The 41,567-nt window shown below is 65.5% G+C and carries 35 protein-coding genes (1 of these 35 running past the window's edge); 11 read left to right on the top strand and 24 right to left on the bottom strand.

Annotated features, from left to right (window positions below):
* Window positions 1-197: hypothetical protein (locus tag DNX69_RS26470; RefSeq protein WP_207803185.1), on the top strand; the 197-nt coding region annotated here is incomplete at its 5' end.
* A 470-nt stretch (window positions 198-667) separates the two neighbouring features.
* Here the strand turns inward: DNX69_RS26470 and DNX69_RS23830 are convergent.
* From DNX69_RS23830 to DNX69_RS23820, 3 genes are all read right to left on the bottom strand, one after another.
* Window positions 668-2,287 carry a hypothetical protein gene (locus DNX69_RS23830; RefSeq protein WP_110788477.1) on the bottom strand — a complete coding sequence of 540 codons (1,620 nt, stop codon included), beginning with the start codon at window positions 2,285-2,287 and terminating at the stop codon, window positions 668-670.
* Between the two features lie 37 nt (window positions 2,288-2,324).
* Window positions 2,325-3,617 (bottom strand): adenylosuccinate synthase, encoded by a 1,293-nt coding sequence (locus tag DNX69_RS23825; RefSeq protein WP_110788476.1) that lies wholly within the window; start codon window positions 3,615-3,617, stop codon window positions 2,325-2,327.
* Window positions 3,618-3,864: 247 nt separating this feature from the next.
* A complete protein-coding gene (locus DNX69_RS23820) occupies window positions 3,865-4,176 on the bottom strand; it encodes a PilZ domain-containing protein (RefSeq protein WP_110788500.1) in 312 nt (103 codons plus the stop codon).
* A 392-nt stretch (window positions 4,177-4,568) separates the two neighbouring features.
* Between DNX69_RS23820 and DNX69_RS23815 the strand changes: the two genes are divergently transcribed.
* The 4 genes from DNX69_RS23815 (at window position 4,569) to DNX69_RS23800 (ending at window position 8,663) form a co-directional block, all read left to right on the top strand.
* Entirely contained in the window at window positions 4,569-5,393 is an 825-nt protein-coding gene (locus DNX69_RS23815; protein WP_110788475.1) for an aldo/keto reductase, read from the top strand.
* A 678-nt stretch (window positions 5,394-6,071) separates the two neighbouring features.
* A complete protein-coding gene (gene ybaK, locus DNX69_RS23810; RefSeq protein WP_110788474.1) occupies window positions 6,072-6,548 on the top strand; it encodes a Cys-tRNA(Pro) deacylase in 477 nt (158 codons plus the stop codon).
* A gap of 135 nt (window positions 6,549-6,683) precedes the next feature.
* Complete coding sequence (locus tag DNX69_RS23805; protein WP_110788499.1) at window positions 6,684-7,175, top strand: GNAT family N-acetyltransferase; 492 nt, start codon at window positions 6,684-6,686, stop codon at window positions 7,173-7,175.
* A 201-nt stretch (window positions 7,176-7,376) separates the two neighbouring features.
* A complete protein-coding gene (locus DNX69_RS23800; RefSeq protein ID WP_110788498.1) occupies window positions 7,377-8,663 on the top strand; it encodes an NAD(P)/FAD-dependent oxidoreductase in 1,287 nt (428 codons plus the stop codon).
* A 27-nt stretch (window positions 8,664-8,690) separates the two neighbouring features.
* On the opposite strand, the gene soxR is transcribed toward DNX69_RS23800, so the two are convergent.
* The 3 genes from soxR to DNX69_RS23785 all read right to left on the bottom strand — a co-directional run bounded on the left by soxR (window position 8,691) and on the right by DNX69_RS23785 (window position 13,489).
* A complete protein-coding gene (gene soxR / locus DNX69_RS23795; protein WP_110788473.1) occupies window positions 8,691-9,146 on the bottom strand; it encodes a redox-sensitive transcriptional activator SoxR in 456 nt (151 codons plus the stop codon).
* A gap of 143 nt (window positions 9,147-9,289) precedes the next feature.
* Window positions 9,290-12,367 carry an efflux RND transporter permease subunit gene (locus DNX69_RS23790; protein ID WP_110788472.1) on the bottom strand — a complete coding sequence of 1,026 codons (3,078 nt, stop codon included), beginning with the start codon at window positions 12,365-12,367 and terminating at the stop codon, window positions 9,290-9,292.
* Window positions 12,368-12,376: 9 nt separating this feature from the next.
* Window positions 12,377-13,489, bottom strand: a complete 1,113-nt coding sequence (locus DNX69_RS23785; RefSeq protein WP_110788497.1) for an efflux RND transporter periplasmic adaptor subunit — start codon at window positions 13,487-13,489, stop codon at window positions 12,377-12,379.
* A gap of 414 nt (window positions 13,490-13,903) precedes the next feature.
* Between DNX69_RS23785 and DNX69_RS23780 the strand changes: the two genes are divergently transcribed.
* From DNX69_RS23780 to DNX69_RS26170, 3 genes are all read left to right on the top strand, one after another.
* Complete coding sequence (locus DNX69_RS23780) at window positions 13,904-14,836, top strand: DMT family transporter (protein WP_110788471.1); 933 nt, start codon at window positions 13,904-13,906, stop codon at window positions 14,834-14,836.
* A gap of 107 nt (window positions 14,837-14,943) precedes the next feature.
* Window positions 14,944-15,189 (top strand): hypothetical protein, encoded by a 246-nt coding sequence (locus DNX69_RS23775; protein WP_110788470.1) that lies wholly within the window; start codon window positions 14,944-14,946, stop codon window positions 15,187-15,189.
* Entirely contained in the window at window positions 15,179-15,679 is a 501-nt protein-coding gene (locus DNX69_RS26170; protein WP_133256043.1) for a hypothetical protein, read from the top strand. The genes DNX69_RS23775 and DNX69_RS26170 overlap by 11 nt, the downstream gene beginning before the upstream one ends.
* A 366-nt stretch (window positions 15,680-16,045) precedes the next feature.
* Here the strand turns inward: DNX69_RS26170 and DNX69_RS23765 are convergent, their stop codons facing one another.
* A complete protein-coding gene (locus DNX69_RS23765; RefSeq protein ID WP_110788468.1) occupies window positions 16,046-16,459 on the bottom strand; it encodes a DUF1330 domain-containing protein in 414 nt (137 codons plus the stop codon).
* Window positions 16,460-16,687: 228 nt separating this feature from the next.
* On the opposite strand from DNX69_RS23765, the gene DNX69_RS23760 reads away from it, so the two are divergent.
* On the top strand, window positions 16,688-17,593 hold the full coding sequence (locus tag DNX69_RS23760) for a DMT family transporter (RefSeq protein ID WP_110788467.1): 906 nt from the start codon (window positions 16,688-16,690) through the stop codon (window positions 17,591-17,593).
* 15 nt (window positions 17,594-17,608) lie between these two features.
* On the opposite strand, the gene DNX69_RS23755 is transcribed toward DNX69_RS23760, so the two are convergent.
* The 3 genes from DNX69_RS23755 to mbfA all read right to left on the bottom strand — a co-directional run bounded on the left by DNX69_RS23755 (window position 17,609) and on the right by mbfA (window position 23,315).
* Window positions 17,609-19,705: a methyl-accepting chemotaxis protein gene (locus tag DNX69_RS23755; protein WP_110788496.1), complete on the bottom strand. Its 2,097-nt coding sequence runs from the start codon at window positions 19,703-19,705 to the stop codon at window positions 17,609-17,611.
* A 320-nt stretch (window positions 19,706-20,025) separates the two neighbouring features.
* Window positions 20,026-22,218: a methyl-accepting chemotaxis protein gene (locus DNX69_RS23750; protein ID WP_110788466.1), complete on the bottom strand. Its 2,193-nt coding sequence runs from the start codon at window positions 22,216-22,218 to the stop codon at window positions 20,026-20,028.
* Between the two features lie 125 nt (window positions 22,219-22,343).
* On the bottom strand, window positions 22,344-23,315 hold the full coding sequence (gene mbfA, locus DNX69_RS23745) for an iron exporter MbfA (protein WP_110788465.1): 972 nt from the start codon (window positions 23,313-23,315) through the stop codon (window positions 22,344-22,346).
* Between the two features lie 180 nt (window positions 23,316-23,495).
* Between mbfA and DNX69_RS23740 the strand changes: the two genes are divergently transcribed.
* The gene (locus DNX69_RS23740) at window positions 23,496-24,854 is read left to right on the top strand and encodes an esterase-like activity of phytase family protein (protein ID WP_110788464.1); all 1,359 of its coding nucleotides are present in this window, start codon (window positions 23,496-23,498) and stop codon (window positions 24,852-24,854) included.
* 182 nt (window positions 24,855-25,036) lie between these two features.
* On the opposite strand, the gene DNX69_RS23735 is transcribed toward DNX69_RS23740, so the two are convergent.
* The 14 genes from DNX69_RS23735 to DNX69_RS26400 all read right to left on the bottom strand — a co-directional run bounded on the left by DNX69_RS23735 (window position 25,037) and on the right by DNX69_RS26400 (window position 40,804).
* The gene (locus DNX69_RS23735) at window positions 25,037-25,372 is read right to left on the bottom strand and encodes a hypothetical protein (RefSeq protein WP_110788463.1); all 336 of its coding nucleotides are present in this window, start codon (window positions 25,370-25,372) and stop codon (window positions 25,037-25,039) included.
* Between the two features lie 85 nt (window positions 25,373-25,457).
* Window positions 25,458-27,143: a methyl-accepting chemotaxis protein gene (locus tag DNX69_RS23730; protein ID WP_110788462.1), complete on the bottom strand. Its 1,686-nt coding sequence runs from the start codon at window positions 27,141-27,143 to the stop codon at window positions 25,458-25,460.
* Window positions 27,144-27,335: 192 nt separating this feature from the next.
* The gene (locus tag DNX69_RS23725; protein ID WP_110788495.1) at window positions 27,336-29,021 is read right to left on the bottom strand and encodes a methyl-accepting chemotaxis protein; all 1,686 of its coding nucleotides are present in this window, start codon (window positions 29,019-29,021) and stop codon (window positions 27,336-27,338) included.
* A gap of 234 nt (window positions 29,022-29,255) precedes the next feature.
* Window positions 29,256-30,845 carry a phosphoglycerate dehydrogenase gene (gene serA, locus DNX69_RS23720; protein ID WP_110788461.1) on the bottom strand — a complete coding sequence of 530 codons (1,590 nt, stop codon included), beginning with the start codon at window positions 30,843-30,845 and terminating at the stop codon, window positions 29,256-29,258.
* Between the two features lie 201 nt (window positions 30,846-31,046).
* Window positions 31,047-32,219, bottom strand: a complete 1,173-nt coding sequence (locus DNX69_RS23715) for a phosphoserine transaminase (protein WP_110788460.1) — start codon at window positions 32,217-32,219, stop codon at window positions 31,047-31,049.
* A gap of 241 nt (window positions 32,220-32,460) precedes the next feature.
* Window positions 32,461-33,765, bottom strand: a complete 1,305-nt coding sequence (locus DNX69_RS23710; RefSeq protein ID WP_110788459.1) for a methyl-accepting chemotaxis protein — start codon at window positions 33,763-33,765, stop codon at window positions 32,461-32,463.
* Window positions 33,740-34,264: a PAS domain-containing protein gene (locus DNX69_RS23705; protein ID WP_110788458.1), complete on the bottom strand. Its 525-nt coding sequence runs from the start codon at window positions 34,262-34,264 to the stop codon at window positions 33,740-33,742. Before DNX69_RS23705 ends, DNX69_RS23710 begins: the two co-directional genes overlap by 26 nt.
* A gap of 177 nt (window positions 34,265-34,441) precedes the next feature.
* A complete protein-coding gene (locus tag DNX69_RS23700; RefSeq protein WP_110788457.1) occupies window positions 34,442-34,912 on the bottom strand; it encodes a GNAT family N-acetyltransferase in 471 nt (156 codons plus the stop codon).
* Window positions 34,909-35,520 carry a glutathione S-transferase family protein gene (locus DNX69_RS23695; RefSeq protein WP_110788456.1) on the bottom strand — a complete coding sequence of 204 codons (612 nt, stop codon included), beginning with the start codon at window positions 35,518-35,520 and terminating at the stop codon, window positions 34,909-34,911. Before DNX69_RS23695 ends, DNX69_RS23700 begins: the two co-directional genes overlap by 4 nt.
* A 51-nt stretch (window positions 35,521-35,571) precedes the next feature.
* Complete coding sequence (locus tag DNX69_RS23690; RefSeq protein ID WP_110788455.1) at window positions 35,572-36,363, bottom strand: outer membrane protein; 792 nt, start codon at window positions 36,361-36,363, stop codon at window positions 35,572-35,574.
* Between the two features lie 144 nt (window positions 36,364-36,507).
* On the bottom strand, window positions 36,508-37,353 hold the full coding sequence (locus DNX69_RS23685; RefSeq protein ID WP_165825317.1) for an outer membrane protein: 846 nt from the start codon (window positions 37,351-37,353) through the stop codon (window positions 36,508-36,510).
* Window positions 37,354-37,655: 302 nt separating this feature from the next.
* On the bottom strand, window positions 37,656-38,921 hold the full coding sequence (locus tag DNX69_RS23680) for an MFS transporter (protein ID WP_110788454.1): 1,266 nt from the start codon (window positions 38,919-38,921) through the stop codon (window positions 37,656-37,658).
* Between the two features lie 168 nt (window positions 38,922-39,089).
* A complete protein-coding gene (gene glmM, locus DNX69_RS23675) occupies window positions 39,090-40,442 on the bottom strand; it encodes a phosphoglucosamine mutase (protein WP_110788493.1) in 1,353 nt (450 codons plus the stop codon).
* A 200-nt stretch (window positions 40,443-40,642) separates the two neighbouring features.
* Window positions 40,643-40,804 (bottom strand): hypothetical protein, encoded by a 162-nt coding sequence (locus tag DNX69_RS26400; RefSeq protein WP_165825316.1) that lies wholly within the window; start codon window positions 40,802-40,804, stop codon window positions 40,643-40,645.
* A 163-nt stretch (window positions 40,805-40,967) separates the two neighbouring features.
* Between DNX69_RS26400 and DNX69_RS23665 the strand changes: the two genes are divergently transcribed.
* Window positions 40,968-41,567: the 5' portion of an alpha-hydroxy acid oxidase gene (locus tag DNX69_RS23665; protein ID WP_110788452.1), read on the top strand. The gene runs 540 nt beyond the window's last position; 600 of the gene's 1,140 nt are visible here — the first part of the coding sequence; the start codon lies at window positions 40,968-40,970; its stop codon lies off the right edge, out of view.

The raw sequence follows: 41,567 nt of genomic DNA, 5'->3' as shown, positions 1-41,567 counted from the left end.
CGTCATTCCGGGATGCGTGCGACAGCACGCAGACCCGGAATCTCGCAGTGTTCTGCGGGGCGCGCGAAGCTGTCCATCCTCGGCGACCGCTCGCTTCTGACGTCATCCCCGCGCAGGCGGGGATCCAGTATTGCAGGGCGCTGGTGATTGGCACGAAGGCTCTGGAATACTGGGTCGCCCGCCTGCGCGGGCGATGACGGGCGTTGTTGGTTGCTCACGTCGAGATTCCGGGTTCACGCGCGGACGCGCGTGCCCCGGAATGACTTGGGGTGGGCTGAGCGACCAACGCCGCCCCACTCCCGACAACGCGCCGTCATTCCGGGAGGCGTGCGCAGCACGCAGACCCGGAAGCTCGGGATATGCTGCGGGGCGCGCGAAGCTGCTCATGATTTGCGACCGCTTGTTTCTGACGTCATCCCCGCGCAGGCGGGGATCCAGTATTGCGGGGCGCTGGTGACTGGCACGAAGGCTCTGGAATACTGGGTCGCCCGCCTGCGCGGGCGATGACGGGTGTTGTTATTTGCCTGCGGCGAGATTCCGGGTTCACGCGCTGGGGCGCGTGCCCCGGAATGACGGGGAGGGAGATAGCGGCGCGGAATGAGGCGGACGCGGAAGACGTCACCACCGGAATGCCAACGCCCAAGGCGCTGGCCCGGAAAGCCCGGCGCTATTCGCCCCAGGCCTTGAAGGCGTCGTTGAAGGCGCGTTCGCCGGGGCCGCCTTTTTCGATCGCGATGATGGCGCGGCGGCCGTTGCTGTAGACGATCGGCACGTCGAACCAGGACCGCTCCTTGAGCAGCTGCAGGTTGCGCGAGCGATCGGCTTCGACGTTGCTGAGACCGACCAGGAAGAAGCCGTCGGTGACCTTGACGGCGAGCCCGGCGAGCGGCGTGCCGCGCGACTGCTCGTTCGACTTCATCAGGATGCCCGGCACGTTGGACACGCCGCCGCCCTGGAAATCGGCCGGCAGAACGAAGGTCAATTCCGCGGTGTGACTGGCCGGCAGCGACGAGTCGGTGTTGCGGCGGAACGACATCGTCATCTTGAACTGCCGCTCCGGCACGTCGATGTCGGCCCGCACCGCGACGTCGGCGCCGCCCTTGGCGCTGGCGCCCTTCACCTGCTCGGTCTTCCATACCACCGAGCCGACATATTGCTTGCCCTTCGGGTCGTTCGGATCCTCGTCGTACAGCACCACGCGCTGCGCAACCGGAGCGGCCTGCTCGGTCGACGGCTGACCGACCCGGTCGGTGATCTTCGGCCGCTCGGTCGGGGCCGCCGGCGTCGCCGGGGCCGCCGTCTCGGTCGAGGGCGACGAGCGCATCAGCGACATCAGGCTGGTCACCGCGCCCGGTCCCCAGACCAGGCCGGCGCCGAGCAGCATCACCAATATGCCGACCACCAGCGCAATCCGCAGCGGGAATTTCGACCGCCCGCTCGCTGCCTTGCGCTTCGGCTCGGCCTGAGCCCGCGGCGCGGCGGACGGCGGCGCATAGCGCGCCGCTTCGTCGACCGATTCGTCGTAGGAATACGCCGCATCCGGATCGGCGCGGTTCTCCATCGTCGGCTCGAGCCGGTCGAATTCCGGCGACGGCGCGACGTTGGCGTAGGTCTTCCGCGCGGCGCGATTGGCCTGTGCGGCGGCATTGCCGAGCCCGTCGAGATCGGCGGTGACGTCGCTGAAGCCGCGCAGGCCCGGCGAATTGGCCGGCGGCGGCGGCAGATTCGCCGGCTGGTTCGGCGGAGCATTGCGGCGGGGCGGCACGGCCGGGCCACGGCCGGGCAGCGGCGGCTCCGGCGGAATCGGCGGCGGCTCGACCCGCAGGGTGCGGGTCGGACGCGGCTCCGGCGTCTCCTCCGGGACCGGCTCGTCGTCCGGTGTGCGCGAGCGCACCGCCTGCGGCAGCTCCGGCTCGGGCATCGCGCCGGCCGCAGCGCCGCGATTGACCTGCGGCGGCGGATCGCCGGGCCGGCCGAGCGGACGGCTGGACGCGCGCAGCGCATCGCCGGGGCGCGGCGCGTCGCCGGGGCGGCCACGGCCCTTCAGCTCGGCGCGGGTGGCGTCGCGGGCGCGCTGCGCGGCCTCGGACTCGACCTTGCGCACCGCCTCTTCGAGCGCCAGGCGCTCGCGGGTGATTTCGGATTCGGTCAGCGGCGGCTGCACGCCGCGCAGTTGTGCGATCAGCGCAGCGCGCGCCCGCTCGTAGATGGCGCGCCGCTGCTCGCCGGGAGCACTCGGGTCCAGGCTCGAAATCGCGCGGGCGATCAGCGGATAGTAATCAGCCATCTCGACTCAATTTACGATGTCTTTGGGTAACATCTTATTAAGCCTCGAACGGATTCTGCACCAGAATTGTGTCCTCGCGCTCGGGGCTGGTGGACAACAAAGCCACTGGGCAGCCGACCAGTTCCTCGATGCGGCGGACGTATTTGATCGCCTGCGCCGGCAGATCGGCCCACGACCGGGCGTTCGCGGTCGGCTCCTTCCAGCCCTCGATGGTCTCGTAGATCGGCTCGACCCGCGCCTGGGCGCCTTCGCCGGCCGGCAGATAATCGATCTCCTTGCCGTCGAGCTTATAGCCGACACAGACCTCGACACTGTCGAAGCCGTCGAGAATGTCGAGCTTGGTCAGCGCCAGACCATGGATGCCGCAGGTCCGCACCGTCTGCCGCACCAACACCGCGTCGAACCAGCCGCAGCGCCGCTTGCGCCCGGTGTTGACGCCGAACTCCTTGCCACGGCGGCCGATCTCTTCGCCGATCTCATTGGTCAGCTCGGTCGGGAACGGTCCGGCGCCGACGCGCGTGGTGTAGGCCTTGCAGATGCCGAGCACATAGCCGACCGCGCCAGGGCCCATACCGGTGCCGGTCGCCGCCTGCGCCGCGACGGTGTTGGACGAGGTGACGTAGGGATAGGTGCCGTGATCGACGTCGAGCAGCGCGCCCTGCGCGCCCTCGAATAGGATGCGCTTGCCCTCGCGGCGCTTCATGTCGAGCAGCCGCCACACCGATTCGGCGTAAGGCAGCAGTTGCGGCCCGAGCGCCAGCAGATCCTTCAGGATCGCGGCGCCGTCGAATTCGGGCAGGTTGAAGCCGCGGCGCAGCGCGTTGTGGTGCGCCAGCAGGCGGTCGATCTTCTGCGGCAGCGTGTCCGGATCGGCGAGGTCCATCAGCCGGATCGCGCGGCGGCCGACTTTGTCCTCATAGGCCGGGCCGATGCCGCGCTGGGTGGTGCCGATCGCGCCGGCCTTGGCGGCGTTTTCGCGCAGCGAATCCAGTTCGCGGTGCAACGGCAGAATCAGCGTGACGTTCTCGGCGATGCGCAGATTGTCCGGCGAGATCGAAACGCCCTGCCCCTGCAGCTTCTTCACTTCGTCCAGGAAGGCCTGCGGATCGAACACCACACCGTTGCCGATCACCGCCAATTTCGACGGCCGCAGCACGCCCGACGGCAGCAGCGCCAGCTTGTAGGTCGCACCGTTGATCACCAGGGTGTGGCCGGCATTGTGACCGCCCTGGAAACGCACCACGATGTCGGCCTGCTCGGAGAGCCAATCGACGATCTTTCCCTTGCCTTCGTCGCCCCACTGGGCGCCGACCACGACGACATTGGCCATTTCGAGAAGGTTCCCCTGTCACTCTACCGGATGAAGCACGATCGCGGCGCGCCGGTGGCGACGATAACGGATCGGACTCGCGCGCCCTGACAAACGCGACCGCAGCCGCTCGCACGCGAGGCATCGCACCGGATAACGGAAGCCGGCTTGCGACGCAAGCGAAACGCCCGTCCCACGGCGCTGCAACGCATTGTATCCCCTCTGAAATCCGTCGCTATGCGAAGCATCGGGGGATGGAGCTGCGCGGTCAAACGCTCGCGCGCAGACCGGGCGCCCGCTTGGCGCCTTTGCGCGCCACGACGAAGCGCACCCCGATGGTATCGCCCTCCACCCGCACCAGCTCGCAGCGCCGATAGGCGGCACCGTTCGGCGTCAGCACCAGGAAGAACTCGCGCAAATTCAGCCCGGCCATCGAGGCCTTCAGGATCAGCCTGGCGCCGGTCTGCGAAATGTCGGCGACCGCGCAGTCGCGCCGCCAGGTGCCGTCGACGGCAATCATCACTGAGTCCAGCGCCTTCTCGAAACGCACCCGAGGGTCTTTGCGATCGCCATAGGTCACGCGCGGCTCCGTGCAATTCATCTCGCCGCAACCTCGGTGTCGCGGCCAATCGCTGTGCTGTTCGAAACTCTCAATCGACACAACCGCCGAGAGCCGCACACGAGCCGCCGCTCCGCGTCCGCGAAGCAGCTCCTGGAACGATCACTCCCGTCAGTTGTATTTCATCGTAATGCACAACCACTTCGGATTCGTAAAATCTGATGCAGATGTCAGGCGTTCGCATTCACGATGCGTTGACCTTATCTGCCGGGCTGGCGCCGCCCTCCCCCGCCTCGCGTTGCTTAGCAGACTTCCGAATCTCATCGGATACAATCGGAGCTCACGTTTTGATTGACGCGTTGTCTTCGCGCCAACCGACATCCACATCGCGCGACAACGCTCCAGGAGACCGCATGGACAGCATCAAGACCCAAGGACTTCACGTGCCCAAGCTCGGGCTCGGCACCTTCAAACTGCAGGGCAAGGATTGCCACGAGGCGGTGCTGACCGCGCTCGGCCTCGGCTATCGCCACATCGACACCGCCGAGATGTACGCGAACGAGGATTTCGTCGGTGACGCGCTGGAGGACACCGACGTGCCGCGCGACCAGATCCATCTCACCACCAAGGTGTGGTGGACCAACCTCGCCCCCGACGCGATCCGCAAGGCGTTCGACCAGAGCCTGCGCAAGCTGAAGACCGACTATGTCGATTTCTATCTGATCCACTGGCCCGCACCGGAGATGAATCTCGGCGCCGCGCTGGAGACGCTGCTGAAGATCAAGGACGAAGGCGGCGCCCGCGCGATCGGGGTGTGCAACTTCCCGGTGGCGCTGATGCGCCAAGCGGTGGACGAGATCGGCGCGCCGATCGCCTGCAACCAGGTCGAGTATCACGTGCTGCTCGGCCAGACCAAGCTGCTACCCTATCTGCAGAGCAAGGGCATTCCGCTCACCGCCTACGCGCCGCTGGCGCAGGGCCGGCTCGCCTCCTATCCGGAATTGCAGCAGATCGCCGACAAGCACGGCGCCACCGCCGCGCAAGTGGCGCTGGCCTGGCTGCTCGAGCAGGACGGCGTGATGGCGATCCCGAAAGCGCGCGGCAAAGCCAGCCAGCAAAGCAATCTCGGCGCGCTGCAGATCAAGCTCGACTTCGACGACAAAGCTGTGATCGCCAAGCTGCCGAAGGACCAGCGTTTCGTCGATCCGGCGTTCGCGCCGAAATGGGATGAGGCGTAGGGGCGCGACGATCGCTGCGACAATTACGGCAAGTATTTAGCCCCCGTCATTCCGGGGCGCTCGCAAAGCGAGCGAACCCGGAATCCCGAGATGCAAGCCGCCCCGCTCTGCCCCACACCTCCAGATTCCGGGTTCATGCGCTGACGCGTGTGCCCCGGAATGACGGCGGGGCGGGACCGAGCGACCAACGCCGGGGCCACTCCTGACAACGCACCGTCATTCCGGGATGCGTGCGACAGCACGCAGACCCGGAATCTCGCAGTTATCGCAAAGAAAGAAAGACACCGCGAGGCGCGGGGCGACCGCCGTGCCCAGGCCCATCGAGATTCCGGGTTCGCTCGCTGGCGCGAGCGCCGGAATGACGGCGGGGCGGGGCCGAGCGACCAACGCCGGGGCCACTCCTGACAACGCACCGTCATTCCGGGATGCGTGCGACAGCACGCAGACCCGGAATCTCGCAGTTATCGCAAAGAAAGAAAGACACCGCGAGGCGCGGGGCGACCGCCGTGCCCAGGCCCATCGAGATTCCGGGTTCGCTCGCTGGCGCGAGCGCCCCGGAATGACGGTGGGAGCGGGCATGTTCGCGTTGCATTGCTTCACAGCACGCGCAGTGACAATGTGCACCGCGGCGCGCGAGTCCTCTCCGCGCCGTCCTGCTACCTGCCTCGAGTCCCCACCATGTCCAAATCCACCCGCGCCACTCAGATGCTGGAGAAGCTCGGCGTCGCCTACAAGCTGCACGCTTACGACTACGATCCGAACGCCGAAGCGATCGGGCTCGCGGCGGCGGCGGCGGTCGGCGTCGAGCCGAAGCGGATGCTGAAGACGCTGATGGCCGAACTCGACGGCAAGCCGGTGTGTGCGGTGATCGCTTCCGACAAGGAAGTCAGCATGAAGAAGCTCGCGGCCGCGCTCGGCGGCAAGAGCGCCAAGATGATGAAGCCGGCCGATGCCGAGCGGCTGACCGGCTATCATGTCGGCGGCATCTCGCCGTTCGGGCAGAAGAAGCGCGTGCCGGTCGCGATCGACGAGGCGGCGCTCGCCGAGACCACGGTGTACCTCAACGGCGGCCAGCGCGGCCTGCAGATCGAGCTAGACCCTAAAGCGGCGGTCACTGCGCTCGGTGCGGTGGCTCGGCCGATCGCGGCGGATTGACGCCGCTATCCGGCAAGCGCGCCGTGAATACTCTGGTAAATTGATACTTTGCCTGCGACCGCGGTCTGCGCGGGTCGATTTCTTTCGGCCCGGCGCAGGACTATGCTGCGCCACGACTCGCTGGAGGGGCATCCGATGACCGCAACGGGTGAACGACGTGGAGAGGTCAGGCCGCTCGGCCCGGCCGACGCCGATCGTTACTGCAATCATTTGATGCGGCTCGATGCCGACGCGCGCCGGATGCGGTTCTTCGAGGACGTCTCGGAATTCCACGTGCTGTTTCACGCCGGCGCGGCGCTGTCCGACGGACGGCCGGTGCTGGGCTATCTCGAGGACGACGAGATCCGCGGCGCCTGCGAATTGCTCGAGACCGATCGCGCCGATCATCTCGCCGAAGCCGCCTTCAGCGTCGAAGCCGAATGGCGCTGCCAGGGCATCGGCGGCTTGCTGATGGCGGCAATGATCACCGAGGCGCGCCGGCTCGGGGTGCGCCGGATCGAAATGTCGTGCCTGCGCTCCAACCTGCCGATGCAGGCGCTCGCGGCCCGCTTCACCTCGGACCTGCGCCAGATCGGCGAAACCGCGCTGGCGGTGCTGGACAACAGCGCGGAACCCAGCGCCGCCTGACCGGCCGGCGGCGCGTCCGACGATTTGGGGTTGCAGGCCGACCGATATCTGCCATAATTCGAATATTCGAATGTACGAAAGTATCGGCCGCACCGGCCGAGGCAGACAACAACAATCAACGGCGAGCTGCCGCCGGACCAGCGAGGAAAACACGATCGCCGCGGCACGCCGCGCGCCGGCGGCAACAAGGAGTTGGCGACGATGGCACACATCCTGATCATGGGCGCCGGTCTCGGCGGCGTCGTGATGGCCTACGAGATGAAGGACCTGCTCGGGCGCGACGACGACATCACCGTCGTCACCAAGGACCCGATCTATCACTTCGTTCCGTCGAACCCGTGGGTCGCGGTGAAGTGGCGGACCCGCGAGGCGGTCGAGGTCGATCTGGCGCCGACCTTCGCCAAGCGCGGCATCACCTACAAGCCGGTGCCGGTGACCAAGCTGGAACCGGACGAGAACCGCGTCACCCTCGCCGACGGCAGCGTGATCGGCTACGATTTCCTGGTCATCGCCACCGGGCCGGAGCTTGCCTTCGACGAGATTCCGGGGCTCGGCCCCGAGGGCTACACCACCTCGATCTGCCACGTCGACCATGCCACCGCCGCGGCCGAGGCGTTCGAAGAATTCTGCAAGAATCCGGGCCCGATCGTCACCGGCGCGGTGCAGGGCGCGTCCTGTTTCGGCCCGGCCTACGAGTTCACCTTCATCCTCGAGACCGAGCTGCGCCGCCGCAAGATCCGCGACCAAGTGCCGATGACCTTCGTCACCGCCGAGCCCTATATCGGCCATCTCGGCCTCGACGGCGTCGGCGACACCAAGGGCCTGCTCGAAGCCGAGATGCGGCAGCATCACATCAAGTTCATGACCAGCACACGGATCGCCAAGGTCGAGCCGGGCAAGATCACGGCGGAAGAAATCGCCGACGACGGCTCGGTGAAGAAGACGGTCGAGCTGCCGTTCGGCTTCTCGATGCTGCTGCCGTCGTTCCGCGGCATCGCGCCGCTGCGCGGCATCGAGGGGCTGGTCAATCCGCGCGGCTTCGTGCTGATCGACAAGCACCAGCGCAATCCGAAATATCGCAACGTGTTCTCGGTCGGCGTCTGCGTCGCGATCCCGCCGATGGGGCCGACACCGGTGCCGTGCGGCGTGCCGAAGACCGGCTTCATGATCGAATCGATGGTGACCGCGACCGCGCACAACATCCGGCAACTGCTCGACGGCCAGGAGCCGACCCATCAGGCGACCTGGAACGCGGTGTGCCTGGCCGATTTCGGCGATTCCGGCGTCGCCTTCGTGGCGCAGCCGCAGCTGCCGCCGCGCAACGTCAACTGGTCGTCGTCGGGCGTGTGGGTGCACAATGCCAAGATCGCGTTCGAGAAGTACTTCATGCGCAAGATGAGCCGCGGCGAGAGCGAGCCGTTCTACGAGAAGGCGATGCTCGACATTCTCGGCATCGGCAAGCTGAAGAAGACCACCGAGTCGGCGTGAGCGATTGGTGCCGCGCGCCGCCGGCGGTCAGGGCTTGGCCCCGAGGCGGCGCGGCCCCGGGCCGTGCCGGCCGAGTTCGTCGTCGGGATTGCGCAGCGGACATTCCTCCAGCGACAGGCAGCCGCAGCCGATGCAGCTCGTGATCTGGTCGCGCAATTGCGTCAGGCCGACGATGCGGGCTTCCAGCATGGCCTTCCACGCCTTGGCGAAACGCGCCCAATCGGCTTTGGAGGGGACGCGATCGTGCGGCAGATCGATCAGCGCGTCGTGGATGGTCGTCAGCGGAATCCCGGCCAGCAGGGCGACGCGGATGATGGCAATGCGGCGAAGCACCGAGCGGTGATAGCGCCGCTGGTTGCCCTCGGTGCGCCAGCCCTGGATCAGCCCCTTGGCCTCATAGAAATGCAAGGTCGAAACCGCCACGCCGCTCCGCTTGGCGGCTTCGCCGACGGTGAGCGCGATCTTGGTGGTGGCATCGGTCATCTCAGAAACTCTGCGCAGGCAACTGAATCCAGCGACTCTCTACAACCTGCACGGTCCGACGCATACCGAATGCGTGCCGACGGCACGACCCGGCGCGGTGACGCACGGCTTCGACCGCACTCGGGCTGCGAGCGCGCACCGGATTACGCGGAGACGGCGTCGGACTCGGCCGACGTCCGGCGCTGTGCGCCTGCCGCACCGGCGTGCCGGTCGGCGGCGATCAGCGTGTAGAAGGTCGGCAGCACGAACAGCGTGAACAGCGTCCCGACCAGCATGCCCATCACCACCACGATGCCGATGGCGAAGCGGCTGGCGGCCCCCGCCCCCTCGGCGAACAGCAATGGCACCAAGCCGGCGACCATCGCGGCCGTGGTCATCAGCACCGGCCGCATCCGCACTTTCGCCGACTGCAGGATGGCGTCGCGGCGGCCGAGCCCCTGCTCGCGCTGAATCTGGTTGGCGAACGCCACCATCAGGATGCCGTGCTTGGAGATCAGCCCGATCAGGGTGACGAGCCCGATCTGGGTGTAGATGTTGAGGGTGGTGTAGCCGAGATACAGCGGCAGCAGCGCGCCGCAGATCGCCAGCGGCACCGTCACCAGGATCACCAGCGGATCGCGGAAGCTCTCGTACTGCGCGGCCAGCACTAGGAAGATCACGATCAGCGCGAAGCCGAAGGTGACGGTGAGGCGGTTGCCTTCCTGGACGTATTGCCGGCTGTCGCCGAGCCAGTCGATGGTGACGCCGGGCGCGCGCGGCTGCGCTTCCATGAACGCCACCGCCTGCCCCATCGTCACGCCGGGCCGCAGCACCGCCGACAGCGTCGCCGCGTTCATCTGGTTGAACTGCGGCAATCGGTTGGCACTCGGCGTCACCGACACCGAGGCGACGGTCGAGAGCGGGATCATCTCGCCGGAGCGGGTGCGGAGCTGATAGCGCCCGATCGTCTCCGGCGTCAGCCGGTCGCTGCGGCGAACCTGCGGGATGACGTCGTAGGAGCGGCCGTAGTAATTGAAGCGGTTGACGTAGTTCTCGCCGACCAGCACCGCGAGGGTGTCGGCGATCGCCTGCATGGTGACGCCGACTTCGCCGGCTTTGGCGCTGTCAATGCGGATCCGCGCGGTCGGGCTGTCGAAAGCGAGGTCGCTGTCGACGAACACGAACAGGCCGCTGCGCCACGCCGCCGCCTTCAGCGCTTCCATCTCGCGGTAGATGGTGTCAAATCCGGCGGGCGACCGCAGCACCATCTGGAACGGCAGGCCGCCGGTCGAGGCCGGCAGCGCCGCCGGCTGGAACGGCGTGACGGAGGCCTCGTGGACGCTGCCGACGGCGCGGTACAGCGCCGCCTGGATGTCGGTGGCCGAGCGCCGGCGTTCGCTCCAGTCCTTGAGAATGATGCCGCCGAACGCGTTGTTGAGGCCATCGGTGCCGACGACGAAGAAATTGGCGTCGTATTCCGGCATCGACCGGAAGATCTGCTGCACCTGTCCGGCCGCCGCCGCCGTGTAGTCGAGATTGGCGTATTGCGGCGCCCGCACGGCGGTGAAGACGTAGCCCTGGTCTTCCTGCGGCGCGAGCTCGCGCTTGGCGCCGAAGAACAGCGCCACGATCGCCAGCAGCATGGTGCCGGCAACCAGCAGCACCGCCGGCCGGATCGCCAGCGTCGCGGCGAGCAGCCGGCCATAGCCGTTGGCGAGCGCCGCGAAGCGATGCTCGATCATCGTGGCAAACCGACTCTGGGCCTGCTTGCCGCCGAGTAGGCGCGAGCTCATCATCGGCGACAGCGTCAGCGCGATCAGCCCGGAGACCACGACCGAGCCCGCCAGCGTGAAGGCGAACTCGCGGAACAGGCTTCCGGTCAGGCCGCCCATCAGGCCGATCGGGGCGTAGACGGCGGCCAGCGTGATGGTCATCGCGATCACCGGCCCGACGATCTCGCGGGCACCGACCAGCGCAGCCTCCACCGGCGACAGCCCATCCTCGATGTGGCGATGGATGTTCTCGACCACCACGATGGCGTCGTCGACGACGAGGCCGATCGCCAGCACCATCGCCAGCAGTGTCAGCAGATTGAGCGAGAAGCCGAACGCCAGCATCAGCGCCGCAGTCCCGACCAGCGACAGCGGGATGGTGAGCACCGGAATGATCACGGCGCGCAGCGAGCCGAGAAACAAGAAGATCACCACCACCACGATGACGCCGGCTTCGATCAGCGTGTGTTGCACCTCGTCGATCGCCGCATTGACGAAGTGGGCGACGTCGAACTGGTTCTCGACCGTGAGGCCCGGCGGCGCGACGCTTTGCATCGCCGGGATCAGCGCCTTGGTGGCGGCGACGATCTCCAGCGGATTGCCGTCGGGAGTCGGCGCGATCTTGAGATAGACTGCGCGGCGGGCGCTCGCCCAGCCGAGGGTGTTGCGGTTCTGGCTGCCGATCTCGACGTCGGCGATGTCGCGCAGCCGCACTAGGCCGTCGGCGCCGGTCTTGATCACCATGTCGCGGAAGTCGTCGGCCGTGGTGACGTCGGTCGCGGCGGTGATGTTGGTGACGGTGCGGCCGTTCTCGAGCTGGCCGGGCGCGGCCTGCACGTTGTTGGCGCGCAGCGCCGCGGAGACATCGCCCGCCGTCAGGTTGCGGGCCGCGAGCTTGACCGGATCGAGCCACACCCGCATCGACAGCGCCTGCGCGGCGGCGAGATCGGCGGAGGCGACGCCCTTGACCGACGTGATCAGCGGCTGTCCGACCCTTGTGACGAAATCGGTGATCTGCGGGATCGTCAGCGTGTCGCTGACGAAGGCGACGTACTGCACCGCGGACGCACCGTCGGTGATCTTGGTGACCACCGGATCGTAGGCGCCGGCCGGCAGCCGGTACTTGACCTGCTGAACCTTGGCCAGCACGTCGGTCATCGCCCGGTCGGAGTTGGCGTTGAGCACGAGCTTGGCCTTGACCTGGCTCTGCCCCATGGTCGAGGTCGAGGTGAGATATTCGATGCCGTCGGCGGAAGCGATCGCCTGCGCGATCGGGGTGGTGACGAAGCCCTGCATCACCTCCTGGGTGGCGCCGGGAAACATCGTATCGACCGTGATGGTCGCGCTTTCGAGGTTGGGATATTGCCGCACCGGCAATGAGAAAAACGCGCTCGCGCCGGCCATCAGGATCAGCAGGCTGACCACCACGGACAGAATCGGCCGGCGGATGAAGAGATCGGTGAACCGCATGGCGCCGCCTCACCGCAACGGGTTTGATGCTGCCACCGAAGCAGCCACGTTGACCGGCGCGCCCGGCTGAACGCGGAGCTGGCCGCTGGTGATCACCACGTCGCCGCTGCCGAGCCCGGTTTCGACCACGATGCGGTCGCCGACCCGTTGGCCGGTGGTGACCGGCACAGGCGCGGCTTTGCCGTCGCGAACGACGAGGACGCTGTCGCCCGACGCGCTGGTCTGGATCGCGGTCGCCGGCACCAGAATTGCCGACGGGCGCGACGGCTGCGCGATGCCGACGGTGACGTAGAGGCCGGGCCGCAGCTTGCGGTCCGGATTGCCGAGCGTCGCCTGAACCCGCACGTTGCGGGTGTCCTGCTGCACCATCGGCTCGATCGCGTTGATCCGCGCCGCAAACTCCTGACCCGGATAGGCGTCGGTGCGCACAGTGACCTCGCCGCCGAGATCGAGCTTCGACAGATCCTGCTGCGGCACGGTGAAATTGGCGTAGAGCCGGTCGAGCGCGGTCAGCGTCGCCAGCACGTCGCCGGGATTGACGTATTGCCCGAGATTGACCCTGCGGATGCCGAGCAAGCCGGCGAACGGCGCGCGGATCGTCTTCTGCGCAATCAGCGCCTCGATCCGCTGCACCGTGGCGTCGGCCTGCTCCTGTTCGGTGACGCGCTGATCGAGCAGCTGCTGCGTCGCGGCGTCGGTCGCGACCAGCCGGCGCGAGCGGTCGAGCTGCAGCCGCGCGAACTGCGCGCGCGACACCGCCTCTGCAAGCTGCGCCCGCTCCGGCGCGTCGTTGAGTTCGACCAGCGGCGTGTCGGCCTCGACCGACATGCCCGCCTCGAACCGGATCGCGACGACGCGGCCGGCGACCTCGGGCGCCAGCGTCAATTCCTGCACCGCCTGCAGCGAGCCGGTGGCTTCGAGCGATTGCGGCAGCGGCTCCGGCTCGACCGTGAGGGCCGAGACCTCGACCGGCGGGCGGGCATGCCCGGCACTCGCGGGCGCGAGCCGCGCCTGACGCCACAGATGGATCCCGGCGAAGATCGCCGCCAGGATCGGAATCACGATCAGCACCGGCGCCAGGCGGCGCCGGGTATCGGTCAAGGGTCGCAAGGTGTCGGTCATCGCCGCATCCAAACCGCATTCAAGCGCGCGTTCGGAACAAGCCGCTGCAGCGGAGCAACCTGCGCTGTGGCGGGCCGGGACGAACGAGCCGACCACCTCCGTACAACCTCAACAATAGTTGAGGTCTACTGCTCCAATAGTTGAGGGCTTGGTGCGCGGCTGACGCCGCTCAGGACCAACTCGTCGCCGTCCGAGGAGCGCGGATGCTCCTCGGCACCGGCAAGCTGAAGAAAACTCTGGAATCGGCGCGATTAATTCAGCCCGATTCCGGCCGCCCGCATGCGCGCAATGCGTGCAGCCGGCTTGTGATCGGTGCGGAAAGCCGTATTGCTTGGGCAAACCCAAAGGGAGGCGACGTTCGGCTCGTGCGGCCAAGGCGTAGCGTGCGCCGCCTTTCAACGCTCGGGCCGGCCCATGACCACGACGACACCACCTGCCGAAACCTCGCATCGCTTCGGCTGGATCACCGATCAGCCTTATCTGCTGCTCAGCCTGACCTCGCTGTTCTGGGCCGGCAACGCCATCGTCGGCCGCGCCGTGGCCGGCCACTTCCCGCCGGTGACGCTGTCGTTCCTGCGCTGGGCCTGCGCGTTCCTGATCGTCGCGCCGTTCGCCTTCCGCCATCTGATCGCCGACTGGAAGGTGATCCGCCGCCATCTCGTCCTGATGGTGACGGTGTCGGTGATCGGCATCTCCACCTTCAACACGCTGCAATACACCGCGCTGCAGTACACCACCGCGCTGAACGTACTGCTGCTGCAATCGACCGGACCGCTGTTCGTGGCGCTGTGGGCGCTGATCGTGCTTCGGGTGCGCCTCACCTTGATGCAGGCGGTCGGCATCGCCACCTCGATGGTCGGCGTCGTGGTAATCATCCTGCACGGCAACATCGCCGAACTCGCCGCGATCGAACTCAACATCGGCGATGTGATGTTCGTCGGGGCGCTGGCGATGTTCGGGCTCTACACCGCGTTGACGCAGAAGCGGCCGCAGATGCACGCGCTGTCGTTCCTCGCCTTCACCTTCGGCTGCGGCGCGCTGTTTCTGATCCCGCTGGAGATCTGGGAGCTCACCACCAAGCCGCTGCCGGCATTCGACTGGGCCAATGTCGGCGCGCTGTTCTACGTCGCGGTGTTCCCGTCGATCATGGCGTATCTCTGCTACAACCGCGGCGTCCGGCTGGTCGGCGCCAATCGCTCGGCGCCGTTCTTCCATCTGATCCCGGTGTTCGGCTCGGCGATGGCGATCGTGTTTCTCGGCGAGCAGCCGCATCTGTATCACGCGGTCGGCTACGCGCTGGTGCTGACCGGCGTGATCGTCGCCGCGCGCAAGCCGAAGGCGGGCTAAACGGCGTTTCGACGGACGGCAATAGAGCCCTGGAGAGACGATGCCACCTACGGTGGAACTTTGTTCCGTGCTATAGGCCGAGCCTTTGAGAACAAGGGCGAGGATCAATGGCGACGAACAGCCCTGCCGGGGGTCTCAAGCTTCTCGCGACTTTCTTCAACAACATTGCGGTGGCCTGGGTCGCGACGGGAGTCATCGGCCCAATCGTCGGCTTGATCTACGATTACGATAAGTTTGCCAAGAACATGACCATGCTCTGGAGCCTCCCGGTCATTTGCGTTTGCATGGCCGTGGTCCTACATTTAGCGGGGCAGTACGTTCTCCTTGAGCTGGAGAAATTCGATGAGTCCTGAAGCGGTCGTTCTCAGCTCCGCTGTCGCGGTGCCTTTGACAATCGTCGCCCTCGGAATTATCGGCGCCAAATTGCTCGTCAGGCGCAGTCTGGCAAGGAAGGCCGTTGCTGGGGCAGGAGCTGAAGCTGATTTTGACGCTGCGCTCCGCCGGGCGCTTTCACGCGTGAGAGCCGCCTTCGGAGTTGAAGCGGCCGGGCTCGCCAGCCCCAATGCCGTTTCAGCGCCCTCACCGCTCACCGCCGACGCTCTCGCGAGCCTTTCCGAGGTGTTGTCTGAAACGAAAAAGAGAGATGTCCTGCAGGCGGAGGCAGCCTTGCAAGCGGCTGTTCTGTCGGCCCGAGCCGCTCACGAACTGCAGCTGCGAGAGTTGGAACGTCGTCTGAGCAGTTACAAGAGCATCATTGCGGCGAGCGAGGCTTCGGCAGCTCAGGCAGAGTCCGAAGACCAGTCGGCGGAGGAAGGCGCGTCAAGAACGCAGGCACGGCCATGACACCACTGCCTTGTTGGAGTGGTTCTGTTTTTGATGGAATTAGGACCGCACTGTCTAACGGGTCGCAACTGACAAAACCTCATGGTGAGGAGGCGCGAAGCGCCGTCTCGAACCATGCGCCGCAGGCGATGTGGCTCCTCATCCTTCGAGACGCCCGGCTTTGCCGGGCTCCTCAGGATGAGGACTTGAGTGCGCTTGGAAAGGCCAAGTCCGCTTCGATCAATCGATGAAGCACTCTAGGCGGGCCGGACGAAAACTGGTGCCAGGATCTCTGCCGCTTTCGCCATCGCAGCAAGCCCGTCGACGTAACGCTTTCGATATGCGCGTCGTGGAGATTGAACCGAGCAGGGATCGTTGGCGCCGCGGTCACTTGGTGGGGATGTGGAACTTGCTGAAGGCTTCGCGGGTGCAGAGGATCAGATGTTCGGCGCAGGCGTTGCGCCGATGCGGCTCGCACTGGGAGAGATATTCCGGCGACTGCATCATTCCCAGGAACGCGTCGACCGACGGGTAGTACACCAGCGAGACGTAGTCCCAGCGTCCATGATCGGCGTTGCCGAACGCCACCGCCTTGGCGTTGCCGTTCCACAGCAGAATCCCGCCGTAGCTCTTCACCAGCGCCACCTTCTGCGAGCTGTAGCGCAAGTAAGCGTCCCAGCCGGTGCCGTCACCGTCGCCGGCCTGCTCGCTGAACCGGATCAGATTCACCATCACCACAGGACCAGGATCGTCACGCTCCAATTGGGTCAGGCCTTGGATGTTCAACTCGTCGATGCTCATGTGCGCCCCATTCGACTTTCCGGCACAAGATGCGCGGATCGCCCGTGATGTGGTAGCCGATTCTTCGCCGCAGTGGACCGCTCGCGCCATCCTTCAGACATCGCAGCCGCGATGGAACCCGCGCGGCCAGCGATGGCCACGCATGCCAGCAATCCGCTGCGCGCATCTTTTGCAACGGCGCGAATTCGGGCACCAAGGGCGGCTCGTTCCCTTGCCCCGGTCCCTTGTTTGATCGCCCGGTTCCGCTCCATGTTCGGCTGGCTCGCCCACCAGCCCTATCTGCTGCTCAGCCTGACCTCGCTGTTCTGGGCCGGCAACATCGTGCTCGGACGCGCGGTGGCCGGCCATGTTCCGCCGGTCACGCTATCGTGCGCGCGCTGGATCGGCGCGATGCTGTTGCTGCTGCCGTTCGCCTGGCCGCATCTGCGGCACGATTGGCGCAAGCTGCGCGCGCATTGGCGACTGATGATCGTGCTGTCGGCCACCGGCTTCGCGATCAACAATGCGCTGTCCTATTGGGGGCTGCAATATACCCAGGCGCTCAACGCGCTGCTGATGCAATCATCGGGACCGCTGTTCGTCGCGCTATGGTCGCTGCTGCTGTTCGGCGTGCGGCTGTCGTGGATGCAGGCGATCGGCATCGCGCTGTCGCTGCTCGGCGTCCTGACCATCATCCTGCGCGGCGATTTCGCGGCGCTGGCCGCAATCCAACTCAACCGCGGCGACCTGATGCTGGCCGCCGCGCTGTGCGCGTTCGGGCTGTATTCGGCGCTGATGCCGAAGCGGCCGGCGACGCATCCACTCTCGCTGATCGTCGTCACCACCGGCGGCGGCGCGCTGTTGCTGCTGCCGTTCGCGATCATGGAATACGCCAGCGGCGTGCGGCCGAGCGCCGACTGGATTACCGCGGTCACGCTGGCTTACGTGGTGATCTTCCCGTCGATGCTGGCGTATCTGTGCTTCAACCGCGGCGTGGCGCTGATCGGGCCGAACCGCGCGGCGCCGTTTCTGCATCTGATGCCGGTTTTCGGCTCGGTGATGGCGATCGTGCTGCTCGGCGAAAAGCCCGAACTGTTCCACCTCGCCGGCTACGCCATGGTGGTGGCCGGCGTGTTCATCGCAGCCCGACGCTGAGGCACCGCGCGGCTGCTACGCCGCGCGCACCGTGTGCAGGAACTTGCCGACCTCGGCCTTGAGCCGGTTGCTCTCGCCGGCGAGCGACTGCGCGGCGTGCAGCACTTCGCCGGCGGCGGCGCCGGTGCCGCTGGCGCCGTGCTCGACCTCGACGATGTTGGACGACACGTCGCGCGTACCTTCGGCCGCCTGCTGGATGTTGCGCGAGATCTCGCGCGTCGCCGCGCCCTGCTCTTCGACCGCAGACGCGATCGTCGCGGCGATCTCCGACATCTTCTCGATGGTGCCGCCGATGCCCTTGATGGCTTCGACCGACTCGTGCGTCGCCGACTGGATGCTGGCGATCTGCTGACCGATCTCGCCGGTCGCCTTCGAGGTCTGTTCGGCGAGCTGCTTGACCTCCGCGGCGACCACCGCGAAGCCGCGGCCGGCCTCGCCGGCGCGCGCCGCTTCGATGGTGGCGTTGAGCGCCAAAAGGTTGGTCTGCTGCGCGATGGTGTTGATCAGTTCGACGACATCGCCGATCCGCGCCGCCGCCTGCGACAATTCCTCGACCCGTTGATTGGTGTGCTCCGCCTGGGCGACCGCTTCCTGCGCGATCTGCGACGAGCTCTGCACCTGACGGCTGATCTCTTCGACCGATGCGGTCATCTCCTCGGCCGCGGACGCCACCGATTCCACGTTGGTGGACGCCTCCTCCGAGGCGCTGGCCACCTTCACGGTGAGATCCTGCGACAGCGCGGCGTGGCGGCTCATCGTGCCGGCCGAGGCTTCGAGTTCGGTCGACGCCGACGACACCGTTTCGATGATCTCGCCGATCGCGCTTTCGAAATCGTCGGCCAGCTTGTGCATGTCGGCGCGCCGCTGGGCGGCGACGATCGCATCCTGGCGGATCCGGGCTTCGGCCTCTTCGCGCGCCTTGGCGGCGGCGTGGACCTTGAGGTCCTCGATCGCGTTCGCCATGTCGCCGATCTCGTCCTTGCGGTCGAGCCCCGGCAGCGTCAGATCGAGCTGTCCCTGCGCCAGCTTGTGCAGCGCGCCGCCGAGCTCGGCCAGCGGCCGCAGCACGCGGACGAAGGTGATCCACAGGCTCACCAGCACCAGCGCGCCGGCGGCGCCGAGCGCGGCGAGCGACTGCATCAGACGTGAACTGCTGCGAGCCGAATCGGCACCGGCTTCGGCGTCGGCCGCCTGGCCGATCGCGCCGGCCAGTTTGAGGATGGTTTCGATGCCGTCGGTCGCGCGAGCGATGTAGTCGCCGCCGCTGAGCGGATAGGTGCCGGTTTCGCCGGCGGCGAGGACGCTGTCGCGCACCCGCGCATAGGTTCCGAAGTAATCGCTGTCGACGGTGCGGATCGCATCGATCACTGCGGGCGGGGCATCGGCGCGCTGCTTCAGCGCCGCGACCATCGGCCAGGCAAGAGCGATCTGGCCGCGAAACGCCGCGGTCTCGGCGATCTCGGCCGGCGTGAACTTGGTGCGTGCGCTGACCTTGGCGCCGAGATAAGCGCGCTCGCGCCCCGCGTTCTCGGCCATCATCGCCGTCAGATGCCGCAGCCGGATCATCTGCGCCAGCGTCACCGATGGCGGATCGGTCAGCGTTTCGAGGGTGCTGCGCAGCGAGTTGGCGGCGAGATCGATCGAACGGGTGATGATGCCGAAAGCACCACTCACCACTTGCGAATCGCGGGCCGACGCCGGCCTGCCGATCTCGTCGTCGATCCGAGAACGCAGCGCGACATGATCCTGCCGCGCGCGCCGAGCGGCGGCGACGGCCGCGGCGGCGGCCTTCATTTCCGGCACCTCGCCGATCAGCCGCATTGCCTCGTCGAAGGCCGCATCGCCCGCCTCGCGCACCTTGGCGAGGTCGGCCCGCCGCTGCGGATCTGCAGCATTCGGAGCGCTCAGCGCCGCATTGCTCAGGCCGCGCTCCAGTGCCCAACGGCCGGCACTCGTCAGCAGCAGCTGGGAGATGCGATTGTCCGCGACGAAGGCTTCGGACTGACGGCGCCGGATCAGCGCATCACGCGCGTCGAAGCCAGCGAGCGTCATGGCTGTGGCGGCAAGCGCGAGAACGATCAACGGCAGCAATACACGGATCTTGAGAGTCATCGCCGGCTCCTGGTTGGCGCAGTTCACACGAGCGACGGCGACGCGTGCCGGTTCCGGAAACGGAACAAGCCGCAGCAAATCTATGTTCGATTTCGATGGTGGGGGTTCGCCGTTGAACGCCGTGCATCACGCCAATCGCAGCGGTTCAACACTACCTACGCGAGTATCAATTTTCGTTAATCGTGGACTACGTAAGAGTCCTCAGCGACGAAAGACGAAGACACACGTCGCGTGTTACTTCGCGGCCTTGAAATACCAAGGCGCCGCCGTCGTGCGAAACGGCGGCGCCCTGGTCGTAACCGTTACTGACGACAGCCACGTCAGGCGGCACGGATCGTATCGAGGAAACGGGCGACTTCGCGTCGGAGCAGATTGCTGTCGCCGGCGAGCGACTGCGCCGCCGCCAGCACTTGCGACGAGGCAGTGCCGGTCTCGCCAGCGCCGCGCTTGACGTCGGCAATGTTGGTCGTGACCTGGCTGGTGCCGCGCGACGCCTGCTGGATATTGCGCGAAATCTCGCGGGTCGCTGCGCCCTGCTGCTCGACCGCTGAGGCGATCGAAGCAGCGATCTCGGAGATATGGCTGATGGTGTCTGTGATCTCCTTGATGGCCGTCACCGATTCGCCGGTGGCCGACTGGATGCCGCTGATCTGCGCGCTGATCTCGCCGGTCGCTTTGGCCGTCTGTTCGGCAAGCTGCTTGACCTCGGCGGCCACCACGGCAAAGCCGCGGCCGGCCTCGCCGGCGCGCGCCGCCTCGATGGTGGCGTTGAGCGCCAAAAGGTTGGTCTGGCCGGCGATGGTGTTGATCAGCTCCACCACGTCGCCGATCCGGGTCGCGGCCTTGGCGAGTTCGCCGACGCGGTCGTTGGTGCGCTGCGCCTGACCGACCGCCTCGTTGGCGATCCGCGAGGAGTCCTGCACCTGCCGGCTGATCTCGTTGACCGAGGTCGACATCTCCTCGGTCGCGGTAGCGACGGACTGAACGTTCGACGAAGCCTCCTCGGACGCCGTAGCGACCATCGAAGTCAGTTGCTGCGACCGCTCCGCCGTCGTCGTCAGCCTGCCAGCCGAAACTTCCAGCTCGTTGGAGGCCGAAGACACCGTTTCGACGATCTTGCCGACCGCCGCCTCGAACTTGTCGGCCATGTCGTTCATGTCGCGCCGACGCGTTCGGTCGGCATTGGCCTGATCTTCGGCGCGCTGCGCGATGCCGCGCTTCAGCTCGCCCTGCATGGTGCGCAGCGACGCGGCGAGCACGCCCACTTCGTCGGCCTGTTCGATCGCAAGTTTCTGGTCGAGATCGCCTTTAGCGATGCCGTCGGCGAAGCTGGCGCAATCGCCGATCGGCCGGGCGATGCTGCGCGCCGCGAACGCAATCACCGTGATGGCGAGCACGACAACCAGGATGCCAGTGCCGAGCTGCCAGAACATCGCCGAGTTGGCACGCTGGTTCAATGCGAGATCGAGTTGGTGGGCCGAGGACAGCACGACGTTGCGCGGCACCGAGATCAGCACCGACCACGGCGTGCCGGTGCGACCGACCGAGATCGGTGAGTAGATCTCGACGTTATCCCATTTGGGATCGTCGAGGACCTTGCCCTTGCCTTCCTTGACGATCGCCTGACTTTCCGACCAGCGCGGGTCGGCGCTCGACGCCGCCTTGCCGATCGACTCCGGGTTGGCGCTGTTGGCAACGATCAACCCTGTGTCGTTGAGGATCACGACCTTGCCGTCGCCGCCGAACAGCGAGCGGTTGGCCTGGGTGGCGAGCTTCTGCACGAAATCGAGATTGTAGTCCGCGCCGGCAACGCCGACGAACTTGCCGTCGATCTTGATCGGCACCGACATGGTCGCCAGGAACACCGCTTTGCCCTGCACGATATAGGGCAGCGGACCGAGAATGTTCTCCTTGCCGGTGGCCTTCGGATTGATGAACCACGCGCCTTTCACCAAGCCATTCGGATGCCGCTCCTGGCTATCGTATTCGACCAGCGGCTGCAGCGCGATCGCGCCGCTGGCGCTCCGGGTCCAGTAAGGAAGAAAGCGGCCGGTGCTATCCGAGCCCATCGTCTGGCGGCCTTTGAACGCGACGTCGTTGCCGTCGAGCGCGTTGGGCTCCCATGCCGAGTAAGTACCGTTGAACGCCGGGTTCTGCTCCAACGTGTTCTTGAGCACCGCGTTGAGCTGAAGCCGGCGGTTGCCATCGGTGGTGCCGGCATTATTCGGATCGGCGAGAACTTCGAACGCGTGCGCCATGTTGCGCGCGGAGTCGAGGCCAAGATCGAGCTCGAACTTGATCGCGGCGGCTTCGGCGTTGGCGCGATTGAGCAGACTTTCCTTGGTCTGCTGATCGACCAGCTTCATCACTTCGGTCGAAACGTAGTGATGGGTGCTCTGCGCAGACAGCACGCTGTAGCCGATCAGGATCAGACTGGCGCCGGTCAAGCAGAGGCCTGCCACCAACGCGATCTTCACCTGAATCTTGCGGATGGATTTGAACGAGAACGTCATGGGGAACTCCTCAGAGGGCCCCACACTGCTCGTGGCTTGTTTTGAATTGTTTAAGCAAACGCCTCGTGCGGCTACGGGGGCGAGGCGCTCCCGACTAATACTTACGTCGAAATCGGAGCGTCTAACTATGCGCCGCCGATCAGGATACCTACGGCCAGCACAATGACGCCGCCGAGCACGATCTGAAACACCGCGTGCAGGAACGGCGTGTCCATGTATTTGGCGCGGACGTAGGCGATCGCCCACAATTCGACGAACACCACCAAAGCGGCGATGCCGGTCGCGATCCAGAACGCGTTGGCCCAACTGTCGGGCACGAGATACGGCAGGGTGTGACCGAGGCCGCCGAGCGTGGTCATCAGTCCGCAGATGCCGCCGCGCAGCCACGGCGAGCCGCGCCCGGTCATCGAGCCGTCGTCGGACAGCGCTTCGGCAAAGCCCATCGAGATGCCTGCGCCGATCGAGGCGGCCAGACCCACCAGGAAGGTCGGCCAGTTCTGATGGGTGGCGAAGGCGGCGGCGAACAGCGGCGCCAGCGTCGACACCGAGCCGTCCATCAGGCCGGCGAGGCCGGGCTGGACGTATTGCAGCACGAACATCCGACGCGCCGCATGATCCTCGGCGCTGCGGGCGTCGGGGGTGAGGATCTTGTCGGTGAGCTGCACGGCACGCTGCTCGTGGCGCTTTTCGAACTCGGCGAGGTCGGTGAGCAGCTTGCGAATGTGAACGTCGGTAGCGCGCTCGGCGGCGCGCTCGTAGAAGCGCTGCGCCTCGAACTCCATCGTCTCGGCTTCTTTCCGGATGCGGTCGAGCGGCAGGTTGCGGGTCAGCCAGATCGGGCGGCGGCGGATGAAGCCTTTGACGTCCTCGCGGCGGATCGGCGGCAGATTGGGCCCGAACTGCTCCTCGTACATCCGCAGCAACATGTGGCGATGGCCCTTCTCCTGCTGGGCCATCTCCGTGAAAACCCGCGCTGAGTCCGGGTAGCGGTCGGCGAGATCTTCGGCGAAGGCGAGATAGATCCGACTGTCCTCCTCTTCGCTGGCAATCGCCACCGCCAGGATTTCGCGCTCGGTCAGCTCGGAAAACGCCTTCATCGCACCGCTCTTAAATTTAGAATGCTTCTAAATAGAGTTGCCGGTCGCCGCTGTCAAAGCCGGCGCACATCCGGGACAGCCAATTGGTCGCAGGGCTCGTCATCGCTGCTTCATCGATCGGTCAGGCGATTGTGACGTCGCACCGTCACAAGACCGGCTTCCATCACAGGAGGCTGTTTCATGCGAAATCTACTGCTCGGTTCGGTTGCGATCTTTGCGCTGGCGACGTCCGCGGCCCTGGCCCAATCCGAAGGCGAATTCCCGGCCACTCTCGCCGGACACGCCGTGATGCCGGCGGCCTCGTTCATCGAGGCGCCGAAGGATGCGCCGGACGACCTGAAGACCTCCGGCAAGTACACCACCGGCAAGCGCGTCGACGCGCTCGGCAGCATCGAAGGCAAGTCCAACGGCCGGCCGACCGGCGTGTCGCTGCCGTTCCAGGGCCAGCCGCTGCAGGGCCATTCCGGCATCAAGAAGATGGACGACGGCAGCTTCTGGGTGCTGACCGACAACGGCTTCGGCTCGCGCTATAATTCGGCCGACACCATGCTGTTTCTCAGCCACCTCAAAATCGACTGGGCCGGCAGCAAGGTCGACCGTGTCGCCACCGTGTTCCTGCACGATCCCGACAAGAAGGTGCCGTTCCGGATCGTTCACGAGAACACCGACAAGCGCTATCTGACCGGCGCCGATTTCGACACCGAAGGCTTTCAGATCATCGGCGACCGCATCTGGATCGGCGAAGAATTCGGCCCGTATCTGATCGAAGCCGACATGGCCGGCAAGGTGCTCGGCGTGTACGAGACCACCGCCGACGGCAAGCCGGTGAAGTCGCCCGATCATTGGTCGGTGCAGTCGCCCGGCGCCCCGGGCGCCAGCTACAACGCCGCCGTCAACCTGAAGCGCTCCAAGGGCTACGAAGGCTTCGCCGCCTCCAAGGACGGCAAGTTCCTGTACGGCCTGCTCGAAGGCCCGCTGTGGGACGCCGCCAAGAAGGACTGGGAAAAGGTCGACGGCAAGGAAGCCGCACGGATCCTCGAGTTCGACGTCGCGCAGAAGAAGTTCACCGGCCGCTTCTGGACCTACGTGTTCGAGCAGAACGGCAATGCGATCGGCGACTTCAACATGATCGACGCCACCCATGGTCTGGTGATCGAGCGCGACAACGGCGAAGGCACCAAGGACAAGGCCTGCCCCGAAGGCAAGCCGGGCACCGACTGCTTCGCCGATCTCGCCAAGTTCAAGCGGATCTACAAGATCGAACTCACCGACGTCGGCGCCGGCAAGCCGGTGAAGAAGATCGGCTTCATCGACCTGATGAAGATCCGCGATCCCGACAAGAAGGCGAAGAAGCCGCTGACCGACGGCGTGCTGGCATTCCCGTTCTTCACGATCGAGAATGTCGACAAGGTCGACGACAGTCACATCATCGTCGGCAACGACAACAACCTGCCGTTCTCGACCAGCCGCGAGCCGAACAAGGCCGACGACAACGAGTTCGTGCTGCTCGAAGTCGCCGACTTCCTGAAGGCGAAGTAAGCGCTTCGCCTTCGTCGTTCCGGGGCACGCGCGCGAGCGCGTGAACCCGGAACCTCGCGGTGATGATCAGAGGCGTCGCTCGCAACCTCCGGATTCCGGGTTCGCGCGTTTCACGCGCGCCCGGAATGACGTTGCGGGGGATGAGCGCCGCTCCAGCGCGTGCGGCGAAGTAATCGATGTATCTACGCCGGCGGCGACATCCAGCGCGTCAGCCGCGCGAACATGCCTTTGGCCGGCAGTGCGGGCGCGGGGTCGGCCTGCTCGATATGGTTCAGGAATTTTTCGAGAAAACGGTCGTCGCTGGATTCGATCACCAGGAAGTCGGTGTCCCCGGTCGAGACGCTGTAGACGTAGCACAGGCCGTCTGTCCGCGGCGGCGTCGCCACGCCGACCGCATCCTTGGCGATCGTCACGCCATCGGGATCGATGTCGCGGGCGATCAGAGCGCGGGTCAACCACGCCAGATTGCCGACGAACTCCGGCTCGAATGCGATGGTGCCTTGCAGCATCACGGGCATGCGCTACCTCTCGTCATTCACGCATCCCCCCAGCCCCCTATTGTCATCACCATCACCGAAAAGGTTCAAGTCACGTCATTCGTGATCAGGCCGCTCGGATCTTGCGCAGGAAGTCCTGGACCGACGATCGCAGCGCACCCGACTGGCCGTCGAGCGCCTGCGCGTGCGACAGCACATCAGCGGCGGCATCGCCAGTCGCGGAGGCTGCGGAACTCACCCCGCCGATGTGATCGCTGATCTCGCTGGCGCCGGCCGCAACCGACTGAATGTTGCGGGCGATCTCGCGGGTGGCGGCGCCCTGCTGCTCCACCGCAGTCGAGATCGCCATGGTGATCTTGTTGATTTCGCCGATCGTCGCGGTGATGCCACCGATCGACTCCACCGCGCTCGAGGTCGATGCCTGCATCGCGGCGACCTGCGCGGAGATTTCCTCGGTGGCCTTGGCGGTCTGGCCGGCCAAGGCCTTCACTTCGTTGGCGACCACCGCAAAGCCGCGGCCCGACTCGCCGGCGCGCGCCGCCTCGATGGTGGCGTTGAGGGCGAGCAGATTGGTTTGCGATGCGATCGAATGGATCAGCTGCACCACCTCGCCGATCTTCTCGGCGCCGACCGAAAGCTGCATCACGGTCTCGTTGGTGTGCTCGGCGTCGTTCACCGCCCGCCCTGCGATCTCGCGCGATTGCTCGACCTGGCGCGAAATCTCCTGCACCGACGCCGACAGCTCTTCAGACGCCGACGCGACGGTGCCGACCATGGAGGACGAGGAATCCGAGGCGGAACCGACCGCTGCGGCGCGGGTCGAGGCATCCGCCGCGGTCGAGGTCATCGACTGCGCGGTCGACTGCATCTGCCGAGTCGCATCGGCGACGCTCATGACCACGCTGTTGACGCTCGATTCGAAATCGTCGGCGATGCTGCGCATCAGCGCGGCGCGCTCGGCGGCGGCCCGTCGCTGCGTCTCCTGCTCCTGCTGCTCGAGGCCACGGATGCGGAGCGCATTGTCCTTGAACACCTGCACGGTGGCGGCCATCTCGCCGACCTCGTCGCGACGCTCCACGCCCGGAATCGCGGCGTCGAGCTGGCCCTCGGCGAGCCCCTTCATCCGGGTGCCGAGGTCGCCGAGCGGTTTGGTGATGCTGCGGCTGATCGCCCAGGCGACCAGCGAGCAGATCGCGCCGATCGCGAGGATGGCGGCGCCGAGCCACATCAGGATCGGCCTCAGTTTTGCGTCGATATCGTCGAGATACGCGCCGGTGCCGACCAGCATGTCCCAACCCGGGATCGCGGCGGCATAGGAGATTTTGCGGATCAGCTCCTCGGAGCCCGGCTTCTTGTACTCGTAGGGCAGGACAACGAAGCCCTTGGCGGCGACGCCGTCGCGCAGATCGCGCACGATTTTGCGCCCGCCGGTTTCGACGTCGAGGCGGTTGGTGCCGATCAGCTTCAGGTCCGGCATCACCATCGTGGTGCCGTCCATCTTGTAGGCGAACATATAGCCGTTGCCCTTGTCGTAGGTCATCGCATGGGCGCGCTGCTGGAATTCGGCGATCGCAGCATCCTTGGTGAGTTTGCCGGCATCGACCTGCTTCTGGAGCCCGATCGCCATGTTCACCGCGGTCTCGACGATCGCTTTGGTCTGCTCGAGGCGGTCGCTGCGCATCTCGCGCAGCAGGATCGACGCGGCGAACAGACCCGAGGCCAGGAGACCAAGCATCGCCACGGCGACCAGGACACCGAGCTTCGGCGTGATCCGCAAATTAGTGAACTTCACTGCGTGGGACTCCTGCGCATCTGAAACCAGCTGCGAGAAGCGTTAGCGGCTTTACAGTGTCCAATCGGTTTAAAGAGTTCCACGTAGGAACCCGAGGGTGGCTCCTGACCGCCCGTCGAAACGCGAAGCCCCGGGCAGACCGTCAAGTCTGCCCGGGGCGAAGTGATTAGCGAGAGCCGAAACTGCCGGTGGTCAGGCGGCGCGGACCTTGCCGAGGAAGTCGTCGACCGCCCGCCGCAATTCGCCGGACTGCGCGTCGAGTTCGCGGGCGTTGGCGAGCACCTGGTCTGCGGCCGAGCCGGTCGCGGTCGCCGCTTCGGTGACGCCGCCGATATGCATACTGATCTCGTTCGATCCGGCCGCGACCGACTGGATGTTGCGGGCGATCTCGCGGGTCGCGGCGCCTTGCTGCTCCACCGCGGTCGAGATCGCCATGGTGATCTCGCTCATCTTGGCGATGGTCGCGGTGATGCCGCCGATCGACTGCACCGCGTTGGTGGTCGAGGACTGCATCGCCGCCACCTGGGCGGAGATTTCCTCGGTGGCCTTGGCGGTCTGGCTGGCGAGCGCCTTCACTTCGCTGGCGACGACCGCAAAGCCGCGACCGGACTCGCCGGCCCGCGCCGCCTCGATGGTGGCGTTGAGCGCCAGAAGATTGGTCTGCGACGCGATCGAGTGGATCAGCTGCACCACCTCGCCGATCTTCTCGGCGCCGGTGGAGAGCAGCTTGACGGTCTCGTTGGTTTGCGCCGCGTCGTCGACCGCCTTGCTGGCGATCTCGCGCGACTGCTCGACCTGACGCGAGATCTCGGTGACCGACGCCGACAGCTCTTCGGCTGCGGAGGCGACCGTGCCGACATTGTTGGAGGCGCTGGCCGAGGCCGACGACACCGTCGCGGCGCGGGCGCTGGCATCGGTCGCGGTCGCGGTCATCGACTGCGCGGTCTGCTGCATGCCGGAGGTCGCAGACGTCACCGACTGCACCACGCCGTTGACGCTGTGTTCGAATTCGTCGGCGAGCCGCTCCATTGCGCTGCGCCGCTCGGCCGCGGCGCGTTCCTTGGCGGCTTCCTCGGCGCGCTCGAGATCGCGGATGCGCAGCGCGTTGTCCTTGAACACCTGCACGGTCTTGGCCATCTCGCCGACCTCGTCGCCGCGGTCGGTGCCGGGGATCGGTTGCTCCAGTTCGCCGTCGGCGAGCGAAGCCATCCGCGTCCCGAGTCGGCCGAGCGGACGGGTGATGCCGCGGGCGATCAGTACCGCAAACAAGCCAGCGATCAGCGCGATGGCGAAGATCGTGCCGCCCAGCGTCCAGAAGATCGGCCGCAGCTTGGCATCGACGTCGTCGAGATAGGCGCCGGTGCCGACGAACATGTTCCAGCCGGGAATTGCCAGACCGTAGGACATCTTGCGGATGTTCTCGTCGGTGCCGGGGCGGCGGAAATCGTAGAACAGGGTGACGTCGCCGTTGGCGGCGACGCCGTCGCGCAGCTCGCGCACCAGATAGCGATCGCCGGTCGCCACGTTCATCCGGTTGGTACCGACCGCTTTTTTGTCCGGGGTGGCGATGGTGAGGCCATCCATGGTGTAGGCGAACAGATAGCCCTGGCCGTTGTCGTAGGTCAGCATCGCCGCATCGCTGCCAAACTGCGCGATCGCCTGCTCCTTGGTGAGCTCGCCGGCCTCGACCTTCTTCTGCAGACCGACCGCCAGATTGCGACCCATCTCGGTGATCGCCTTGGCCTGATCGAAGCGCGCGCGGAGCATCTCCCGCTGCATCATCACGCCGGCGAAGATTCCAGCCAAGCACAAGCCAATCATGGTGCCTGCAACCAGCAGGCCCAGCTTGGGGGCGATACGAAGATTGCTGAACTTCACGAAACTCTCCCCGAGGTACGACACCGCATGCGAGAACAATGCGCTCGTACAACTACGTGGAAAGTGTTCCCGGACGGTTACTGCAGCGCACGCAATGCCACAAATTGCGTACTTGCGGGCGGGCGCCACAAAAGCAAATCCCTCCCCCAAGGGGGAGGGATTCATCAAGTGTTAACCGGGACCGCAGGTCGCCGCCGGGTGATCGCGCCAGTGAGCTGGCGCGACTCTCGGAGATCAGAAGGTCAGCGGCTTGACCTGCTTGACCTGCGGCAGCGCCTGGACCTTCTCCAGGACATCGGCCGGGGCCGGACCGTCGATCGTCACCAGGGCGATGGCGTCGCCGCCTTCACTGTGACGGCCGAGGTTGAAGGTCGCGATGTTGACCTTGGCGTCGCCGAGCAGGCTGGCGAACTTGCCGATGAAGCCCGGCTTGTCCTCGTTGGTGACGTAGATCATCGAGGCGCCGAACTCGGCGTCGACGCGGATGCCCTTGATGTCGACCAGGCGCGGCTTGCCGTCGGCATAGACCGTGCCGGACACCGAACGCTCCTGCTTCTCGGTGGTCACCGTCAGGGTGATCAGGCTCTCGTAGTCGCTCTCGGCGGCGCGGACGACTTCGTCCACCACCATGCCGCGCTCCTTGGCGATCACCGGCGCCGAAACCACGTTGATGTCGCCCAGCATCGGGCGCAGCAGGCCGCTCAACACCGCCGAGGTCAGCGCCTTGATCTTCATCTCGGCGACCTCACCCTCATAGGTGATGGTGACCTTGGTGATGCCGGTCTCGGTGAGCTGGCCGGCGAACGAGCCGAGCTTTTCGGCCAGCTCGATGAACGGCTTCAGCTTCGGCGCTTCTTCGGCGGTGATCGACGGGAAGTTGATCGCGTTGGTGATCGCGCCGGTCAGCAGATAGTCGCTCATCTGCTCGGCGACCTGCAGCGCGACGTTCTCCTGCGCTTCAGTGGTCGAGGCGCCGAGATGCGGGGTGCAGATCACGTTCGGCAGGCCGAACAGCACGTTCTTGGTGGCCGGCTCTTCCGAGAACACGTCGAACGCCGCACCGGCAACCTGGCCGGACTTCAGCGCTTCAGCGAGCGCGTTCTCGTCGACCAGACCGCCGCGGGCGCAATTGATGATGCGGACGCCCTTCTTCATCTTGGCGATCGCAGCCGCGTCGATGATGTTCCGGGTCTTGTCGGTGAGCGGGGTGTGCAGGGTGATGAAGTCGGCGCGCTTGAAGACGTCTTCGAGCTCGACCTTCTCGACACCGAGATCCTTGGCGCGCTCCGGCGACAGGAACGGATCGAACGCGATCACTTTCATCTTCAGGCCGAGGGCGCGGTCGGCGACGATCGAACCGATGTTGCCGCAGCCGATCACGCCGAGGGTCTTGGCGGTGATTTCGACGCCCATGAAGCGGTTCTTTTCCCACTTGCCGGCCTGGGTCGAGGCGTCGGCGGCCGGAATCTCACGGGCCAGCGACAGCATCATGGTGATGGCGTGCTCGGCGGTGGTGATCGAATTGCCGAACGGGGTGTTCATCACGATGATGCCCTTGGCGGTCGCCGCGGGAATCTCGACGTTGTCGACGCCGATGCCGGCGCGGCCGATCACCTTGAGCCGGTTGGCCTTCTCCAGGATCTTCGCGGTCGCCTTGGTGGCGGAGCGAATCGCGAGTCCGTCGTAATTGCCGATGATTTCGGCGAGCTTGTCTTTGTCCTTGCCGAGGTTCGGCTGGAAATCGACGTCGATGCCACGATCCTTGAAGATCTGCACGGCGGCTTCCGACAGCGCGTCGGAAATGAGGACTTTGGGAGCGGTCATGGGATGTGATCCTGATGAATCTTGAATAGGGGAAGCAGTCCAACGAGTCGCGGCGCGCTCCCTCGCCCCGCTCTTGCGGGGAGAGGGTTGGGTGAGGGGCTGCTGAATCCGCGATGTGCGGAAGCGCCCCCTCACCCGACCCAGCTACGCTGCGCTCCGCCGGGTCGACCTCTCCCCGCAAGCGGGGAGAGGTGAAAAGGCTCAGGCGGCTTGCGCGAGGCCGGCCTTGGTGGTCTCGAACGCGTAGTCCAGCCACTGCGTCAGCGCGGCGACGTCGGCGGCTTCCACCGTGGCGCCGCACCAGATCCGCAGGCCGGGAGGGGCGTCGCGATAAGCACCGAGATCGTAACCGGCGCCTTCCTTCTCGACCACCGCAACCAACTTCTTGGCGAAGTCGGCTTGAGCGTCGGCGGGCAGTGCGGCGATGGCGGGATCCACCACCTTGAGACAGACCGAGGTGTTGGAGCGGATCGCCGGATCCTTGGCGAGGAAGTCGACCCAGGGGGTCTTGGCCGCCCAGTCGGTGATCACCTTGGTGTTGGCGTCGGCGCGGGCGATCAGGCCCTTGAGGCCGCCGACCGACTTCGCCCAGTTGAGGGCGTCGAGATAGTCCTCGACGCACAGCATCGACGGGGTGTTGATGGTTTCGCCCTGGAAGATGCCCTCGATCAGCTTGCCGCCCTTGGTGAGGCGGAAGATCTTCGGCATCGGCCAAGTCGGGGTGTAGCTCTCGAGCCGGGCAACGGCGCGCGGGCTGAGGATCAGCATGCCATGCGCGGCTTCGCCGCCGAGCGCCTTCTGCCAGGAGAAGGTGACGACATCGAGCTTGGCCCAGTCGAGCGGCTGCGCGAAGGCGGCCGAGGTAGCGTCGCAGATGGTCAGGCCTTCACGGTCGGCCTTGATCCAGTCGGCGTTCGGAACGCGGACGCCCGAGGTGGTGCCGTTCCAGGTGAAGACGACGTCGGTGTTGCAATCGACCTTGGAGAGGTCGGGAATTTCCCCGTAACCAGCTTTGAGCTTGGTGACGTTGGGGAGCTTCAGCTCCTTGGTGACATCGCCGACCCAGCCGTCGCCGAACGATTCCCAGGCCAGCGTGGTCACCGGGCGCGGCCCGAGCAGCGACCACAGCGCCATCTCGACGGCGCCGGTGTCGGACGCCGGAACGATGCCGATCTTGTAGTCGGCGGGGACCTCGAGCACGTCGCGGGTCAGATCGATCGCGAGCTTGAGCTTGGCCTTGCCGACCTTCGCGCGATGCGAGCGGCCGAGCGGGGCGTCCTTGAGATTTTCGGGGGTCCAGCCGGGGCGCTTGGCGCAGGGGCCGGAGGAGAATTGCGGCGCGTTCGGCCGCGAAGCGGGCTTCGCTACAGTCATAGTCTATCCTTCCAGATAGCTGCCTCTCGGTGGGGAGAGGTTTCCCGCCGCTGGGGATAGTCCTTTGGCTTCGAATGTCAAGGAAGTTCGCCATCCGGAAGATCACGGACAGCTACGACTTTCGCCGCCGCCGCGCCCCCCTCCCCGATCACGACGCCGCGATGACGGCGGGGGACAAACCCACGCCGCCGACGTTGCCGCCGGCGGCGCTTGGGATCTGTCGTTCGGCTCGCGGTCCGGCTCAGGCGACCTTGGCGACGAAACTCTGCACCTGAGCGCGCAGCTTGTCGACCTGGCCGGCGATCTCGCTGGACACCCCGTTGACGCGCATCGCGATCTTGCCGGTGTCGTCGGCGGCGTGGCTGATACCAACGACGTTCGACGTCACCAGCGCGGTGCCGGACGAAGCCTGCTGCACGTTGCTGGCGATCTCCCGCGTGGCGGCGCCCTGCTCCTCGACCGCGGACGCGATGGTGGTGGACACCTCGTTGATCTCGCTGATCCGCTTGCTGATCGCTTCGACCGCTCCGACCGACTCCTCGGTGATCGACTGCATCTCGCCGATCCGCGCGGTGATTTCCTCGGTGGCCTTGGCGGTCTGGCTGGCGAGCGCCTTCACTTCGGCCGCAACCACCGCGAAGCCGCGGCCGGACTCGCCGGCGCGCGCTGCCTCGATCGTGGCATTGAGCGCAAGCAGATTGGTCTGCGCCGCCACCGCGTTGATCAGCTTGACGACATCGCCGATCCGCTGCGCCGCATCGGCCAGGTGCCTGATCTTCTCAGTGGTCTGCGCCGCCTCTTCCACTGCCTGATGCGTGCTGGTGGTGGAATGCTGGATCTGCCGCGAAATCTCGGAGATCGAGGCCGTGAGTTGCTCGGCTGCGCTGGCCACGGTCTGCACGTTGGCCGAGGCCTGCTCGGCGCCGGACGCGACGCTGACCGATTGGCGGCTGGTTTCCTCTGCCGCTTCGGCCATCGCCCCGGCATCGGATTTCAGCCCGGTGGACGCCGTGGTCAGCAGCCCGGCAACGTCGTCCATGCCCGCCGCGAAGCATTGCGCTTCTTTCGCCACCTCGCGCACCCGGCGGTCCATCGAGTCGGAGGCCGTATTGATCACCACCGAGGCGTTCTTGAACGAGCCGGGCAGACCGCGGGTCAGCACCTTACGAAAGGTCTTACCGTGGCTGACATACTCCATCGAGGCGGACGACTCGCGAACGAAGGCGTCGACGATGTCGAGCATGTTGTTGACCTCGGCCTGAGCCCGGCCGATCTCACCGCCGTCGCGGCGGCCCTGCACGCGGGCCTCGAGATTGCCGTGCGCGGCTTCGACGCAGACGGCAGCGATCTCTTTGAGCGCCGCCGAAGTGCCTCGCAGCAGCCAGACAGCGTAGCCAATCAGCATCAGGGCGATTCCGATTGCGGCCAGTTCGACGATATAGCCGAGCGAGCCGACCACCATTCCGACGGCACTCAGCCCCACCATCACCACCGCGGCGGCAACGACAGCGACGATCGCCTTAGACAGAGAAGATGAACTCATCATACTCGACACCCCGATCCTTGAGCATGTTCATCAGCATTCCATATCCGGCCATCATGCCGTCCTTGGCGTTGCGATGCTTGGTTTCTTCGTCGCGCAATTGGCGATACAGCGCCTCGATCTGGGTGATCTGATCGCGATCCGGCTTGCGTCGATTGGAATGGAACCCTGTGACGTTGCGCTGGGCGTCCAGCGTCGGAGTGACGTGCGCGAACACCCAGTAGTGATCACCATCGCGCGCCATATTCACCACATAGGCAAAGATCTCTTTCTTCGCCTGGATCGTGTCCCACAGCAGCTTGAAGATCGAGCGCGGCATGTCCGGATGGCGCACCAGCGAATGCGGCGCGCCGATCACGTCCGACCGAGGATACTTCGCAAGCCGGACAAATACGTCGTTGGCGTATGTAATATGCCCTTTCAAATCGGTCTTGGAGACGATCAGTTCATCTTCGTCGAACGGGCATTCGATGCCCGTAGGCTTCACCTGCGGCCGAGTCATCGATCGTGCACTCCTAATTTCCGACAAGCTAAGTTGACAGTTGTCGGGGCAGCAGCCTCCCTTCCCGAGAAGCCGCGCCTCCTATAGCGCACAGAATCTTACTGACCCTATTACCTCGACGTTAAACTGCCACCAAGTAGCAATACTGGGCCACGACAACCGAAGGGATTTATCGAATTAGAATCGTATCGTCATGCCGACATGCGACGGCTCGAAGCCCAATCGGACATAAAAACGTTGCGCGTCGACACGGCTTTGATGAGTAAACAATTCGATAAGTTTGCAGTGCCGGCCCCGCGCTTGTGCGATCGCCCAGCGTACCAACTGTTCGCCGATCCCGCGGCTGCGGCAATCGCTGGCGACGCGCACGTCTTCGATGATCGCCCGCGAAGCGCCCTGGGAGCTGAGACCGGGCAACTCCGCGAGCTGCAGACAGCCCACGACGCGGCCGTCCCGATCCTCCGCCACCACCATCTGGATGTGCGGCGTCCGCTGCAGCGCCTCGAACGCCGCGTAGTAGGAGTCCGGTAGCGGGTCTTCCAGCTTTTCGCGGCCGGCTCCCAGATGATCGTCGGCCAGCATCGCCACGATCGCGACCACGTCGTCCCGGCGTGCGGCCCGAATGGTGACGGCGGACTCGTCGCTCATTGGGGCGATGCGGTGACAGGGTCGAAGCCAGGCAGGCCGAGCCCTGCTTCGGCACGGCCGATCCAGCCTCGCACGGCCGGATAAGCCTGCAACGCAAAGCCGCCCTGCTCGGCCATTCGCGTGTAAGCGAGCAGCGCGACGTCGGCGAGCGACAGCTGGTCGCCGGCGAGAAAGCCGGACTGCGTCAGATGCTGCTCCATCCGGGCCAACGCGGCGTGGCCGCGGCGAACTTTGTCCGGATCGAGTTCGCTGACCGGCTTGCCGAGATAGACCATCTGGAAACGACACACCGCGATATACGGTTCGTGGCTGTACTGCTCCCAGAACAGCCACTCGTCCATCTTGGCCGCGAGCCATGGATCGGCAGGGATCAGGTCGCTGCCGCGGGCGAGATAGCGGATGATGGCATTGGATTGCGCCAGCGTGCGGCTGCCGTCGAAAGCGACCGCCGGTACCTGCCCGGCTGGGTTCAGCGCCAGGAATGCCGGCGTCCGGCTTTCTCCTTTCATCGTATCGACGGCGATCCACTGATACGGCAGGCCCAGCCGATCGCAGGTCCACTTCACCTTCAGGCAATTGCCGGAATTCAGATCACCGTAGATCTTCATGTGTGCGCCATCATCAGTGATCGCCGACGATTGGCCATCAGCATCGCCGGATCAGAATTTGTACCCAAGGCCGGCGCGCACGGTGGAGACGCTGGTGTCGACCGGCGCCGAAAACTTCAGGTACTCCCACTCGGCGCGCAGAAACAGGCCGCGATACAGCATCATGTCCATGCCCAGACCGCCCGCATATCCGTAGATGAAGTGCCCATTCTGGACTTTGGTGGCGGACAACGGCATCACCGTGTTGCCACCCTGCGTGCCGGTGATGGTCGCGGTGCGGATGATGTCAGCCTGTCCGAGCGAGGCACCGATGAAGGCGTAAGGCAGGAAACTTCCAAATGCGTAGCCGGCACGCAATCGGGCCGAGCCTATATCGTTGACGTTGATCGCGGCACTGCTGGTGTAGGTCGCGCTGTAATTAACATTGTTGTAGGTGATCTGGCGCCCCATCGACCCGATCGCGGAGCCACCGAAACTGCCGTGCATGTAATTGGCTTCGATGCCCAGCACGACGTCGTCCCATTGGGCATTGTAACCAACGAAAGCGCCCCATCCTTGACCGTGCGAGGAGGTCTTGCCCAGCACGGGCCAAGACGACACTGCCATCTGACTTTCGACAACGGTGTTGGCCAGCAGATTCGAGGCGATGTCACTCGTCGAGTTCGTGAAATTCATGTCGGAGGTGCCGTAGCCGCCCTGGCCACCGACGTAGAAGCCCTCCCAGTTGACCACCCGGGGCGTCTCCACCAGCGCGCCGCGCAGCGGGCCGTAGTCCGGCATGTCCGCCGCGTACGCCGCCTGTGCCATCACGCCGACCGCCGCGGCCACCACAACTCTACGCATCGCACACTCCCCCGACGAACCCTTCCACGCTGCTGATCATGCGGCGTTAACCTTAATTCTTCGTTGTCGGATAGGGCTCCGGACAAACAAAAACGGCGCGGGAAGCTCCCGCGCCGTTAACACTCGTAAACGAATGGAGGGCGATCAGCCCTTGCGCATCAGCACCGGCGGCTCCGAATAGACCGGGCCGGCATCGAGATTCCAGCGCACGCCGAACTTCACGTCGTGCGAGGTGATATCCTTGAACTTGAAGCTGTTGTTCGTGGTGAGCCCGGTGAAGGTCGACAGCGAACCGGTGTAGCCGTCGCCGAGATTGAGATAGCTGTAGGCCAGTTCGAGGGTCAGGTTCGGATTGACCTTGTAGGCGAGACCGGTGTGGATCGCCCAGGCCAGATTCCATTTCGACGCGGTCGGCGCGCTGGCGAAGCTAGCGGTCGAGAACGGGATGTTGTTGATCCCGGTGTCGGTGAAGTTGGCCATCGTCACCCGCGCAGCACCGACGCCGGCGCCGACGAACGGGGTGATGCACCACCAGGTACCGAGATCGACATAGGCGTTGGCCATCACCAGCCATTCGGACTTGGAGGCGCCGTAATTGTCGATACCGTTGTACGCGAAGCCGCTGGCGGTGCCGGTGAAGCGGTCGGTGCCCTTGAAGTTCGAATTGCCGCGGTACTGACCGATCAAGTCGGCGCGCAGCCACGGATTGAACTGATAACCGACGCCGAGGCCGTAGATGCCGGCCGAGTCGAACGAGGTCTGCTGGTCGAACGAGGTGAGCTGCGAGTAGGCCGATTCACGCCCGTAGCGCAGATCCTTGACCTGCTGGTTGCTGAATCCGATGTCGCCGCGCAGATACCAGCCGCCGAAATCTTCGGCCGGCGGCGGCGCATAAGCGGGCGGCGGTGCAATCGGCATGTCGGCGGCCACCGCGGCCGAGGCAATCAGCGAAGCCGCTCCGGCGGCCATCAACATCTTCACGCTACGCATTGGCTTCGTCCTTTGGTCCAATGATCAATTACGAAGGCCCCACACCCGGAAACCTATGGACCACACGATGCCATCAATTCCTTAAGCGCGACTTAACCCTAATTTTTAAGGTTGACATTTAGTGACGTACCACCGGCCCTGGTAACAATCACCAAGCGTGGACCTGCGGCGGCGCGCTTGACTAACAAATCGTGAACGACCGAGCCGAGAGCCGCCATCAGACAAACGGCTCCGGTTCCAGTGGGGAACCGAAGCCGTTTTGTGAAGATCATCGAGGACCGAGCGAGCCCGACCCCGTCGTGTCAGTGGGCGTGGCGCGGCATCTTCGGCAGCAGCACCGCCAACAGCCCGAGCGCCGGCAGGAACGAACAGACCTGATAGACGAAATCGATACCACGGATGTCGGCGACCTCGCCGAGCGCCGCGGCACCGAGGCCGCCGATGCCGAAGGCAAAGCCGAAGAAGATCCCCGAGATCATGCCGAACCGGTGCGGCATCAGCTCCTGGGCGAACACGATGATCGCCGGCGTCGCCGACGCCAGGATGAAGCCGATGAACACGGTGAGCACGGCGCTGGCGTACAGCCCGGCATAGGGCAGCGCCAGGGTGAACGGCAGGATGCCGAGGATCGAGAACCAGATCACGTAGCGGCGGCCGAACCGGTCGCCGAGCGGACCGCCGAAGAACACCCCGGCCGCGGTGGCGGCCAGGAAGATGAACAGGAACATCTGCGCGGTCTGGGTCGAGACGTGGAACTTGTCGATCAGATAGAACGTGTAGTAGCTCGACAGGCTCGACAGATAGAGCTGCTTGGAGAACAGCAGCGCCACCAGCACCACCAGCGCCACCATCACCCGCCGCCGGCTCGGCGCGTGCGGATGCGACTGCACCACCATTCTCTTCTTGCCGGCGACCTGCGGCTTGTACCACACGCCGATCCGCCACAGCACGATGATGGCGAGGAACGCGATCGACGAGAACCAGGCGATCGACGGCTGGCCGAACGGCACCACGATCAGCGCCGCCAGCACCGGGCCGAGCGCCGTGCCGGCGTTGCCGCCGACCTGAAACACCGACTGCGCCATGCCGTGGCGACCGCCGGAGGCGAGCCGCGCGATCCGCGCCGACTCGGGGTGAAACACCGCCGAGCCGAGCCCGATCATCGCCGCGGCGATCAGGATCACCGCATAGGAATGCGCGACGCTGAGCAGCAGCAGGCCGAGAAACGTCGAGCCCATGCCGATCGCCAGCGAGAACGGCTGCGCCTTCTTGTCGGTGATGTGCCCGACCACCGGCTGCAGCAGCGAGGCGGTGAACTGGAACGCCAGCGTAATCAGGCCGATCTGACCGAAGTCGAGCGCGTAGTTCGCCTTCAGGATCGGATACACCGACGGAATCAGCGACTGCATGGTGTCGTTGAGAAAATGCGAGAAGCTGATGCCGCCGAGCACGATATAGGCCGGCCCGGCCGCGGCAGGCGCCGCCGGCTTGGTGAGTTCGGGCAACGGCAGCTCGGCCGGATTGACCGGAGCAGCGATATCCGCATCGACGGTGACAGGCTTGTTCACGGCGTTTCCTGAAATGGGCTTGGGGTGCCGACTAAATTGCGCGGCGCAACAACAACGAACGGCCGGCACGTTGGCCGACCGCTGACAAAGTAGTTGCAAGCGCCACGAGTGTGTAGCGCGGATTCGCGATGGCAGCGTTGCACCCCGCCCGACGCGGCGGGGCGGGCCTCAGGCCGCCGCAGCCGCCGCGTTGCCGAGCGCGTCGACGATGCTGTCGACCACTTCTTCGACCATGTCGTGATCGTCGCCCTCGCCCATCACCCGGATCACCGGTTCGGTGCCGGAGGGGCGGATCAGCAGCCGGCCGTGGCCGTTCAACCGCTTCTCGCCGTCCTGGATCGCCGAGATCACGCCGCCGTCGTCGAGCGGACGACCGCTGCGATAGCGCACGTTCTTCAGGATCTGCGGCAGCGGATCGAAGCGGTGGCAGACTTCGGACACCGGACGGCCGAGCTTCTGCACCATCGCCAGCACCTGCAGCGCCGCGACGAAGCCGTCGCCGGTGGTGTTGAAGTCGGACAGGATGATGTGGCCGGAGGACTCGCCGCCGACGTTGTAGCCGTCCTTCAGCATCTGCTCGAGCACGTAGCGGTCGCCGACCGGGGTGCGCAGCAGCGCGATGCCTTCGCCTGCGAGGAAACGCTCCAGACCGAGATTGGACATCACGGTGGCGACCACGCCCGGCTTGGCGAGGCGGCCGTCTTCCTTCCAGCTCTGGCCGATCACCGCCAGCAGCTGATCGCCGTCGACCACATGGCCGCGCTCGTCGACCAGAATGACGCGGTCGGCATCGCCGTCGAGCGCGATGCCGATGTCGGCGCGCATCTCGCGGACCTTGGCGCACAGCGCCTGCGGCGCGGTCGAGCCGCATTCCTTGTTGATATTGAAGCCGTCGGGCTCGACCCCGATCGAGATCACGTCGGCGCCGAGCTCCCACAGCGCCTCGGGCACCACCTTGTAGGCGGCACCGTTGGCGCAATCGATCACCACGCGCAGGCCTTCGAGGCTGAGCTCGCGCGGCAGCGTGCGTTTGGCGAATTCGATGTAGCGGTCGTGGACGCCGTCGATGCGGCGGGCGCGGCCGAGGCTGGCGCTCTGCGCCAGCTTCTTGTCGAGCGAGTCGTCGAGCATCAGTTCGATCTGCTTCTCGACGTCGTCGCTGAGCTTGTAGCCGAGCGGGCCGAACAGCTTGATGCCATTGTCCTCGAACAGGTTATGCGACGCAGAAATCATCACGCCGAGATCGGCGCGCATCGACTTGGTCAGCATCGCGACCGCCGGGGTCGGCATCGGGCCGACCAGCAGCACGTCCATGCCGACCGAGGTGAAGCCCGCGACCATCGCGTTCTCGATCATGTAGCCGGACAGACGGGTATCCTTGCCGATCACCACCCGATGGCGATGCTCACCGCGCTGAAACGCGAGGCCCGCGGCCTGGCCGACCTTCAGGGCCAGCTCCGGCGTGATCAAACCGTTGGCGCGGCCCCGGATTCCGTCCGTCCCGAAATATCTGCGGCTCATCAATTGTCCCCCGCCCTTGCCGGTCACGGCCAAAAACCCACGATTCGTCCGGGGCTTGCCGTGCGGCGAAACGGCCTTATAGGCCTAAAATGATTGCGAGGACTTCAAAAAATGTAATCAAAGATTACGCCGCCGAGCTGGACCGGCGGCGTAACCTTCTGAAATACTGAAATTATCCGGCAATTTGCAGGGTCGGATGATTAACCCTTCCGGCGCTTATCCCCATCCGGCTTCGACGGGGCAGGCTGAGTCACGCTGACCGGATCGGAGCCCGGAAAGGAGTCCTCCAGACCTTCGTTGAGTTCCTCTTCCAGCTCTTTCTTGTTCTTGGTCGGGGTGTCGGCGGTCTTGGCGTCTGTCATCACGTCCTCCTGCTCCACCTTCGCGAATTGGGATGGAAAACGCGCCGCGACGCAGCGAGTTCCCAGACTTCACCGATCTCTGACGCGACGATTTTGCACAGGGCGCCCGCGTGCTACAGGACGAGCGGCTCGCAACACCCGGCAACAGGCAGACGGCAATTCCATGAAAGAGATCACCTGCATCGAAGACCTCCGCCAGATCCACAAGCGCCGGGTTCCGAAGATGTTCTTCGACTATGTCGACCACGGCTCCTATGCCGAGGAGACGCTGCGGGCGAACGTGGAAGACTTGAAGCGGATCAAATTCCGGCAGCGCATTCTGGTCGACATCTCCAAGCGCGATCTGGCCACCACCATCCTCGGCGACACTTACGCGATGCCGCTGATCCTGGCGCCGGTGGGCTCGACCGGGATGCAGCACGCCGACGGTGAGATCCACGCCTGCCGCGCCGCGCAGGCCGCGGGCATCCCCTATACGCTGTCGACGATGTCGATCTGCTCGATCGAGGACGTCGCCGCGAATGTCGAGAAGCCGTTCTGGTTTCAGCTCTACGTGATGCGCGACCGCGGCTTCGTCAAAGCGCTGATCGAGCGCGCGATCGCCGCCAAGTGCAGCGCGCTGGTGCTCACCGTCGACCTGCAGGTGATCGGCCAGCGCCACCAGGACATCAAGAACGGCATGACGGTGCCGCCGCAGCTGTTCAAGTTCAAGAACGTCGTCGACATCGCCACCAAGCCGGGCTGGGTGAAGGGCATTCTCGGC

Origin of the sequence: Rhodopseudomonas palustris (assembly GCF_003226555.1) — a bacterium.
Lineage (GTDB): Bacteria > Pseudomonadota > Alphaproteobacteria > Rhizobiales > Xanthobacteraceae > Rhodopseudomonas > Rhodopseudomonas palustris_I.
Note: the sequence above shows the minus strand (reverse complement) of the source record. Positions and strands in the feature narration are given on the sequence as shown.

Coding starts and splice junctions, on each gene's coding strand:
- DNX69_RS23830 (WP_110788477.1), bottom strand. CDS start 2,287: ATGGCTGATTACTATCCGCTGATCGCCCGCGCGATTTCGAGCCTGGAC.
- DNX69_RS23825 (WP_110788476.1), bottom strand. CDS start 3,617: ATGGCCAATGTCGTCGTGGTCGGCGCCCAGTGGGGCGACGAAGGCAAG.
- DNX69_RS23815 (WP_110788475.1), top strand. CDS start 4,569: ATGGACAGCATCAAGACCCAAGGACTTCACGTGCCCAAGCTCGGGCTC.
- ybaK (WP_110788474.1), top strand. CDS start 6,072: ATGTCCAAATCCACCCGCGCCACTCAGATGCTGGAGAAGCTCGGCGTC.
- DNX69_RS23805 (WP_110788499.1), top strand. CDS start 6,684: ATGACCGCAACGGGTGAACGACGTGGAGAGGTCAGGCCGCTCGGCCCG.
- DNX69_RS23800 (WP_110788498.1), top strand. CDS start 7,377: ATGGCACACATCCTGATCATGGGCGCCGGTCTCGGCGGCGTCGTGATG.
- soxR (WP_110788473.1), bottom strand. CDS start 9,146: ATGACCGATGCCACCACCAAGATCGCGCTCACCGTCGGCGAAGCCGCC.
- DNX69_RS23790 (WP_110788472.1), bottom strand. CDS start 12,367: ATGCGGTTCACCGATCTCTTCATCCGCCGGCCGATTCTGTCCGTGGTG.
- DNX69_RS23785 (WP_110788497.1), bottom strand. CDS start 13,489: ATGACCGACACCTTGCGACCCTTGACCGATACCCGGCGCCGCCTGGCG.
- DNX69_RS23780 (WP_110788471.1), top strand. CDS start 13,904: ATGACCACGACGACACCACCTGCCGAAACCTCGCATCGCTTCGGCTGG.
- DNX69_RS23775 (WP_110788470.1), top strand. CDS start 14,944: ATGGCGACGAACAGCCCTGCCGGGGGTCTCAAGCTTCTCGCGACTTTC.
- DNX69_RS26170 (WP_133256043.1), top strand. CDS start 15,179: ATGAGTCCTGAAGCGGTCGTTCTCAGCTCCGCTGTCGCGGTGCCTTTG.
- DNX69_RS23765 (WP_110788468.1), bottom strand. CDS start 16,459: ATGAGCATCGACGAGTTGAACATCCAAGGCCTGACCCAATTGGAGCGT.
- DNX69_RS23755 (WP_110788496.1), bottom strand. CDS start 19,705: ATGACTCTCAAGATCCGTGTATTGCTGCCGTTGATCGTTCTCGCGCTT.
- DNX69_RS23750 (WP_110788466.1), bottom strand. CDS start 22,218: ATGACGTTCTCGTTCAAATCCATCCGCAAGATTCAGGTGAAGATCGCG.
- mbfA (WP_110788465.1), bottom strand. CDS start 23,315: ATGAAGGCGTTTTCCGAGCTGACCGAGCGCGAAATCCTGGCGGTGGCG.
- DNX69_RS23740 (WP_110788464.1), top strand. CDS start 23,496: ATGCGAAATCTACTGCTCGGTTCGGTTGCGATCTTTGCGCTGGCGACG.
- DNX69_RS23735 (WP_110788463.1), bottom strand. CDS start 25,372: ATGCCCGTGATGCTGCAAGGCACCATCGCATTCGAGCCGGAGTTCGTC.
- serA (WP_110788461.1), bottom strand. CDS start 30,845: ATGACCGCTCCCAAAGTCCTCATTTCCGACGCGCTGTCGGAAGCCGCC.
- DNX69_RS23715 (WP_110788460.1), bottom strand. CDS start 32,219: ATGACTGTAGCGAAGCCCGCTTCGCGGCCGAACGCGCCGCAATTCTCC.
- DNX69_RS23710 (WP_110788459.1), bottom strand. CDS start 33,765: ATGATGAGTTCATCTTCTCTGTCTAAGGCGATCGTCGCTGTCGTTGCC.
- DNX69_RS23705 (WP_110788458.1), bottom strand. CDS start 34,264: ATGACTCGGCCGCAGGTGAAGCCTACGGGCATCGAATGCCCGTTCGAC.
- DNX69_RS23700 (WP_110788457.1), bottom strand. CDS start 34,912: ATGAGCGACGAGTCCGCCGTCACCATTCGGGCCGCACGCCGGGACGAC.
- DNX69_RS23695 (WP_110788456.1), bottom strand. CDS start 35,520: ATGAAGATCTACGGTGATCTGAATTCCGGCAATTGCCTGAAGGTGAAG.
- DNX69_RS23690 (WP_110788455.1), bottom strand. CDS start 36,363: ATGCGTAGAGTTGTGGTGGCCGCGGCGGTCGGCGTGATGGCACAGGCG.
- DNX69_RS23685 (WP_165825317.1), bottom strand. CDS start 37,353: ATGCGTAGCGTGAAGATGTTGATGGCCGCCGGAGCGGCTTCGCTGATT.
- glmM (WP_110788493.1), bottom strand. CDS start 40,442: ATGAGCCGCAGATATTTCGGGACGGACGGAATCCGGGGCCGCGCCAAC.
- DNX69_RS26400 (WP_165825316.1), bottom strand. CDS start 40,804: ATGACAGACGCCAAGACCGCCGACACCCCGACCAAGAACAAGAAAGAG.